The following is a 57,671-nucleotide window of genomic DNA, read 5'->3' on the forward strand; positions in this document are numbered from 1 at the left end:
AGTTTACCTTGTTTCATCATTTCTCTTACTTGCTTTTTGTCTATTAAATTCATAACGGTGCAAACCTCCCATTCTATTTTTATTATACATCATTTCGGAAGGTTTACACCGTTTATTTTACACTCTCGGATTAGTTTTTTTGAACGTTATCTTACTGTATGGGTTGGGTTGTGTATAATTTTAGGATTAATTTTAGGAGAAACTTTCCCACAACTTTCACAAGTATTTGAGGCCTTTGAAATTCAAGGGTATCCTGTAATTGTTGCAATTGCACTTTTTCTTATGATTTATCCTATTATGGTACAGACAGATTTTAAAGAAATTATCAGGGCAGGTAAATCTGTTAAACCTTTAACCACAACTTTAATTTTAAATTGGCTTGTTAAGCCATTTACTATGGCATTTATAGCTTGGTTATTTTTCCGAGTGTTTTTAAGTGATTTTGTGGGCTATGAAATGGGAAGTGAAATTATGGGGGGAATGATTCTCCTAGGAATAGCTCCTTGTACAGCTATGGTTCTAGTTTGGGGTTACCTATCTAGAGGTAATATGGGTCATGTGGTTGTGATGGTTGCTATTAACTCCTTGACAATGGTAGTTCTTTACGGACCTCTAGCAGTTCTCTTATTACCAGTTGCAGATGTACCAGTACCACTTGGTAGAGTAGCATTCGGTGTTTTAGCATATGTAGGAATTCCATTGGTAGCAGGATATTTCACTAGAAAAATAATGCTAGAAACAAAAGGAGAAAAAGCCTTTGAGGAGTTTACTAATAAGCTTCATTACGTATCACCAGCAGCGTTATTGTTTACAATTGTAGCTATAGTAACTCCGCAATCAAGTATTGTACTTTCTAACCCATTATTAGTACTTTTCATTTTAATTCCGTTAACCATTCAAATCATAGTTATTTTCGGTGTGGGTTACTTTGCATCGAAAAAACTTGGTTTAACCTATGATGATGCTGCACCAACAGCTCAAATAGCAGCAAGTAATCACTTTGAAGTTGCTATCGCTATGGCGATAACACTTTTTGGTATAGATTCTGGAGCGACTCTTGCGGCTGTAACAGGGATGTTGATTGAGGTACCTGTAATGTTACTATTAGTACAAATTTGTTTAAAAACACAACATTGGTTTCCTAAATCTAGAGACTAAAAAAGAGCGGCTCAACCGCTCTTTTTAGTCTTTCATACTTCCTGATTTTAAGAAGTTAATATGCCAATCTAAAGCATTTTCTAATATGTGAGGGGTATGACCTACTTGCTTTGTTCCATTAGTTAAGTACTTTCGAAGTTGAGGTTTGAAACTTGGATGAGCACAGTTTTCTATAATGGATTCTGCTTTTTCTATTGGACTTAACCCTCTTAAGTCTGCAAGCCCTTGTTCTGTTACAATAACCTTGACATCATGCTCTGTATGATCAACATGCGAAACCATTGGAACGATGGTAGAAATATGTCCATCTTTTGCAATGGAAGGTGTAGTAAAGATACTTAAAGAACTATTTCTAGCAAAATCTCCAGAACCGCCGATTCCGTTAACCATTTGAGTTCCCATTATATTAGTAGAATTTACATTACCAAATATATCTGCTTCAATTGCAGTATTTATAGCTATTGATCCAAGTCTTCTAATAATTTCTGGGTGATTACTTATTTCTTGTGATCGAAGTACGATTTGATCTTTATATTTATTAATATTATTATAAAGTTTATTAAAACCTTCTTTGGATAAAGTTAGTGAAGTACTTGAGGCAAAATCTATAGTTCTATGATCTAAAAGATCTAATACTGAGTCTTGAATAACTTCTGAATAAAGGGTGAGATTTTTGAATGGGGAATCTAACAATCCTTTTAAAATAGCATTAGCTACTTCACCTACTCCAGATTGGATGGGAAGTAAATTTTCAGGTAGTCTTCCCTGTAATACTTCCTTTTTTAGAAAAGAAATAAGATGATAAGCTATATCTTGACTAACTTGATTAGCAGGAGCAAAGGGGATATTTTCATCTTGTTTGTCTGAAAAGACTATTGCTTTAATCTTATTTGGATCTATTTTAATATAAGGGGTCCCTATTTTATCTTTTGGGGTCATTATAGGAATAGGTTCTCTATCTGGAGGATCATTTGGTAAGTAGATATCATGGATACCCTCTAAAAATAGAGGTTTAGTTGTATTAATTTCAACAATAATATTATCTGCAAGATGACAAAAAGTAGGGGTTGCACCTACTGATGTAGTAGGAATAATATAACCTTCAGGTGTTATTTTTACTGCTTCAATAATTGCTACATCGATATTTCCAAAATAACCATAACGAACTTCCTGAGTAAATTGACTCAGGTGAATATCTTCATAATGTATTCTTCTTTGGTTTATTTTATCTCTAATCTCTTTATTAGTTTGATAGGGAAATCTACGACTTATAGAGTTTTTTTTAGTTAGTGAAGAATCTAATTCTTTCCCAACAGATGCACCTGTAAATAGGTTGATAGAGAATTCACAATCGTTTTTAATACGAGATGCTAAAGCTAAGGGTATCTCCTTTGGATAACCAGAAGGTGTAAAACCACTAGTTGCAACAGTCATGCCATTTTCTATCAGTTTAGCAGCTGTTTTTGGGTCAGTGATTTTATCTAATAATCGTTTATTCAAAACTCTTTCAGTCTCTGTTACAGCCCCTAAATGGTAGTAGGGCTGTGTTTTTTCTTTACGATCTTTAGTGAGGGGTTCTTTACCCATATTATTTTCCTCCCTGTAAGATGAGAATATTATATAGGTTATAAAACCTTTACTCTCACACCTCCTTTTTCCATTATATTCCTAAAAAACATCTTACCTTATTACCAAACTATTGTCAAACTGTTATGAAAATTACAACAACACTTAATATAACAAAGTCCCTAAGGTAAAAAAACCTAGGGACTTAATTTAAATAACACTTTCATTTAGAACATTAAGAAAAATATTAACTAATTACAGGATCAGATTGAGAACCAGGCTAAATTTTTAAGTTCTTCTGCTACATTGGAGACTCTTCTGTAGCAAGTTCAGGTGCTACCCTATAACCAGTGATGGGATGTTTCTTTATTCTCCCCATTCAGTACCAGATAGACTATTTCTTTAGTTGCTACTTCTTTTGGAATATTAATTTTAATATATAATGAAGTGAAATTAGTAAAATTAACTCTTTGAGTTTAAAATCTACATTTGAGATATATTTATAGATATTTCTTGGATTATTAAGTTTCGAAGCTTTGAAAAACTAGGTCACTGGCTTTTCTACAAATTTTTTAGCTTTTTTATACCTATATTAAAGCTCAGCTCATAATATGTAGTAAACAGTCAAAATTTTTAATAATATATCAGTAGATAATAAACAATTTAAATTACTGAATTTTCTTGACATTTTAAATTTTCGCAATATACTATAATTAACAACTTTTCTATTTTAACAGATTAAATAGAAAGTTTAAGGGGGTGTTTAACACCTAGACTGAACTCATAAAACCTTATGTTTACGGTGATTACCTGTTAGTAATGTGTAGGGTTTTCAATATGTTTTATGGTTTTGTTTTAATCATTTATTAGGGAGGGAATACAAAGTGGAACTTTTACTAAGTATTAATGAAACTTTGAATGATATTGTTTGGGGGCCTCCTTTTCTTATCTTACTAGTTGGTACGGGTTTATATTTAACTATTAGACTAGGATTTTTTCAATTTACTCATTTCGGTACGTCTTGGAAAGAAACTATCCTAGAAAGAATTCAAAAGAAAGATTCAGTTGAAGGTGGGGCAATAACCGGGTTTCAGGCAATAAGTTCAGCAATGGCGGCTACTATTGGTATAGGAAATATAGCAGGTGTTGCTACTGCGTTACACATGGGCGGTCCTGGAGCACTATTTTGGATGTGGATTACTGCTCTTGTAGGTATGGCTACTAAGTTTGGAGAAGCAGCTTTGGGTGTTAAGTATCGTGAACAGAAAGAAGATGGATCGTACACTGGTGGAGTTATGGTATATATTAAAAATGGGCTAGGGAAGAAATGGATGTGGCTTGGCTTTTTATATGCTTTATTTGCTGGGTTAGCAGCTTTTGGTATCGGTAATATGGTACAATCAAATGAAGTAGCAGAAGCAGTAGCTGATGATTTTGGTGTTCCGATGTGGATCACTGGAGTAATAGCTGCAGCTTTAGTTGGATTAGTTATTATAGGTGGAATAAGAAGGATTGCACAAGTTGCTGAGATATTAGTTCCTATAATGACAGTACTTTATGTTTTTGGAGCACTTGTAATTATACTATTACATTTACCAGCAGTACCGAGTGCTTTTGCTGATATATTTGTGGGAGCATTTAATCCTTCAGCAGCCGGTGGTGGTGCAGCCGGAGCAGGTATTATGATAGCAATACGTTATGGTGTTGCTAGAGGTATCTTCTCAAACGAAGCTGGATTAGGTGCAGCTTCAATAGTACACGCTCAAGCTAGAAATACTCCAGCTAAACAAGGATTGTGGGGTATATGGGAAGTATTTATTGATACAATTGTAGTAGGAACTATGACTGCATTAGTTATTATAGTTACTGGTGCTTTAGAAACAGGCGAAACTGGTGCAGTTCTTACATCTCAAGCTTTTGGGATGGGAATACCGGGTGGAAGTATATTCATTACCTTAGCTATAATGATTTTTGCCTATACTACTATGCTTACTTGGTCCTTTTATGGTGAAAAAAGTTGGGAATTTATCTTTGGGGAAAAAATTCGATATCCATATAGATTTATATTTGTATTATTGATTATTATAGGCTCTGTTGGGGCTCTTGAAGTAGTTTGGAGTTTTGCTGATACAATGAATGGATTAATGGCAGCACCTAACTTAATAGCTTTATTAGCTTTAGGTGGAGTATTAGCTAAGGAAAAGAATAAGTATATAAATAATGAATTAGATAAATAATGCTAAAAAATTGATTTATTTTAAATAGATTAAATGAGATCAAATGATACCACTCGTGAACTGGGTCTATACATTAATTATAGAGCACAATTTATCATTTATATATGATATAATAATCCTATAATGGAAATGGGAGGAGATACTTATGAAAAAAGTGATTATTGAAACTAACAAAGGTACTATGGTAGCAGAATTATATGAACAGGATGCTCCTAATACTGTTGAAAACTTTGTTAACTTAATTAAAGATAATTTTTATGATGGTTTAACTTTTCATCGGGTAATACCTAATTTTGTTATTCAAGGTGGATGTCCCTTAGGATCAGGTACAGGAGGACCAGGGTATACAATTAAATGCGAGACTGAAAATAACCCTAATAAACATGAAAGAGGTACTCTTTCTATGGCTCATGCAGGAAAAGATACAGGAGGAAGTCAGTTCTTTATATGTCATAGTCCACAGCCTCATTTAGATGGAAGACATACGGTTTTTGGAAAAGTAATAGAAGGGTTAGATGTAATAGATAACATAATTAAAGGTGATGAAATGAAACAAGTTACCATTGAAGAATAAAGGGCCTAAAAGGTCCTTTATTTCTTTCAATTCTTCTATAATAAGATTGCTATTTAACCCTTCACAAGGGCGATCCTTATTTCTTTTAGTTAAAAATTTTCCATGGAAAACTCTAATGGGGAATTTTTTTAGTTGTAATTGTTAAAGTTACCCCATGTTGATTATGAAGTCTAGAAAATATCAGCAATTAAACTAACATGTGAAAATGTAAAAGATATAGATTAAATGCGAAGGTGATTAGTAGTGATAACACCTTAACCAATAAATTAAGAAGTGCATATGTATTTTATTAATTAACCAACCTATTAGCTAATTTGATAGCAGAATGTAAGTCAGCGGCACAACTATCAGCGTTTACTTGTTTCCAGAGTTTCCAATTAGTATTAAAGGCAGGTCCTCCAACTAACACTTTAACTTGTGTATTATCCTTAATTCTCTTAACTATAGCTTCTACTGTTGTGATATTAAACTGCATAGTTGCTGTAATAATTACTAAATCAATATGAAACTCTTTTATCATATTTGTATATTCACTAGCCGGAAGATCGCCTTCTATAAAATAGATTTCCCATCCCTTTAATCTCATTAATTCACAGAAAACTCTTATCCCAATATCGTGTTGTTCACATGTATAAGAGATAGCTAGTAAAGTTTTATCTCTTTTATCTTTAGAATAATGAAATACATAAGGCTGTAGTTTATAGATGATTTCTTTAGTTACTGAACTAATATAGTAAACATTATATAATTCTAATTCATGGCGACCCCACATGTCACCAGCTTCTTTAATTGTTGGTAAAAGAATATTAAAAAATATTTTCTGAATGTTTTCTTTACTCGAAGCTATATTTAAGACAAGCTCTTTAGCCTTTTCTTGTTTTCTGTGTAATAAAAATTCTAAAAACTTTAACCCATCACTTGAAAATTCTATATGTGATTTAGATCTTTGATTTGTAGAATCATCATTTCCTAATAAATAATCATAAGATACTTGGAAATAATCAGTTAACTGAGCCAGTACCTGTTGATTTGGAAACCTAATACCTTTTTCATAATTTCCAATAGAGGTTTGACTAAGCCCTAATTGATTAGCTAAATATGTTTGACTAATATTATGTAGTTTTCTTAGCTCTTTGAGTGGAATGCTGAAAAATGACATAGTCATACCACCAATACTTTCATTAAAAATAAGTATTAAATTTACTTTATTATAATATTAAATTATTTTAAATTTTAATTATAACACAATAAGGTAAATTATATATGATTAATATTCATTAATGTCTAAAAATTATATTAGGACGTAAAGCCTATATTTGACGAGATTAAAACATGATATATTATATTGGTCCACACAATGTAGTGGTATTTTTTAACAAAAAACAATGTGTGGTATTTAATACAAACAATAAAGGAGGAGGGCTGATTTTGAGCTTTAATAAATTAAGTGTTTTCAGTATTAAGAACAAAATTACTATATGTTTTATAATTGTAACTATATTAGCTACAGCTTCTTTAGCAACAATGCTTATTTTACGTAATAACCGTTTTATTGAAGAAGAAGCTATTACAGAAATTGAAAATGATTTAGAGACTTTTGAACTCTTACTAGAACAAGAGGCAAATATTTTAAGAACTGGATATGAAGTGATCTCTAATAATGATGAAATAATATCTAATTTTAGTAATAAAGATAGAGAAGAAATTAACGACAGATTATCTAATATTTATAATGATTTAAAATCAGAATTAGGCACTACCACTCTAGAACTTCATAACTCTGATTTAGAGACTTTCTATAGAGCTCATAATCCAAGTCAATATGGTGATAGTCAAGGGGATAGATTGTTACTTCAAGAGGTTAAACAAACAGAAAGTGTAGAACAAGCTTTTGATGAAGGTGAAACTGGTTTTGCCTTAAGAGTGGCTGGACCGATATACGATGAGAATGACAATTTTATTGGAATATTAGAAATAGGAAGAACTATTGATAGTGATTTATTAGATAATATTCAAACAAATATAGGAAGTGACTTAACACTTTTTCAAGGTGATACAAGGATAGCTACAACAATCACGGATGAATCAGGTGAAAGATTAGAAGGGACAAGTATTGATAATACAAATGTTATCGATCAGATTGTAGAAGAACAAGAAACTTTTTCAGGAAGAATAGAAAATGTGGATGATGTAACAGATAATTATGGTGCTTATGCACCTATGACAGGAGCAAATGGTGAAAGTATAGGTATGTTTTATGCCGGTACATCAACAGAACCATATGATAACCAAATTAGAGAGGAAATGATAGGAGCTATAACCACAGCATTAATAATTGTCATTATTGTAGCTATAGTTTCTTATATAATTGCTCGACGTATTGCTAAACCTATCATTGAAGTAGTTAAAGTATCTCGTCAAGTAGCTGATGGAAATTTAAATGTTTCTTTGACAGAAAGTTCTAGTCGAGATGAAATAGCTACTTTAAAGAGCTCATTTAAGAAAATGACTGACAATTTACAAGAGATGATCTCACAGGTACAAGAAAGCTCTCAACAGTTAGCTGCATCTTCAGAAGAACTTAGTGCAAATACAGATGAGACTACAAAGAGTATTGAGCAGGTGTCAGAAACAGCTCAAGATTTAGCAGAAGGAGCAACTAATCAGAAAAATCATACTGAAAAAACTTTAGAAACTACTCGTAATTTTTCAGCCAAGCTACAAGAAATGGCTGCATCTTTTGAAGAAATATCTGCTACAGCTCAAGAAACTGGTGATAAAGCATATAAAGGAAACGACAATATGAATCAAGCTATGTATGAAATGAAAGAGATTAATCAAGCAACAGAACATGTAGCTAATAATATTGAACAGTTAAAAGATCATTCAAGTGAGATTAGTCAAATAGTTGACTTAATTAATGAAATTTCAGAGCAGACTAATCTACTAGCTCTAAATGCAAATATAGAAGCGGCTAGAGCTGGAGAGCATGGGAAGGGGTTTGCAGTAGTAGCTGATGAAATCAGAAAGTTAGCAGAAGAGTCTAAAGAAGCTACAGAAAAAGTAACTGGAATAATTACAGAAATACAATCTAAAACTGATGATGTAGTAGAGTCAATGTATGAAAATAAAGAAAAAGTTGAGTCTGGAACTCAGGTGGTAACAGGAGGAGCAGATAACTTCAAATCTATAGCAGAATCAATAAATGAAATATCTAATAGAATAGAAGAAACTACTTTTACAGCAGAGTCACTGTCTTCTTCGAGTGAACAGATTGTTAATGCCCTAAAAGAAATAGAAGAGATAACAGAGAGAGTAAATTCCCTTTCAGATAATTTAGCAGCTAGTTCAGAAGAACAGGCTTCTGCTGCAGATGAAGTATCTAGTACATCAGATTCACTAGCTGAGTTAGGTGATCAGTTACAAAGCATCACTAACAAGTTTAATACTTAGTTAAATAATAAAAAAGCTTCACTAATTTGAACTGCCCCTGTCAAGAAGACAGCGGCAAAAGAAAAAACATCTGGCACCAATCGTTAAATGCGGTTGGTGTCTTTTTTTTATGCTACTAACCCTTAAAAGGGGAATATTGGGTGAGATTTTTAAGTTGGTATCAGAAATATACTGATACCAACTAAGGTGTTATAAAGTTAGTCTTCTAAAACTTCTAGAAATGTTTTTACTAACCTAGGATCAAATTGAGTACCAGCACAACGCTTTAGTTCTGCTTTGATCTCTTGTTGAGTTAAGGTTTTTTTGTAGGGTCGACCATTTGTCATTACTTCATAAGCATCAACTATAGAAGTTATCCTTGCAAGTAGAGGAATGTCTTCTCCTTTATTACCGTTCGGGTAACCAGAACCATCCCACCGTTCATGGTGATTTAATATCTCTTCTGCTATATGAGAGAACTCTTCAGTTGCTAAAGCTATTCTGTAACCCGTAATTGGATGTTTTTTTATACTTTCTCTTTCTTTTTGGGTTAAAGGTTCTTTTTTAGTTAATACTTCTTCTGGTATATTTATTTTACCGATATCATGTAAAGAGATAAGTAAGCTTAACCTTTTGAGTTCTGAATCTGAAAGATCTAACTTTTTACCAATTTTGAATGCAGCCTTTTCCATACATTGAGTATGTATTTTAGTTTCAAAGCTTTTAGATTCTAAGGTTTTTATGAGAGTCTTTAAAACTGTACTTCTAGCACTTTGACTAACAGCTAGCTTTTGTTTATACATTTTATCTTCTGCTTCTTTTAGAGTTAGTTTTAAATCTTTGCCTATATTACTCTTTGTAGCAGTACCCACTGCTAAAGAGATAGGTACATTTTTGACATAAACTTTCTTACAATTTTCAAAAATTCTTTTACAGACTTTATTCGCATCTTCCTTTGAAGTGTTAGGTAACAAGATAACAAATTCATCTCCGCCCCAGCGAGCTATAAAATCGTCTTTACGTGAAGAATCTTTCAATACTTTAGCTGCACTTTTTAACATATTATCACCAGGAAAATGGCCATAAGTATCATTTACTAGTTTAAGACCATTTAGATCGATCATTATAACACTTAATGGTAAGTGAGTTTCAGTATCAAATTTTTTCATTTTTTCTTCTAGATAAGCTCTATTATAAAGTCCTGTAAGATTATCATGAAAGCTTAAATACCGTATTTTTTCTTCAGCTTGTTTACGTTCTGTAACATCTCTTGCTATCCCTAATAAATCAGTATTTTCCTTATTTTGTCCAAGAATATTAATAGTTGAAGCATGCCACTTCCAGGTTCCGTTTTTATGTTTAATTCTGTACTCAACTTCCTCATCTAGGTTCCCGGTCTCTATTAATTTTTTTAGTTTTTTGAAAAAAGTTTCTAAATCTTCAGGATGGATAAACTCATCTGCTGTTTTACCAATTACCTCTGTTGGGTTATGTCCTAATAGTTGTTTCCAGTTAGGTGAAACATAAGTAATTACTCCTTTATCATTTACTGTAAGAACTATATCGCTTGCATTTTCTACAAAACTTTTAAATTTTCGTTCGTTAAGTTTAAGTTTTTCTTCTGACATTTTATGGGTAACAGCTAAACTAACAAGGTCAGCTGCTATTTTAAGTCGTTCTAGGTCATGGTTAGTCGGAGTATAGGGTTCGTTAAGATAAATAGCAAAGGTTCCTATTACGTCACCTTCAGATGAAAATACAGGTTCTGACCAACAAGATCTTATATCTACCTTATCTATAATTTTGTGGAAGTCAGCCCAATAAGGATGTTTTTCTATATCATCTACAATTACGCGTTTTCCCTTATATGCAGCAGTACCGCAAGATAAAGACCCGTCTTTTACTTTAATACCTTCAAGAAGTTTTCTAAAAAACCTAGGTAGATTAGGGGCTGTTTTACAGTACAGATATTCTTTTGATTCATCTAGTAGCATAACCGCTCCTATAGCCTTTCGATCTTCGTTTTCTAACCATCTTACAATAAGTTCTAAAATATTATTTAATGAATCTCTTTTAGTTAAAGCAGTTAACACTTGATTTTGACTTTGTTTTCTAATTTGCATCCATTTGCTCTCTGTTATATCACGTCCTACAGATTGAAACTCAACTAGTTCTCCATTGTGATCAAAAATAGGATAAACTAGTTTATGTTGCCAATATATCTTACCACCAGCCCCTATTTCTGGATGTTCATAAGAAACTTTTCTAGGGTTTTTAATAATATCAAAATATGCATTTCTTAATTCCTCTTTACTATCATCCGGAATAAATTCAAACCATTGTTTACCTAAAATTTCTTCTTTATCCATCCCCATTAGATCACAATGAGCTTTATTGACATATGTGATAGTAGCATCTGGTCGCCACCTGACTACTATATCTGATTGAGTATCAAGAAGAGACTTATAATGTTTATTTTCTTTTTCTAATTTTTCTTTAGCTTTTGTAAGTTCTTCAATGTTTTTATAATCTGTTATATCCCTTGAAATACCAATTATTTTAACAACTTTATTATTTTCTATGATAGGTGAAAGTTTAGTAGTAAACTTACCTTTTCCCCAAGATAAGTCTAAAGTCTTTTCATATGAAACTTCATCTTTTATCTCACAGCATTGTAAGTATTTATTTAATACATAATCAGCTTCTTGTTTATTAAAAAGTTCATAAGGTGTTTTTCCTTTTAGATCATTTAAACTAACACCTACTTTATTTTCAAACTCTTTGTTTGCTCTAAGATAACGAAAAGTCTTATTACCTTCTACACTAATAAAAAAGATAGCGTCTTGAGTATTATCAAGTATGGTTTTCATCACTTGATTATCTATAGTTTGAATGCTGTGACAAGACATTAATATTGCCTCCTTTTACCTTAAACATAAAAAAGTCCCTAATAAAGGGACTTTAGCTAAACTTACGAAAGAAAGTTCTTTCGGCAGTTTGGCAATCGTAGTGACTTAATCACCTTAGACCCATGACTTTGCGTCCTCAACTTTCGTTGAGTTTGCCCTTTATATAATAATTAAGTATTAGATTGTGAGTTAAGTTAAGAAGCTAGCCCTAGACTTAATTCGGGGCTAGGGTACTATTTATATATTATAGCAATATTTTCCTTGGGAATTAAGCCCTAATTATAAATTTTTAGTAGCGATAGTAGCTAATTTAACTAATCTTTTTCTTTAGTTTGAAATTTGAGTTTTTAGCTATTAGATCCATTCTAAAAAATAATAGACTCTCATATATTATCATAAAAAGGAAATGGCTTGTTTTATGTAGAGTTTAATATTTTATATTTTAATGATTTAGAATCTAAAGGGGAGGTATATTGTGAAAGTAGCAATTTTAACAATGTTTAATGGTCTTAGTCATACATATTCTCTTGTTAATGTTGTGGCAGAACAGTTAGAAATGCTTTTGAAAAATGGAGTAAAAACAAAAGTGATTGTTTCACAAGATTGTAATGATGATGAGCGAAAAGGTGTATATGCAGATGAAAGACTAGAATGGGTTAAAGTAACAAATAAATTTAATGGTAATAAAATTCAATGGCATGATTATTCACAACCCGACGGTCAAGTTCATGAAACTTTTTATGATGAAGTTGAAGTTATTGCTAGTGATTTAGAGGAAAAGTTATTAGATGTTGATATTTGTATAATGCATGATATTCACTATCAAGGTTGGCACTTAGTTCATAATGTTGCCATTAGAAAAGTTCAAGAAAAATTACAGAATATAAAATTTATAGCAATGACCCATTCGGTTCCTGTGAATAGACCGTCTAATCCAAAATGGCCTTTTTCTTGTCGTTATACACCAATGCCTAATACTACATATGTATATCCTACTTATTCTGGAATACCAGCTCTAGCTAAACAATTTAATGTGCCGGAAGGAAAGTGTCGTGTTGTTCACAATAGCTTAAACTTAAAATCCTTTATGAGTAAAGAAGTTAGATCAATTCATGACCAAGTAGATTTAATTAGCCCGGATATTCTTATTGTATATCCCGCTAGATTTACTACGGGAAAAAGATTTGAAAAAGTTGCTTCTTTGGCTGGTGTTATTAAAGCACAGACAGAATTAAAAGTTAAAGTGCTTTTTTGTGATTTTCCGTCAATGGATACTAACCTCGATAAATACAAGGCATATATTAAAAATATAGGTAACAGTCACGGATTAGAAAAAACTGATATTTTCTTTACAAGCGATTTGGGATATGCTGAAGGGTTTCCACGAAGCAGTGTTTTAGAATTGTTTACATTATCTAACTTATTTATTTGTCCATCTTATTCTGAATCATTTGGCTTGACTGTTATAGAGGCTTCAAGTAGAGGTAACTTTTTAGTATTAAACGAAGCAGTTCCAGCATTAGAAGAGTTAGGTAAGCAGCTAAAGGCATACTTCATGAGATGGGATGCTCGTAACTTCGGTTATGATACAAAGGAAATATATAAGCCTAGTGAACAGGCCTATTTGAAGGAACATGCATCTAGAATAGTAAACCTAATGAGAGATAATCCGGTGATCTATGCAAAAACACTTGCAAGGCAAAAATACAGCCCCCAGTGGGTATGGTATAACCAATTAGAACCTTTGTTGCATCCAAATAAATAAAGAAAGGCTCCCTTGACTAATCAAGGGAGCCAGTTAGAGATATATTAATTATATTAGAGCTAGCAAAATGCTACTATAACTGTCGACTAATTTCCAGTTACATCAACTGTAAATGACTCACCAGGAGCTAATGTTGTAGTTGGTATTGTGATTGCTCCGAGTACACTATCAGTTAGTGTAATGTTTTCAAGTGGCACATTACCAGTATTGGTGACAATATATCTAAAGATAGGATCTACTCCTTCTGGTAGTGTAGGTCCTGGAGGTGACGGTGCAGCTTCAAAAGTATTGCCTCCGTCAACAGATACGATCTTTTCTACATCTATAGCAGGTTCTTCTTCAACTACTCCTACATAATGAGCTGGATCTTCATCAGTTACAGTAATATCTTCAAATTCACCAGTTGCAGTTGCTAAATTAACTTGCTGTTCTTCAGCCCAAGTACCAGTTACATCAACTGTAAATGACTCACCAGGAGCAAGAGTTGTGGTTGGTATGGTAATTGGTCCTAATATATCATCTGTTAAAGTGATATCCTCTAACCCTATATTTCCAGTATTTGTTACTAAATACCTGTAAACAGGATTAGTACCTTGAGGAATGTTCGGTCCCGGTGGTGTATCAGCGTCAAAGAAAGTAGTACCACCATCAGCGGAAATGAATTTTTCTACGTCAATGGCAGGTTCTGCTTCAATGAATCCTACATAATGGGCAGGATCCTCATCAGTTACAGTAATATCTTCAAATTCACCAGTTGCAGTTGCTAAATTAACTTGCTCACCTTCAGCCCAAGTACCAGTTACATCAACTGTAAATGATTCACCGGGATCTAAAGTTGTAGTTGGAATAGTGATTGCTCCGAGTATGCTGTCAATTAGTGTAATGTTTTCGAGTGGCACATTCCCAGTATTTGTTACTAAATACCTGTAAATAGGGTCAGTACCTTGCGGAATATTCGGTCCCGGTGGTGTATCAGCATCAACAAAGGTAGTACCTTCATCAGGGGAAACCAATTTTTCTACATCAATGGCAGGGGCTACTAAAGTTTCTGGGTTAGGTGATACATAGACACCAGCTGTACCAGATGTCATGCTGAATTGTGTTGTAAGTGAGTACCAACCACCAACGAATCTACCATTGCTTAGAGACTGAGTTCTACCAATAAGCAAGTCACCTGGCCCAACAATCGTAGGATCCCCTGTTGTTAACCAATACCCAGTGAAAAAACCGCCACTAGTCCAGTCACTACCACCAATAATTAAATCTCCTTGACCATCATCTAGTCGTGGGCCTTGAGGGTAGGGTGGGGGTGGTGTGGAACCTCCTCCAGAAGAATTTATATCTCCAGCAACATGGATAAAGTTTGTTGGTATCAGACCGCCTTGTGGAACAATAGCACCGCCACTCTGGAATTTTACTTCACCTTGATATCCATTTGTAGGATCTGCATCAGTATCCCAGCGAAAGATAAAGACATCACCAGGATCTCCCGTAATGTTGATTTGGCTAGATACAGTAAAGCCTGACGTTATATTAATAACAAAAACTTCGTCTATTCCATTTTCTGTATTTAATCCATCTAATGATTGTATAGTACCATCAAAGTTTGTATCATATGGTGCAGGAAGATCACCAGGATTAGCAGTAAGAGCGTTAATTTGTTGAAATGCACTTACTAGGTCTGATTCTAATGCCGTAATACGCGCCACTTCATCTGTGACACCAGACGCTTGAAGAGGGTTATTGTTGACAATTTGCTGCCAAGCACCTAGTGTAGAATCATTAGTATAGATAGTACCAGCATAAGCAAAGCTACCAGAAGTTCGTTCATCTGCCTGAAGACCGTTTATTGCAACATCACCGGCATAGCCTGGACTTGATGCTTGCCAGTTGGCATCATTTCTACCATCAGCAAAGAAGAACAGATAATCAGTTAAATTACCTAAGTTAATGCCACCAATTGTAGTCATGATGAATTCACCTCCGTACTAATATTGTAATGGGCAGTGTCTGTAGCAGTAACTGAAATGTTGTTGAAAAATCCTTCCACTGTAACTGTATTGCTAATTACCTCGACATCTGGTGGGATTTCAGGTATTTCCTCTAAAGTATCTTCTAGCTTAAATTGAAGAAGCATTTGTTTCTTAATTGCAGATCTTAATGTTCTTTCTACAGATCGGTTAATTTCCAACAAATCATCATTGTTTTCTGCAAAATTTAGACCAGTTTGGATTTTTTCTCCTTCTGCATTAATAATGTGAGCTAAGCCAAGTTCTTCAAAAGCAATTGATGCCAGTAGAAGATTGATCATATCTTCTCTTTCGAGATTAATGTTTGGGTATACATCAGGAATGTTTGGAAATGACATATCGTATTCCTCCTTTCTACTTGGTCTATATTATGTTGATTATTTATGGACAGTGAGCTTTTAAAAACAGATAAGGAGCAATCAAACGGTATTTCAACCGTTTAACTGCTCCTTGGTACAAGTTATATACTTATAATGTTTTGGTTATAAAGAATCGGAACAACTATCGTCGTTTGATTTCCACCATTTTGTTGTAGTAGAAGAACTGCTGCTTGAACTAGTAGTTGTACTAGTTGTTGTAGTGGACGTAGTAGGTGGTGGTGTTGGTGGTGGCGTTTCTTTTATAATATCAGTTGTATCTTCTAATTTGAACTGAAGTAACATTTGCTTTTTTATCACTGATCTTAACGTCTTATCAACTGAGCGGTTAATTTCTAATAAATCCTCTATGGTTGGAGATTTTTTCTGTTTATGTTCTTCAAGTGTTCCAATAACAAATTGGATTTTTTCTGCTTCAGCATTAATCATGTGAGCTAAACTAAGTTCTTCAGAAGCAATTGAAGCTAACAAAAGATTGACTACCTGTTCTTTGTCTAGATCCATTTCTGGTTTTATATCAGGAAGATTAGGAAATGACATGACTTTCCCTCCTTTTTTATATTCTCTTTAATTAATATTTATAGTTGAGGCATTATATTACATATAATTGCATAAAAATAAGAAGCATAGGAAGGGGTTTGTATACCCTTCCCATGCTTCTAAGCAAAATTAGAGAAATTAACTACTCATTATTATTAGTAGTAGTTTCTGGAATATCAAGAGTATCTTCTAACTTGAACTGAAGTAACATTTGTTTCTTAATTGCAGATCTTAATGTTCTTTCTACAGAACGGTTAATTTCCACTAAATCGTCATTGTTTTCAGCAAAATCTAGACCAGTTTGAATTTTCTCTCCTTCAGCATTAATAATGTGAGCTAAACCAAGTTCTTCAAAAGCAATCGATGCCAGTGTAAGATTGATAACATCTTCTCTCTCAATATTTATATCTGGGGTCACATCAGGAATGTTTGGAAATGACATAATTTACCTCCTTCTTGATTTTGTACTGTATTATATTCATAGCTATTGAATGTGTGAACTTTATATCAGGTCTTTTTATCATTAAAAGATAACTCATAAATATAATTAGAATAAAATCAAATCATTAAATAGGACAAAGTAATATTTTAAAATCACAATATGTAAGTTATTAGTACTTAAGCTATTGTTTTTACCAAGAATTTTACTGGAAGGAGTAAAAGCTATGAAATTTGAGGATACCCTTAATCGTATACTAACATCTATTGCACATGAAGAAGAAAGTTTATCTAAGATGTTAGATGTAGAAACAAAAAAAATGTTACATATTTTAGATGAATATAAGCATAATAAGCTTTCAATACAAGAAACGAAGGATATAAACAAATGTGTAAACGAGACTATAGTAAATATGATTAAACTTCAGATGTTGTTACAACATAAAGTGGATAGTATCAAGGAATTACTACCTTCAACAACTACTGAAAGTACTACAAATACCAACTCTCCAACTACAAAGACAAAACCTAAAAAGACCAAATCTACAAAGACCAAACCTAAAGCAACTTCTTCTACTACTCTAACAACGACACATACTACAACTTCGAGTACTTCAACAAGTACAACTACAACAAAAGAAAAAAAAGGAGAAAGGTCGGTTTGGACTTATTCTTTAGACTAATGAAATATAATCATGGTTACTTGAAGCAATTTGTGAACTGAGTCTAGACTAGAATAGAAGGCATGCTGAATATATTAGGTTACATATAATATGTAGTATGTTTATAGATAGATCACCCCAGGGGATTGACCCTGGGGTGATTTTTTAACTAATTCTTTTCTTTATTTTTAATCTCTCTTTCAGACTTTAGTGCTGGGATAGTAAAGTATCCTAATATCACGAAGTAAAGTCCATAAAAGATAACCATCCAAAGAATGGCTTCACCAACCATAATCCTACCTCCTTTAACACCTCAAGTTACGAGGATTTAGTATATACCGTTGATTTTTCACCTTTAATAGGTTGAGTGTCTTTATTAGTAGATTCAATGTTTGCTTTTTTAGTTAATGGGCCTTTAACTAAGTTTTCTGCTAGTAGATCGTTTAATAGGTACATAATAATAGCTACAATTCCCCACTGAAAGAACATAGTACCTGTACTTTCAACTTTAAATGGGTGCCACCATGTTTCTGGGTACCACCCAATTGACTGATATACCCACCATCCAAAAAGAACTGTAAACATAACCGGAAATAACCTAATTAACCATGACCACCAAGGGCCAATTTTCATATCACTTAGTTCATTAGCTGCTGATAGTGCTAGGAAAAAGACAGGGGTTAAGATTGAACCACCAGGCATTTCAGTTAGTAGTTCAGTCATATAAATAAAGGTTAAACCAGTTCCACCTTCTGCAATAAAAGACTCTGCTTTTGTTACTGTAGGTGCTGTTGCATAAACGGTTGCAACAACAGCAGTTCCTGCAAAAAAGCCAGCTAATACATCAGCAAAGCCGATAATAAAGCTATTTCTACCAATGTCTTCTTTTTCACGTGAGTAAACAGCATATATCATAAGTACTCCCCAACCGGCACCTGTTGACCATGCAGCTTGAGTGAATGCTTTTAGCCAAACTCGTCGATTTAATAATTGAGGCCAATCAGGTACAAATAGATGATGGATACCATCAAATGCTCCTGGTAATGTAAGTGCTCTAATAGCTAGTATAATAATAACGACGAACAGGGAAGGTAATAAAACACTAATTGCTCGTTCAATACTTTTTATACCTTTATAGATTATTAAGATAGCAAGAATAACAGCAATCAAATGAAACAAAATAGTTTGTGATGGATCTGTGGTAAATGAATTCCACAGTCCCATAGCGTCAACATCAGAACTGAGTGTACCAGAAAAACTATAAGCTAGATACCTTAAACTCCAACCTGTTACAACACTATAATAAAAGGCAATACCTAAAGTACAAAAAGCTAACCATCCACCCATCCAAGTATATTTCTTTCCAGTAAAGTCTCTAAATGAAGCTAAATTACCTAAACGAGTTTTATAACCCATATAAAATTCAGCCATAAGTAAAGGAACTGCCCATACAAACACTGCTATAGTAAGTGCAAATAGAAAGGTTCCACCTCCAAACTCTGCAGCAACTTGTGGAAACCTCCAAATATTGCCTGTCCCAACAGCCATTCCAATAGCTGCACCTATAATAGAAAAGCGGCTACCAAAACTTTCGCGAGCAACCAAAACTCTTAAACCTGGAGAAAAAGTTCGTGTGATAAAATCACTTATTTCAATGAAAGTAGTGTTTATCTTCCCAAAAGACGGTAAGTCTGTTTGTAATATATTACTGATAAACTACTGTAACTAGACTTTTAATGTGATCTATAGCCTTTTCTAAATTAATTAAAAAGTAATAAAAGAAAAGGGCTAGTTAATTATTCATAGCCCCATTACAATTAATATTAAGTGCTTTTGAGAGAAGAAAATAGTCTCGTATATTTTAAAATTAGCCACAAAATCTGTTATTCAGGTAAAAAGACTCCAATTTCTTCAGAACGGCGACAAATACTGTTGGTACAACCAATAACAAAGAAAAAGGCAAGAAGTGCTGGTGGTACTTCCCAACGGAATTCGACTACTCGATCATCTACAGGTCTTATAGCACTAATAAGTTGGGTGAATTCAAATGTATCAACACCAGTTGGAAATTGGAAAAACAGTGCTGTAGTTATAGGAATAGAAAAAGTAACTCTAACAATTGTAAGTGGCTCTAATTGAACGAAGCCGCCTACCATAGAAAGAGGACGACGTTTTTTATCAAGAAATTCTATATCAATAATTTCTGGTATTTTCTTTTTATCTTCAGTAGAGCACTTTTTTTCATACTTTATTAGCTTTTGCAAGTGATGAATTAAGAAGAGAAGCAATGGAATGCCTTGATCGAGTTGGACTGAGTCATTTGGCTAAAAGACGTGCGGATCAGTTATCGGGTGGTCAAAAGCAACGAGTAGCTATAGACCGAATGCTAATACAAAAGGCTGAACTCGTGTTGGCAGATGAACCAATAGCTAGTTTAGATCCTAAAGCAGGTAGAGAAGTAATGGATCTATTATGTGAAGTTGTTCGGGAAAGAGATTTAACCGTTATCTGTGTGTTACATCAGATGGATGTTGCTATGGATTACGGTGAAAGAATTATTGGTTTGAAAAATGGAGAACTAGTCTTAGATAATGATGTTAAAAATATTTCTACGGAGCGTTTACAGTCTCTCTATGAAGACGGATCTCAAAAGGATACAGAAAATAATAATACAACTTATAATTTTGTTGAAAGGCCTGTGGTATCTCATGTCTAAAGTTGACAACCTAAATGAAAATATGCCTGCTAGATTTAAACGTCCTTCAATAATAACATGGATTAGCATGGTGATTTTTTTAGCCTTTTTCATGCATGGATTATATATAGCTGATATCACTGTAGAACGAGCATTTGGCGGAATTGTAAATGTGGGACATTTCGTATATAATGCTTTTCCACCTGATATAACTAGAATAGGACATGCCTCTAAAGCTATGTTTGAAACTTTTGAAATGGCTTTAGTGGGCACTACTATTGGAGTCATAATGAGTGTACCTATAGCACTCTTGGCATCTAGTAACACAACTCCTCATAGCTTAGTAAGCAGTGTAACTAGAGGGCTTGTGTCTATGGTTAGAACTATACCTGACTTAATTTGGGCTTTAATATTTGTGATTTCGGTAGGGTTAGGTCCTTTTGCTGGGATACTTACCATTATGGTTGATACAGTAGGATTTTGTGGGAGATTTTTTTCTGAACGGATAGAAGAGATAGATTCAGGGCCGGTAGAAGCATTAGAAGCAACTGGTGGGTCTGGTGTAGGAGTGATTGTAGGTTCGGTTATTCCAGCGGCCTTTCCATCCTTTGTTGCTACTAGTTTGTATGCAGTAGAAAAATCAATACGGTCGGCTGTAGTTTTGGGATTAGTAGGAGCTGGTGGAATTGGTGTTGAATTATCAACAGCTATGCAGTTAAGAAGATTTAATGAAGCTTTAATGATTATTTTAGTTATACTTGTGGTAGTAATATTTGTGGAACAAATTTCCTCAAATATCAGAAAAAAAGTTATCTAGTAAAATACTCAGCCCAGAATTGGTTTAACAACTTATTCTGGGCTTTTTTGTAAGCACTAAATCACCTTATTGTACTATAAAGTTGGGTTTAAAAATATACAAGATTTACAGCGAAAAATGGTAAGATAATAAATTAGTTGGTTTGTCCTTAGATGACATGACCATGAAACGATACAATAACTATAACATTTTTCAATTCTAATCCTATTGGGAAGGGTTCTACCTTCACAATAGGATTTTTTTTAACATAAAATTAACTTAGTTATAACAAGTGTTTAATAATAATCGCTTACAATTAGAGTGACAAAATCAGCACAAACAAAGTAAAGAAAGGGGATAATTAGATATGGTTGATCTATATACTTGGTTACAATATATTTTTTTAGGAATTCTTCAAGGAGCTACTGAACCTCTTCCCATTTCTTCTAGTGGTCATTTAGTGATAGCTCAACATTTATTTGGTATTAAAACACCGGATCTACATTTAGAGGTTTTTCTAAATGGTGCTTCGTTATTTGCAGTCTTTTTTATCTATAAAGACGATATAATTAAGTTAATTCTAGACCTACTTGTCTATTTCCGAAATCCTCGTGAAAATGACAGTACCCCTCTAAAATTTAGTTTGTTATTAGTGATAGCCACTATACCGGCAGTTATTATAGGTGGATTTCTTTCTGATTTTATTGGAGGAGAGTTAACCAATGTCCGTACTGTAGCCGTTTCCTTATTAGTTACAGGTATAGCTCTATGGTTGATCAGGAAGTTACGTGGTACTAAGCAAGATTCCGATATATCTTTTGTAGATGCTCTGATTATTGGAGGAGCTCAATCCTTGGCTTTGGCTCCAGGTATTAGTCGATCGGGTGCTACAGTAGTTGCCGGACTAGGAAAAAAATTAGCTCCTGATGTGGCTTTGAAATTTTCTTTTTTTATGTCTATACCGGTTAGTATCGGAAGTTTAGTTTTTGAAAGCGGTTCTATTTTAACAGCATTGACAACTCCAGGATTATTATTACCTTATTTGTTAGCTTTTGTAGTAGCAATTGTGATTTCCATTTTATCTATTAAATTATTGATTAATTTAGTTACCAATGGTAATCTAATTTATTTTTCAGGTTATTGTTTGATATTATCTTTATTGCTTTTGATGTTTAGATAATTTATGTCTAAAAGTAATTAATCAGACGTGCTATGAAAGCATTTCGAAACTAACTCTATTGTAGTAAGGATGGTGTTATATGTCGCATAAAATTTTATTAGTAGAAGATGATTGTAATATAGCAAAGCTAATTGTTTATGAATTAAAAAAAGAAGGTTTTCAAGTTTGTCATGTAGCTGATGGAAAAAGTGCCATTAACAAAGTTCTAGCTGAATATTTTGATTTAGTTATCTTAGACCTCATGATTCCAAAAGTGGACGGGGCAGAAGTATGTAAATCGATTCGTACTAATATTAGCCACCGATATATGCCTGTAATTATAGTTTCTGCTAAAGATGATGATATAGATAAAATTATTGGTTTAGAGCTGGGGGCAGATGATTATATAACTAAACCTTTTAATAAGAGGGAGTTAACAGCTCGGGTGAAAGCTCACTTGAGAAGAGAGCAGTTATTAGAGTTGATTAATGGTGATAAGGCTTATAAGTCAAGTGATCATACTAATAATGAAACGATTCAAGTGGGCTCTTTAGTTATGAACCTTAATAAGCACCAAGCTTTTATAGATAATAAAAAGCTACAGTTAACATCAAAAGAATTTGAGCTACTTAGATTTTTAGCTTTATCACCTGGGCAAGTATTTACTAGAAATGAGTTGTTAGAAAACATTTGGAAAACTAAATATCGTGATCAAAAGACTGTAGATGTTCATATACGGTATATTAGGCAAAAGATAGCTGATACTGGATGGGATCAACAATTGATAGAAACAGTTCGTGGAATAGGGTATAGAGTGATTGATGATACAAAAGAATAAAAACAGTTTAAGGCCTTAATTTTGTGAGGCCTTATTTTTTTATTTAATTTAACCTTGATTTACAGCCACTATAGCAACACCTTTTTTAAATATTAGCCAAATACTATTCCATTTATTGTTACGTTGTTGAGATTTTGACTGTGATTTTTTTCATTATAAAGGAGGATTTTTAAAAAAAACAGAGAATTGAATAATATTAAGAACGGTATGTCAAAACATGCATAACGATATGTCAATGTCTTTAAAAGTACAGAAACGACAATTATTTCATCATTCAACCATTTTTTTTGCTATCGTTATGGCGCGACAAACATATCGAGTTAAGTAACTAAAAACTATAACAAAATTATTTTAATGAAAGGAGCTAACTTTCTATGTTTAAATCACTATTAAAAATGTTTGTGATTATTTTATCAATTTTTGTGCTAGTCGGATGTGGAGGGGGACAAGCTGATACAAATGTGGATGAGGAAGAAAGTTCCTCTGAAGATGTAAAAACAGAAGCAGAAGGAAACGATTATCCCGGAGAGGAAGATGTAGTAACTATTGTTTGTGATCAAGATGGGGAAATTGAAATTAGTGTAGAAGAGCTTATGGAACTTGATTCTGTTACAGAAGAAATTGTGAGAAGAGATGATGATGGAGAGATTGAGGACGAATATCCGATTCAAGGTGTATTATTTAAAGAGATGCTGGATTCTATCGATTGGGATCATGATACCGTAGATACCATTCGCTTGACTGCTGGTGACGGTTATTCAGTAGAGGTACCTAATAATATTTTAGCCAATAATGAGGTTATTTTGGCGTATGAGATAGATAATGAACCACTTTACGATGATACTAGACCTCTGAGAGCTTTCATTCCAGAAGAAGAAGCAATGTATTGGGTTAGTAATTTGGTGGAAATAGAGTTATCTAGTATTAGTTCAAGGACCGATGCGGACGCTGATTCAGATGGCCATGATAGTGAAGAAGCATCTTCCTTAGAAGAGATAGTATTTTTAGAAACTAAAGTATCTGAAATGGAGAACTTTGAGTATGAAGGAGAAGAAAAAGGAAAAGCTGTTGCGACTTCTGATCTATTAGGAGACTTAGAAGTTTCTGATGAAATTTACCTATTAGCTTCTGATGGTTTTGACAAAAATGAAGAGCTAGATACCTTTATGGATGCTTATATCCTTACTCAAGGTGAAGATGTCCCAGCTTTTAGATCACCTGACCTTCCTAGAGGTATGCATGTGAGAGATCTCACCTGGATTTCAGCAGGTAGTGTAGGGTTTTTCTCAATTGAACAGGGGTTAGAAAAGTTTGATGAGAAAACTGTGGAAGAAGATACCGGTGTATCTTTTCTAGAGTTGACCCAAGAATTTGATCTACAAAAATCTGAGAAATACATATTAGAAGCTGAAGATGGATATTCAGTGGAGATAGAACATGACGATTTATCATCTGGAATTGTGTATATTAGTGATAGTGAAGAAGTATCTTCAGTATTTGATGGATTGCCTAGAAATACTGCTGTAAACGATCTTAAGTCTATTCGTGTGGTAGAGTAAAGAGATAGATTAGCTTTTTGAGAGGTGTGGTTAACGTGGCGACAGAAAAAACTTATTCAGGTAATTCGTTGTTAAATAAATTTTCTATATTCGATTTGATTGTGATATCTCTCATGGCATGTCTGGGGATTGCCATCAAACCTGTTATTGTACCATTAGCTCATATCATAACTGGGCCTTTATTTATACCCGGTGGTGTGGTAGCTGGTGGTTTTTACATGATGTGGCTTGTCATGGGAGCAGGACTTGTAGGTAAACTTGGAACCGCTACATTGATTGCAATAGTTCAAGCCATTGTGATTATGGCTATTGGTTTCTTTGGAACTCACGGATTTATGAGTGTTTTTACATATATTTTACCCGGTCTTTTTGTAGATTTGGTTTTCCTTATCTCTCGACACAGAGGATGTTGTGTAGGATGCTGTTTTGTTGCCGGAATAGCTGCTAATATTAGCGGTACATTTCTAGTGAATATAGTATTTTTTAGACTGCCGATAATCCCATTATTATTAAGTTTATCAGCTGCAGCTCTGTCAGGAGGTCTAGGAGGGATTATTTCTAATGCTGTTGTAAAGCAGTTTAAAGAAAAACTGGCCTGGTAGATATTTAGGTCGTTAAGAAGGCATGTAGTAGCAGGAGGTGAATCTATGAAACAGATATATATAGTATTTGTATTAGCAATAGTGGGTTTAGTTGCTATGACAGGTTGTGTCGATGATGCATCCACTAAAGAAGGAGGGGATAGCTCTCCTGATAGTTCATCATCTCTTCCAATGAAGATAGTAGGAGATGTGGATGAACCAGTTACTATTGAACAGCTTAGTGATATTTCTGAGACTGAAACTATTGAACATAGAGAGGAAGATTTAGAAGTCATTTCATTACAGGATCTACTTTATAAGTCTCAACCTTATACTAAAGATATGCAAACAGTGTTCATAAGCCATGATGGCTTTAGTGCTGAAATATCTAGTGAAGATCTAAGTGAGAGCTATATTGCTCGTACTCAAGAAAATGGCTGGGAAGCAATTAATTATAATCATCCGGTAAGCAGTAATATCAAAGACATTAGTCATATAGTTGTCTCTTCTAATGATCTGTGTTTAGAAGATGGTTTTAATATAATTGAGCCTGAAAAAAACATTACAAGCTTATCTCCAGGGCAGATCTATCAGGATGGATATTCAGTAGTTCCCACTTATAGAGGGAGCTCGAGTGTCAAAAATGATGAAAAAGAACTAGAGGTTAGTACATTTAATAGAAGAAAAATTATTGATATTGAAAAGTACGTTAACTTGTCAGGTAGAGAAGAAATAATTATTGTAGGAGAACAAGGGGAAATAGAACCCCTTCGTCAGGATGGGAAATTTATTCTCAATAAAAATAGTATCGGTTATATGGCCGGAGATGATATATACATTGATCAAGCTGCAGGAATTGTGTTAGATCCGCCAGATAAGATGATTACAGATGCTTATCACGATACCAAAGAGCTACTAGCTCAAGATGAACAAGTATTACTGATATTAATAGATGGCCTAGGTTATCATCAGTACGAGTATGCTGTTGATAATGGATACGCACCTTTTTTAGAGAGCTTACCAAAACCTGAACAGGCTATGGTAGCGTATCCCCCTGTGACACCAGTAAATGTAGCAGCATCACTTACCGGAGAACTTCCCTATATCAATGGAGTTTATGAGCGAGGTATTAGAAGAGTGGACGTCCCCACTATTTTTGGTTATTGTGAAGATCATGGTAAAGAGTCAGCTGCTATTATTGGTCCTATGGAGACTATAGAATTGGAGATTGATCCCGTGTTTTCATTAGATCAAAACAATGATGGAAGCACTGATGGTAAAAAGAGAGAGAATGCTCTTTCAAAAATGTCTCAAGAAAAGGTTCATGACTTAATGTTTGTCCACTATAAAGATGTTGATAGAATAGGTCATAATCACGGAAATATGGCAAAAGAGACCATGGAAGCTATAGCCTACAATGATGAACTAGTTAAAGAACTAGTAACTCATTGGGATGGAAAGGTTATCGTCTATGCTGATCACGGTATGCATGAAACAGAAGATGGTGGAGATCACAACTCAGTTATGACAGAAGATATGTTTATGCCTTATTGGCAATTTGATGGAGGTGAGATAGATGAATAAAAAAGTTTTAACAGCTGTAGCTGTGTTAGTACTTATAGTGGCAGTTACAGCTTACCTTAATGCTGGTGAGAGTGAAGAACGAGCTCGAAGTCAAGAAGAAGCTACGATTTTCATAAACCATGAAGGTGAACAAGTAGCAGAAGTGGAGTTTGATAATATATTAGATCTAGAACAACAAGAGTTTGAAGAAACTCTTAGAAGCAGTGATAGTCCAGACAGAGATAATATGTACACAGGGGTAGCCCTTAAAGATCTATTAGCTGACAGAGATATCTCATTAGACGAAATAGAACAGGTGGTTACTAGAGCTGTAGATGGTTATACGGTGGCATTGTCTGCAGAGGAAGTACTAGAAGAAGATAATGTGTATATTGTCTACAAGGTAAATGATAAACCACTACCTCCCAAAGAAGAAGGGGGTTCAGGACCATATCAGATAGTTATTAGAAATGATGATTTTGGCCAGAGATGGAATAAATTTTTAATGGAGCTGGATGTAAATTGAGTTGTCTAGTTGCAATAAATCGCTTGTGGTTTAAGTTTACAGAACAAGATGATTACCTTTTAAAAGATATCAATTTACAAGTAAACTCTGGTGAGGTTGTTGCTATAGTAGGTTTAAGTGGAAGCGGGAAAAGTACACTATGTTATTGTATCAGTGGTATTATCCCTTTGATAAAAAAAGGAATTATAGATGGTGAGGTTCTAATCAAGGGAAAATCTACTAAGAAAGTTGATATTTCTCAAGTTTCTACAAATCTAGGGATAGTTTTTCAAAATCCGGATACACAGCTTTTTTCTCCTACTGTGGAGGATGAAATTGCCTTTGGACCTGAAAATATGTGCTTTTCACGAGAAGAGATAGATAAAAGGGTAACCAGCTCTCTTAAGAAAATTGGGATGGAAGATTTTCGATTTAAAAATCCGAAATCCTTATCAGGAGGTCAGAAACAGTTAATAGCTCTGGCCTCTGTATTGAGTTTAGACCCGGAGATACTTATCTTTGATGAGGCCATGTCCCAGTTAGACCAAAACGGAAAAAAGATGATCAATGAATTAATTGCCACTTTAAGACAAGAGGGTAAAACTATCATTATGGTAGAACACGATCTTGATAATCTTCATATGGCAGATCGTGTTAAATTACTGCGAACAGGGGAACTAATGGATTTTAACGGTGAGCTATAATAGTTGAAGGGGTGATGACTTTGTACTACTTAGATAATGTAAATTATAGCTACGATGGACAAAAACTAGCTTTATCAGTAGTAGATTTAGCTATTTCAGATACTGGGTTAACTGCTGTTATCGGTGATAATGGTAGTGGAAAGACCACCCTAGGTAAACTTCTTGCAGGAATATTGAAGCCTACTTTTGGTCGAGTACTATTACAGGGACAAGATACTAAAGAGATGACTTTAGGTGAGATTGGAAATAGAATCGGTTATCTATTCCAAGAACCTGAGCGCCAAATATTTGCTCCTACAGTAGAAGAAGAGCTTTCATTTGTTTTAAAAGTTAAAGGTTTTACTAAAGAAAAAATTAACGATATGGTAGATGAAATGTTAACAAGGTTTCATCTAGAGCATCTACGAAAAAATTTCCCTTTTTACCTTAGTAGAGGAGAAAAACAAAGACTAGCGTTAGCCACAGTTTTAATCGACAAACCTAGGTTTATTATACTAGATGAACCCACTACTGCTTTAGATATTAAAAGGAAGGCTGAACTATCTAATATTTTAAAAGAGTTGTTAGATGAAAATATAGGGATGATGATTATTAGCCATGACTATCAATTTGTTACTAAACACGCTACTAGGGTGATTGAGATAGATGGAGGTGTAATATCCCATGACTCATGTAACCCAAAAGAGAGAGCAAATGAACCAGTATGATCCCAGGACTAAACTTGTTATTGTTATGTGTATCTCAAGTTTAGCAGTTCTTTTGCAAGATATATTGCTGATGACAGGGGTACTAATAGTCGCTTTTGGTTTTTCATTTTATTTTAAAAGTGATGTAATAAAAGCTTTATATAAGTTAAGAAGATTTTTTTGGGTTTTTGTTGCTATGCTCTTTATCCAAAGTGTTTTTACTACTGGTGGAAAAGAGCTAATTAGTATAGGTGATTTCACTTTAGTTTCAAGTTTAGGACTGTTTAGAGGGATCTCTATAATACTTAGAGTTATGATTATAATTGTATCAGCAACAATTATGACAACATCTAGCTCAAGAGATATTGTCCAGGGACTTTATCAATGGAAGATACCGTATGAACTAACCTTTATGGTGGCTGTGGCTATAAGATTTTTACCACTTCTAAAAGAAGAGGTAGAGGATATGGTGATAGCTATACAATTACGGGGACTAGAACTTGAGAAAATTCCTATGGGACAGAAAATAAAGATTTATTCTTATTTACTTATGCCTATGATAGCAAGTGTTATGGGAAAAGCAAAAGACCTATCTATAGCTGTAGAAATGAGAGGTTTTAGAGCTTACCCTTACAGAACTAGTTTTAGACAACTAAATCTTGCTATTAAAGATTATGCAGTTATGACATTTACAACTATTATAACTATAACTGTTATGTGGTTTTACTTTGTTCATTGGAGATATGTTTGATTAATAGATTAGAAAAAGGGTAGGTGGTAGCGTGAAAGTATTAACTGTTGTGGGAATAACCGGGTCAGGAAAAACTACCATAATAGAAAATATTATTACTGAACTGTCGAAAAGACGGTATCATGTAGGATCTGTCAAAGAAATTCATTATGAATTATTTGCTATAGATGAAGAAGGAACCAATACTGATCGACATAATAAAGCTGGAGCTGATTTAGTAACAGCTAGAGGTTATTTTGAAACCGATATTTTACATAAAGAACGTTTATCAATGAATGATATATTAAAGTACTATGATCATGATTATGTGGTCTTAGAAGGAGTAGACGATTTCTATGTACCTAAAATTATATCTGCCCATACTACTCAAGAAATTGACGCTAAATTAGATGAGACTGTTTTTGCTATATCTGGTCGTATCGCTAATGAGTTAGATACCTATAAAGGGATTCCAGTCATTAACCCTGTTTCTGATATAGAAAGATTAGTTGATATAATAGAAGAAAAAATATTTTCAGTGTTACCAAACTTACCTGAAAAGTGCTGTGGGGAATGTGAATATTCATGTAAACAATTAGTGGCAAAAATACTTGCAGGTGAAAAAACTAGAGAGGACTGTCCTATAGGGCAAAAGGAACAAGTGCGGCTACATATTGGAGGACAAGAGATTGATATGGTACCCTTTGTACAAGATATCCTCCGAAACGCTGTAGAAGGAGTGGTGAAAGAGTTAGATGGATATAATAAAAACGCTACTATATCAGTTACTATAGGTGATAACAGTGATACTACCTACTGACTTCCTGATTGAATGGGGCATTATCCATTATACAGTGGTTAAAGAGTTTAAAAGTAAAAAAAATGATGTCCGGATGCTGAAAGTAACCACTAATACCGGAAATAGCTATACTTTAGTGTATAAATATTTCGCTAATAGATTTAGCTATCAGCGTGAAATAAAAATTATGACTAAGCTACAAGAAATGGGAGCGCCTGTTCCCAAACTGATTTACAGTAGTAAACAAATTATAATCACCCAATATATAGAAGGTCCTTTGTTGGTAAATGAACTATTTAAACATGGTCATGATATTCTAGAAGCAGACTTGTTAGGAGATACCTTAGAGAAGATATATGTGGAACTAGCAAACATAAAAACAGTAGTAAAACCATCCCAATGTGCACAAAAACCACAATTACAAGAGGGACAAATGATATTAGGAGATATGAATCTACGAAATTTTATTCTCAATAGAGAAGATGTGAGAATCTATCGCATAGATTTTGAATCGGTCGGATACGGTTCACTTTCACAAGATTTAGGTAAATTATGTGCTTTTTGTATCACTTATGATCCTCCCTTTACTGATGAGAAGATAAGACTTACTAAAAGACTATTTAATTCTCTTTTAGATAGATTTTTTATGCTTAAGTCAGAAGTTAAAAATGAAATTTTTTTAGAGCTGTCACAAATAAGCAAACGAAGAAAGATAGATTTACCTAGTCTTGTTATAAAAGAGATAAATAATTGGTAGCCCATAGACCTCCTAGGATAAATATTATTCTAGGAGGTTGATTCTTTGTTTCAAAATATTAAATAGGTTTATTTAAGTTTCTATTTTATTAAACATAGGACTTCCGATCAGTAATAAAACAACTATTAGTACTCCTAGGATACCTACGTTTAATAAATTACCAACTGTAAAATCAAGATTCATTATCCCTCTTAATAAGTTAACACTATGAGTCATAGGGTTGAAATTAGTAAGTGTAGCTACGAAAGAAGGTAAATTTTCAATTGGAAAGATTGCTCCTGATAAAAAGAACATAGGAAAGATTATAAAGTTCATTATTATAGGAAAAGCCTGCATATCATCTATCTGTGTTGCAATTACTGTCCCTAACAATGTAAATAATAGTGCAACTAAAAGCATTCCTATTATAAATAGTGGTAGAGTACCAAAGTGTGCTATTTCGTATCCTAAAAAGATTAAACTAAGACTAAAAACTATTAATCCCTGAATCATACTAGTTATAGCTCCTCCAAGACAGCGTCCGATAAGGAGGTGTGGTCTTGGTACAGGTGCTACTAAAGTTTCTTTTAAAAATCCAAACTGTTTATCCCATATAATAGAGGTACCATTCATCATAGAGCCGAATAGTAGTGTCATTCCAACAACTCCTGGAGTAAGAAATTGGACATAATCTATATCACCTACTTGATCAAATACTGGTCCAAATCCAAACCCCATAGCAAGTAAAAAGATAGTAGGTTGAGCTATAGATCCCAAAACTCTTGGTTTAGAGCGATAAAAAAGTTTTATTTGTCTAATCACCATAATAAATATAGTTTGCAAAGTTCACCCTCCTTATCGTAGGTCATATCCGGTAATTTCAAGGAATGCTTTTTCTAGAGAATCAGTTTCGGTATTCTCTCGAATGTCTTCACTTGTTCCGACTTTTAAGATTTTACCTTTATCTATAATTGCTATGTTTTTAGCTACTTTTTCAGCTTCTTCAAGATTGTGAGAAGTTAAAAAGATCGTAATATCTTGGTTTGAATTCACCTCATCTATATGTTGCCAGAGAAAATAACGTGTTTGTGCATCTAAACCAGATGTAGGTTCATCTAATATTAATATCTCTGGGTTATGTAAAAGTCCACGAACAATCTCTATACGTCTTTTCATACCCCCAGAAAAGGTTTTAATTAAATTATTTCGCCGTTCCCAGAGACCTATATTGTTTAACATATACTCAATACGGTCTTTTCGTTCAGTCTTGGGTACTTTATAAAGAACACTATGATAATATAAGTTTTCATAAGCTGTTAACTCATTATCTAAAGTATGGTCTTGAAACACCACACCGATAGCTTTTCTTACTTTATCTTGTTGGGTGACAGTGTCATAGCCATTTACCTTTATACTTCCAGAAGTAGGGTGTAAAACAGTTGTTAGAATTTTAATTGAAGTACTTTTCCCTGCGCCATTAGGACCAAGAAAAGCAAAAATATCACCTTTTTTAACAGTAAATGAGATATTATCTACAGCAGTAAATCCATTATATTCTTTTGAAAGGTTATTGACTTCAATTGCATTTTCCTTCAATACTATCATCCTTTCCTAAAGCACTATAACTTTATATGTTTTTTGTAATAGTTTTAGAAGTTGTTTATATTCTTCATCACTAAAAAATTTTTTTAATACTTCAAAATAAATAGCTAGATCCTTGCTGATTCTTATTATTAGCCTGCCATCTTTTTTTAACAACATGTTATAAGTAGTAATTAATGAATTAAGTATTCATTAAAATAACAGCTAGTGACTAATTATTTAGAAATAGTAACCTTTAAGGAGTGATATTAATGAATTATAAACATCTAGAACAGTTATTTAAAAAACATAAGTTTTATGATTTTAAATGGATTAAAGCTAGAAATATAGTAATAAAACAATGGGTCCGGTTTAAGTGTCTTTTTATGTGTAATACTTATGGAACTAAATCAGTATGTCCACCTAATATGCCAACTATAAAAGAGTGTGAAAAGTTTTTCTTAGAATATACTGATGCTGCAATTTTAAGAGTAGAAATAGAAACAAGCTCAGATGAAGTTTCTGCAATATTACATGATATGGATGATAGACTAATGGAACTAGAAAAAGAAGTTTTTTTCTTAGGTTATTATAAAGTGATGACTTTTCCAGCCACAATTTGTTATAGGTGTGAAAAATGCTCTAGAAATATTAATACATGTAATAATAAAGAACTGTCTAGACCAACTCCTGAAGCTTTAGGTGTAGATCTGTTTGAAACTGTAAAAAAAGTTGGTTATTCGATTGAAGTACTTTCTACCAATAACCAAAAAATGAACAGGTATGCAATCTTGATGATAGAATGATATTGTTTAAATTTTAATAATTTTATTAATGTATTAGAAACATTACGGACTTATATGGAGGAAATAGCAAGATAAAAAATACTGAATTAAGCTGAAAAAAAGTCATTGCCAACATCCCTAAATATCGCACCCTCTAATTGTAATTACAGTTAGAGGGAAAAGAAAGGATGCTAACAATGACTCAAGCCTATCATATCAAATATTTAGAACAGTCATTAATAAGAGAACTCGGTACATTCCATTAGAACATCCTCCTGGTGAAGCTCAAGTAGATTTTGCACTTCTGTGATTTACGACAATGTTATTCAAAGAGGGAAACAGGAATGAAATTATTTTGTCTATTGTATCTAACCTTTAGTGCTTATAATATTGAAGGTGTAACTGCTATTTAAGGAAATAAGCGGATGCCGGGACATTGGTATGCACAATATCCCGGCCTTCGACTTAATTTTAGTTGAAAAGTTAGCTTGTTTCGTTATTAGGTTCTTGCTTTTTTGAACAGCGATACTTAAATATACCTGCTGTTAGGGTAAGTGTAATTAATACTAGTCCGACAGTAAGTTCCCTAGGGAGCTGTTGCTGTGTTTCTTCTCCTATTGTATGTTCAGCACGATGCCCTAACCCATCCTCTGCAACAATATATTCTGCTTCTTCTTCAGGATAGTGGAATTTACCTTTATCATTAACATCACCATCCGTGATTTTTTCATCGCTTGCATCATAAACAGTTACTTCAGCATTTTTGGCTATCTCGCCGCCATCAAATAAGACTTGGATTTTACCATCTTCTACGGGTTCAATAAACATATTATGCGCCATAACAGGGGAAGCAACCAATAATGAAATAGTTAAAAAGACTATCACTAATTTGTTATTAATAGTTTTGGACATTTTCTTTCACCTCTCTAACAGGTAGTAATTCTGGCTTTGTCTGTTCAATTAATTTTAATGCCGAACCTGTTACTAGTGCTTCAATAATAATAAGTGGTAAGTGCCCAATGATCAAAATATTAATTGTTGAAAATGTTCCCTCTGTAAACCGCAAATCAGTCAGCAACAAAAGAGAAATTAAAATTAATATAGTAATAGGTACGGCCACTCCACCAGCCAAAGTTCCCTTGAAAAATGTACTGCGACCTACCATGCTATGATAAATTTTATGGGAAATTATAGCCGGTACAGCAAGCATAAAAGTGTTCGCCCCTAAAGTTGTGAGGCCACCATGCTGAAACAATATTGCTTGTAATAAGAGCCCGACAAACAGGGCGAGAGGGGCTCTCTTTCCTAGGACCACACCCATTAACCCTGCAAAAATAGGATGAATGGTTGACGGTCCTACAGGGATATTAATTAATGAAACAGCGAAAAATCCGCCGGCCATCAAACTAATTTTAGGAATATCTTCTTCCTCGATTCCTTTAATGGAATTTCCTACAGCCACTGCTGTTGCACCAAAAGTAGTTACAACCACAGGAAGGCTTAATACCCCGTCGGCGATATGCACTTATATCACTCCTTTCCTTAAATAAATCAGAATATTAATTACTTACTTGAATTTCTATTGGCACAGTTTCATGTTCAACTTCTCCGTCGTGAATTAATTGGAACACTACTTCACTTTCCCCTTCCTTATCACCGGTTATATGAACATGATCGCCGTGTTCTTCTAGACTGAGTATCTCTTCATTAGCATCTTCAGCATAATCAATCCCTAGTGAATAATGCTCTCCATCCAGTTCAATTTCTTTTTCATTTTCGTCTAGAATGTTGGCACCTAGTGAAAGATTTTCGTTTATAGAAACTTCTGGCAATCCTGAATGCCAGTGCTGATCGTGATGGTAATCCACAACTTCATCAGAATCTCGATCAATAATGTTGAATGTGAGACCAGTATCAGAATGTTCAGTCCCTTCTTTTGTAGGCTCGCTTTCTTCACAACCACTAAAAACCATTACTCCAATTAATAACATGAGCGCGAAAGTAACCCCTTTTCTAAACATAAAATAGCCCTCCTTTAAAATTCAGTCTACAAAATGCTGTTTACAGCACTTGTTGAGTTTTTAATTTCAAGAGACTTTCCAATTTCCTTTAAATAACTTCTAAGGTTAAGACATAATAAATTTAGATGCCTCTTCGATTGTTCGTGGATTAAATTTACTATGTTTAAATAACCTTGCTAGCGTTGGAAGGGGTAACCCTGATTTTTGCATGAGTTCTTCATCACGCAAAATACTAACCGGCCCCGAATCCAAAACTCGCCCTTCTTTCATAATAATTACTTCGTCAGCCCAAGCGTAAGTTAGGTCAACATCATGGGTACTATAAATAAGTGTTGTTCCTTGTTCTTTTAAATCGTCTAATATTGTTCTTAATTGCTTTGAAATGCTTGGATCTAAGCCGGAAAAAGGTTCGTCACAAGCTAAGATTTGAGGGTTCATTGCCAATAATCCAGCAATGGCTGCTCTTTTTTTCTGACCTAGGCTCAAATTATATGGTGGTCTATTCGATATTTCCTCAATACCGACTTTTTTCATAGCCATTTCCACTTCCTTGTTCACTTCTTGTTGATCTAGTTTAAGGTTTCGAGGGCCAAAAGCTATATCACCGTATACAGTAGTCGAGAAAAGTTGATTATCAGGATTATCAAAAAGTAACCCAACAATTTGACGGATTTTATGGAGATTTTTTTTGTTTACAAAATGGTCTAGAACCTTTAAAGTGCCGTCTTCATTTAATAGTGTTCCGTTTAGATGGTATATGAGTGTGGTCTTACCGCTCCCGTTGGTTCCTAAAATGGCTGTTTTTTTCTGCTTCTTTATTTTTAGATTTATTTTAGTTAACGCAGGAGTCTTGTTAGGGTATATGTAGTTGAGATCATTTATTTCTACTGCTAAGTCCATTAAAACACCACCTTGTCTACAATCATCAGAAAAAGGATAAAACCAATTGGTAAAAGTGATTTAAATATATCGTTTATCTTTACTGGCTGGGGAACATTTATCAGAATATTACCATGAAAACCCCGCGCAGACATAGCTTGATATACGGTTTCTGAATGGTTGATAGCTTTGATAAAAATCCCACCTGTTAATTCACCAAAAATTTTTAAAGAATAACGGTCTAAACGTGCGGTAAAAAGGCGAGATTTCAAAGCCCATAGACTAGTTTGCATTTCCTTGATAAATAAGAATCCATAACGGTAGGCCAAATAAATTATTGTGGTTATTGCTGATGGAACTTTAAGATGTTCTAGGGCTTCAAGCATTTCTTCAATGGGTTGGTTAGCAAAGATAAACAAGGTAAAAGTCATAGCGGTAAACGCTTTTAGAGATATTTTTGCTGCAAATTCAACTCGGTCAATTGAGGGTGATAGTCCTGATCCAAAAATTAGGGGCAAACTCATTAGAGCTAAAAAAGGAATCACTACAGATAGCTTTTTAATCAGTTTTTTCCATGAGAGGCCAGAACAAAGAGTGAAAAATATTGAAAAAAACAAGGCAGCCAATAATAGTGAAATGTTGTTTAAGCTGATAGTTCCGAAAATAAATATGGTTCCGGTTACCAATTTGGTTCTCGGTTCCCAGAATTGAAAGGTATTAATATAATTACCCATAGATGTCCCTCACTTCTTAACATGCTTTTCTTGCTGTTACCTTTTCACCTCCTCACATAAACTTAATCATCGGGTGACAGAGCTTATTAGTTAAGCTGTTAAAGTCATGAAAAGTAATTGATGTAGATAAGAAAACCGGCCTTCGTAACAAAGAAGCCGGAATAATTAACCATAAAAATATCGTGGTGATTTCCGCGATATTTATGTGCACCCCAGCCCTTTCACCCGAAGGAGAATGCAGCTAAAATAACAGGCAGGTCTCCTGACTCACAGTTATCATCTTCCCCTCCTTCCCAGCTTTTCGCTAGTGGATTAATAGGGTTGACTCGTGCTCACAGTGACGGGATCGTACCGGATTTTAACCGGTTTCCCTTTTAAGCCTTGTTACAGGCACCTGTTATTTATTGTTATTTAGTTTTATTTAGTACCTTTTTTATTGTTTTTTATCTTATTAGTTAGTAGTTCTATTAAAAATAAAAACTTCCTCACAAGGAGGAAGTAACTGTAAGTAACTGATATTATGATATACGAATCATTCAAGCATACGAACAGTTTACCTCCCTATCACTCGTAGCTCAAAGGTAAACTAAAATTAGGCAAGTGTCCTGGCTTAGGTTCATTGATTATTTTCGCCTTCCCAGAGTAAATACTCCAGTGGCATTAGTTGAAAATAATCTCCCCATCACAGTGGCGGGACCGCGTCGGATTTTCACCGAACTTCCGATTTAACCTTATTAACTATTAATAAGGACCTAATTTTTCATATTAAATTTTACTAATTATTCACTATGATTCCTGATACTGGTTTCTATAATTTATGCACTTATTCCTTCTACAAATGATAAAAAATTTAGCTGTTAGGTAATCAATCACATGTTTTTGAAGTTTCCTCGTTGAAAAATTGTTACCATACAAGGAATCACATACGTAAGTGATTCCTTTTTGATTCATAAACCTGATAACTATTTCTAGATATCTTCAATCATTTATCTCTAGTTATATGACTTTAATACCTGGAATTATGTCTTTATATCGTGGGCTTCAAAGAGTAGAAATTGGCGAAAACAAAGTTATAGATAGAGATAAGCGTTAGGAATGGGAAGCTATAACTGAATACAGTTGGAAGGGACCTATTAAAAAAAGAAATAAAGAAATATATACTTTAGTCTTAAAAGGTATCCCTGATACAAAAGGTATTTTTAAGCATGACAGTCCAATTAGAAAGGAAATTTCCTTAGATTTTAATGATGTAGATAAGGTTGATCAATTACTTAATAGTAGATTAAGTAATAGTTGAGTGTTGATTTAGTAAAAAAATTATTAAGCGGTAGTATAAAACCACCGCTTAATATCATTGGGTGGATTTTTATTGTAAGTACCGTCTTAGTACTATTTTAATTAAATTGTTCCTGTATTTTTCTAATCCTCTCTTGATGTTCTGGCTTCGAATAATTATCAAATATATTTACCATTTTTTCAATAGTTGAATTTTTGACCTTTACTTCTACAGGCTCTCTATGGGTTTTATAACTTGCATCAATTTCTCCTATTGTTCCAAATAATTTTTTACTATTTTTAATAGTTTTATGTTCCTCTTCTGATAAAGTTAAACCTTCAGTGATTAACATATCTTCTGTTTTTTCATACACCATATCTATTGTTTCAAACATAACATATATAAAGTCACTAAAATTATCATCATCAATATAATCTTTATCCATTGTATAAACTCTGCTTTTTATCTCATTCATATCCTCAAGGGTAATTCTCCAATGCTTAGCTTTATCCTCTACACTTTTGTTGTCCGATAAAAAAACGTGCAAGTGAGAATCATTTATAGCGCGAGATGTACTTACAATGGACTGGAAATTCTCATAATTAGTTTTTCTTAATTGATCTTCATGATCTTTAGCTCCTGAATAATTTTGAAATATAGAAAATCCTAGTAAGATTATTATTAACAAAATAATATGAGGATACTTAGCTATCTTCTTATATACACTCATATAAAACAAACTCTCCTTATCCATTTATTTCTATTTTGACACGAGTCATAATAAATTTCAATCTAAATCTTACTGAATTTCAGAGTTCTGATGAATCGTATGTGTAATTTATTTGGTATAGGCCTTTTCTCATAACTGATTGTATCAAGGAAACTCATAATCATCTAAATACTAACTTTAACAGAGTCTAAAACAAAGTGGTTTTAAAGTTTTTTGAAATTTTTCACTTGCCTCTTATGGTAAAATATTCAACGGGTGTTCATAGGTATAAACTAATACAATACTATAACAGGCAAGGAGAGATGTTTATGAAAGCTAAACTAAGAATTGGACTAATTTTAGTAGTAGGTTTAATTATTTTAGGTTCTATGTTTTTAATGGAAGAAGACAATGAGCTAACAAAAGAAACAAGTGAAAATGTAAATGGTGAGTTAACGGCACACTTTATAGATGTAGGACAAGGAGATGCAATCTTTTTAGAGACACCTTGTGATAGTCATGTTTTAGTGGATGCAGGTGAAAACTGGGAAGGAGAAACTGTTGTAAACTATATTAAGGATTTGGGTATAAATGAAATTGATAAAGTTGTAGCAAGTCATCCTCATTCTGATCATATAGGTGGTCTAAGTGATGTTTATGAACAATTAGATGTAAATGTAACTTATGGTAGTGGGTACGAACATGATACTGAAACATTTGAAGAATACTATGAATTAGCTACAGAAAATAGTAGGTTTGAAATAGCAACTAAAGGTGATGAGTTAGACATAGATTGTTTAGATGCAAAGTTTTTACATCCACCTGAAAACCATACTGGAGAAGTTCATGATGTTAATTTAGTTTTAAATGTAGATTTTCATGGTAACTCACTGTTACTTACAGGTGATGCAGAGATACCCTCTGAAGAGTTGATGATACAAAATAACTCAGAATATTTATCAAGTGATATTTTAAAAGTTGGTCATCATGGCTCTAGTACTAGTACTGGAGAAGAGTTTTTAAATGAAGTAAGTCCTGAAGTTGCAGTCATTCAGGTTGGTGTAGATAATAGATATGATCACCCTCATCCTGAAGTACTTAAACGTCTTAAAGAAAACAATATAGAGATCTATAGAAATGATGCACAAGGTGATATAGTAATAACTATTGATGAAAATGGCTATAGTACAAATGTTGAGCCCTGGGAAGGTGAGGTTGGAGAAGTAGAAAAACAAATAGATGAGGTAAATTTAAATACTGCTTCAAAAGAAAAGTTACAAGAAATAACTCATATTAGTACTGAAAGGGCAAGAGAGATAAAAGAGTTAAGACCTTTTGATACACTAGAGCAACTTACTGAAATTGATGGTATTGCAGAAGGAATTTTAGAAGAGATACAAAAAGAAAATATTGCGTATGTTGAATAAGGACTTGCTAATAAGCGAGTCCTTTTTGACACGTATATGTCTCACATTTTTTATATCAGGTGGTTAATAATAAAGAAAAGCATGGTCAATTCGGTTAAAAACTCTTCTATTAGTTAAAGATTTCACAATATTAATAAGACCTTGAAAAGAGTGTTAGAGTTATCCTATAAATTTTTTGATGATATTTATAAACACTACTTACTTGACATATGTCAAAAACGTTGCTAGAATATAATTAGCATATGCCAACAACATATGAGGAGGTTGTTACACAAAGTAAGTTACTTACTAACTTTTAAGTTGATAACTAATTAGGATTGAAGAACGAGGTTAAGAGAAAAAATTTCATGGAGGTGAGGTTATGATAGCTATTACTTCTCAGGGTAAAGATTTAGATTCACAAATTAATAGTCGGTTCGGACGCTGTGAATATATTATTTTTTATGATCAAGAAACGAAAGATTATGAGGCTAAAGAAAATCCATCTAGACATGCTGCGGGAGGTGCAGGAATTAGCACGGCACAATTTTTGTCTGACAATAATGTTAAGGTTTTGATCACAGGAAATGTCGGGCCTAAAGCAATGAGGGTTTTAAATGCTGCAGAGATAAAAGTTTTTACTAAAGCTTCTAATACAGTTAAAGAGGCATTGGTTGATTATGAAAAAGGGAAGCTGAAACAAACAGAAGAAGCTACAACAAACTAATGAGGGGGAGTTTACATGAAGATTGCTATTTCAACAGATAAAGGACAGGTAGCATCACATTTTGGGCGTTGTCCCGAATTTACTATTGTAGAAATTAAAAATGGTGAAGTTGTTTCTAAGGAAGCAATATCTAATCCTGGTCACCAGCCTGGATTTTTACCTAAATTTCTTTCTGAAAAAGGTGTTCAATGTATAATTGCTGGTGGAATGGGAGAAAGAGCTAAAAGAATTTTTGATGATAATGGGGTTGGCACCATTGTAGGGATCGAAGGTGAAGTTGATTCAGTTATTAAAAAATATAATGAAGGAAAACTATCAGGAAACGAATCTTATTGTCAACATTGATTTTTTTTAAATGATTATTGGTATATGACAAAAAACACAGAGAAAAATAATTTACGAAAGGGGAAATTGTTAATGCCAAGACTAGATGGATCCGGACCAATAGGGTTTGGACCTAAGACAGGAAGAAAAGCAGGTTATTGTAAAGGTTTCGAAAGAACTGGTTTTATGAACTCATGGATGGAAGGTAGTAGATTCTTGGGCGGGCGAAGACGAGGTTTTAGAAATATGTATTACCAAACAGGGTTACCAAGATGGGCTAGGTCAGGCTACAGTTGTATTCCTAGACCTGCATATTATCAACTAGACCCTGAACCATATGAAGACCAATATAATTCTGAGTACGAAAGAGAGAATCTAAAAAAGGAAGCTAATATGTTGAAAAAACAGCTCGAAGAGATCAATGAGCGTTTAGATGTACTAGAAGAAGAAGATGAAAAATAACAAGTTTTATGCTGGTAGGCTCATAGTCAGCCTACCGGCAATAAAGGAGGTTCATAATGAAGCTTACAATTTCTAGTGGAAAAGGTGGGACTGGAAAAACTTTCATTGCAACTAATCTAAGTTATATTTTAAATCACGAATTAGATCAGAGAGTAACTTATTTAGATTGTGATGTGGAAGAACCAAATGGGCATCTTTTTTTAACTCCTAAAAGGACCAATCAGGAAAACATAACCATTGAGGCTCCAATAGAAATTGACAATGATAAGTGTGTTGGTTGTGGCAAGTGTGCAGAAGTATGTACTTTTAATGCCATGGCTGTGATTAATAATAAAGCTATGTTATTTCCCGAGCTTTGTCATGTTTGTGGAGCCTGTTCTATTGTTTGTCCAAAAGAAGCTATTCAAGAAGGGGAGCGCAATATAGGTAGTCTAATTCAAGGAGAAAGTAAAGGGATTTATATATGGTATGGACTACTTAAACACGGTGAAGGCGGAATGTCGCCTAGATTGATTAAAGAAGTTAAAAAGTATACAGATAATGGAATTAATATATTAGATTCACCGCCTGGAACCTCCTGCTCTGCGGTTGAGACGGTAATTGGTAGTGATCTTTGTGTGCTAATAACAGACTTAACACCATTTGGATTACATGATCTTAAATTATCTGTGGATATGTGTCGCTCGGTTGGAATTGAACCAGTTGTATTGATAAATAGGGGCAATTTAAAAGATCCAGGTGTCAGAAAATATTGTAAAAAAGAAGAGTTAGATATCATAGGTGAAATACCAGATGATAGGAAAATAGCTGAAGCATATTCTAAAGGTGATTTAATTGTAGAAACACTACCCCAGTATAAAAAAGTATTTGTTGAAATTGCAGAAAATCTCATAAAAACAGCTAAACTAGATCGAAAAGTCAAAGCTCAAAGTCAAATAAATCATAATTTTGAAGCCATTAATAATAACAATGTAGAGGAACTTTCTGGTGACAAAGTCCGAGAAGCTAGAATTGAAGAAAATAACACAGGTTTTAATGAACTAGTAGTAGTTAGCGGCAAAGGTGGAACTGGTAAAACTTCTATTACAGCAACCTTAGCAGCTTTAGCAAAAGATACCGTTGTATCTGACTGTGATGTTGATGCTTCTGATTTACATTTAATTTTAGAGCCTAAGTTACAAGAAAAAGGTTTATTTAGCGGTGGTTTTCAAGCTCATATATTAAAGGATCAATGTATTGGCTGTGGAAAATGTTTTCAAGCTTGTCGGTTTGAAGCTATTTATAAGAAATCAACCGGTGAGGGATATAGCTACGAGATTGATGAATTTTCTTGTGAAGGATGTGGAGTTTGTAAACTAGTATGTGATTATGACGCTGTAGAGCTTGAAAAGGCAATCAACGGTGAGTGGTATACGTCTGAAGTTAAATATGGCACTATGGCCCATGCTAAATTAGAAATTGCTGAGGAAAATTCAGGAAAACTAGTTACTTACACACGAGATAAAGCTATGGAGTTAGCGAATAGAAGAGATAAAGATGAAATATTTATTGATGGGTCACCAGGAACAGGGTGCCCTGTTATTGCTTCACTTACAGGGGCTAAATATGCTCTTGTAATCACAGAACCTACTGTTTCTGGGATACATGATATGGAACGTATTATTGACCTTTGTAAGTTCTTTGAAATTTCTCTAGGGGTGATAGTAAATAAATGTGATATCAACCAAGAGATGACTGAAAAAATTAAACAGCGAGTTTATAACCTAAATGTAGATTTTTTAGGTTCACTGCCATATGATGAAACTGTAACAGAAGCGCAAATTGAGGGTCAATCTATTTTAGAATATGCACCAAATTCTGAAGTAGCCATTAAAATGAAAGAGTGTTTTGATAAACTGAAGGAAAGAATGTATGGTTAACGGTAATAATTGGGTTAGTATTATCTAGAAGGTTTGGATACTGAATAAGATAATTTAATTATAAAATATAAGAGCCTTGTTTTAATACAAGGCTCACTTTTCTTGATAAATAAACATGCGTTTTTTTTAGATAAAACTGTGTCTTGTTTCTGTTATTTACTGAGACTTAAAAATATTGTCAATGTTCTTTGAAATGTCACCTAAAAAAGCCTTTTAACATCATTATTGACCCAAGGATTGTGCCTGTAGCATCAGACACCGTGCAGATACATGAAAATCCAGTTCCGAACTAAGCAAAAGGAGAAGTATCTATCTGTCCTAAAAGCCCATCTTTTCTTTTCGAATAACAAAACTAGAACCTAGATCTTGAATTCTTTTCTTTAATCGTGTGATTTGTCTTTCACTAATGTTTGAAACCAGGGTTGCTTCCTTAATAGTCATATTACCTTCAATAGTTTGATTAGGTCATTTGATATGTCACCTTTTTAGTTATAGCAGAACGTTTTTAGGGTGACAATATCACAGAACAATTACACTGACACTTAAAAATATTTGACATAAAATAATATATAATTTATGCTTAACTAACATATGACAATAATATCTTTCTTTATGTGGGCTAATTAGACAGGAGGGATTAAATGCCAAGACGTCAAAGAAAGCGAAAAGTAGAACATATACCAGAGGTTACTTATTTTAAACCTGCTGGAATTCCGACTTGTGAATTAGAGGAGGAAGTGTTAACAATTGATGAGATGGAAGCAATTCGGCTAAAGGATATTGAAGGACTTGATCAACAAGAGGCTGCTGAAAGTATGGGAGTAGCTAGATCCACTTATCAATTAATCTTGCATAAAGCTAGGGGGAAAGTAGCTAAAGCTTTAGTGATAGGAAAAGCCATCCGTGTTCAAGGTGGGTCTTATCAAGTTAAAAATGTTAGAGGGTGTCATAGAAATCGTGGGAAAGGTGACATGCCGTTTAACGATTGAGATTAAAGTAAATTCACGTTAATCTCAACAGATCTGATTCTAAATCCTCTTTTGAGGGTTGGTGTAGGGAGTTGAGGGTTATGAATGATTCATCAGTTCTTGAAAAAATAAAGTCTCGTTTTTCAAATTATAAATTAACACCTCAAAGAGAAGCAATATTAGAAATTTTTCTAGAGAATCCTGATTGGCATTTAAGTGCAAAAGAGATATTAAATTTAGTTTCAAAAAAATATCCTAATATCGGGATTGCAACAGTTTATCGAAGTCTTAAAATATTAGAAGAGTTAGGTATTATACAAGAAATTAATTTTGAAGAGGACCAAAATAGATATGAATTAACTATTTCTCAACAAGAACATCATCATTTACTATGTTTGAAATGCCAAAGTATTATAGAAATACGATATGATTTATTAGAAAATTTGAAAGATAGTATATTAAATGAACATAATTTTGAAGTAAAAGATTTAAAACTACAATTTCACGGTTATTGTTCAAAGTGCAGTGATTAAAGCTTAATTAAGTTAGGAGTGGTAAGTGTTGATCAAGATACCATTTTTCAAAAACTTAAAGAATTTTTACAAGAAATAGCACAAAAACATAACTTGTACGATGAACAGATCACCTTAAATTATTACAAGCTGAACTAAAAGGAGCTATTGGTCAAGCCTTTACCGATAGCCCAGGATCATTTCAAGGTACTGTACAGGACTTTCTAAATATACCATTAGATACTAATTTTCGCTAAAGCGGCTTTTATTGCAGTACTGAACGCTGTCACTAGTTATTGAGGAATTACTAATAAAACCATCCGTTGTAAAGATAATGAACCAAATGAATGTGGTCAAAAACTCGTAGAATATTTACAAGCAAATTTTGATGATCCAAAAATTGCGTTGATAGGGTTACAACCAGCACTGCTCGATTATTTAAGAAGAAATTTTAAGGTTCGAGTAGTAGATATGAACCCTCAAAATATTAGAACAGAAAAGTATGGTGTTATTATTGAAGATGCTAAAACGAAAACAGAAGAGCTAAAAGAATGGAGCTGTATTATTAGTGACCGGAAGTAACCTCGCTAATGGAAAGATTTGTAATTTTCTAGATCTTGATAAACAAGTTATTTTTTATGGAACCACTGTTGCTGGTACAGCTGAAATTCTAAATATCAATAGATTCTGTGAATATGTTAAGTAGATTTGGCTAAAGGAACCTTCACTCTTAAGAGTTGAAGGTTCCTTTTTAAAGATTATAAATCTTTAACTATCTCTAATAATCTTTCTACATCTGATTGGGTATTGTAAGGTGCTAGTCCTATTCTTACAAGACCTCCTACTTGTTCTAACCCTAGACGTTCAATAGTTTTTAAGGCGTAAAAATGACCACTTGTAGCAAAAATATCTTTATCTGCTAAAGCTTTCACTACATCATGGGAATTGTAGCCGTCTACAGTAAAGGATATTGTAGAAGTTTTAGGTATTTCTTTTGGTGGTATGTATAGATTTACTTTATCAATCTGAGATAATTCTTCTGTTAAGAACTTTTTTAACGAAGATTCATGTACTTCGATTACGTCCATACCAGCTATTATCTGTTCTCGTTCTAAAGATGTTTTATCTTTTTGGTTTGAAAACTTACTTCCTAGATCAGCTATAAAATTGATGGCCTCTTTAGCTCCTGCAATCCCCTCTAGATTCGGTACTCCAGTTTCTAGCTTATAGGGGATACTGTCTTTTTGTGGTATTAACTTATAAGGTCTTAACTTTTCAAAAATTTCTTTTTTACCATAGAGGACACCTAAATGTGGACCGAAGAATTTGTATACTGAACATAATAAAAAGTCTACATTTAAATTTTTCACATCAATAACTCCGTGAGCTGCATAGTGTACTGCATCGATTACTGTAACTCCACCTACTTTATGGACCATATCAATCATAGTTTTTACATCTGAAATAGTTCCTAAAGTATTCGCAGCATAATTGAAAGCAGCAATTTTTGTTTTTTCTGATACTTTATTTTTAAAGTCTTCCATGTCTAAAGCTTTTTTATCTGGATCAAATTTTACTTCTTTAATCTTTGCTCCTTGTTCTTCTAAAGCTTGCCACGGCCCTCTGTTTGCTTCATGGTCAATCTCTGTGATTATTATCTCATCACCTTTTTGTATCTCTCTTCCAAGAGAAAATGCTAATTTGTACATTAAACTGGTTGCATTTTGACCAAATGCTATTTCTTCAGGATTAGCCCCTACAAAATTTGCAATGGTCTCTCTAGATTTCCAAATAACCTTATCTGACTCTACAGCTGTTTTAAATGGACCCATGCCAGGAATTGCATTTGTGTTTTTTAAGAAGTATGACATAGCATCAATAACTCTTTGTGGTACTTCTGTTCCACCAGGGCCATCAAAAAAAGCTGGGGCCTTTTCGTAAACCTCTGAGTTTAAAGAGGGAAACTGGTTTCTAACATACTCTACATTGTAATTCATAGGTTAGACTCCTTTCGTAAATCAAATATACTCTTTATCTAATTCTATTAACAATACTTGTTAGAAAGAAGGCTAGTTAAGATAAACTTTCAGTAGCTTTTTTAGCCCATTTAGAGTCCTCGAGTATCGCTCTACCTATCCCGATTAGATCAGCTTTTTCTTCATTAATTAGCTTTTCAGCTGCTTTAGGTTCCGTAATTCCACCTGTTAGGATAACTGGAATTGAGACTACTTCTTTAAGAGATTCTGTCAGTGGTGCAAAAAAACCTTGCCCCTCAAGGCCAGGTACTACATATCCACAGTGACCTCCTGAAATATCAAGAATATCTACTCCTACTTTTTCAAATTCTCTAGCAGCTATTTTACTATCTTCAAGAGTAGTCCCACCATCCATGTAATCTGAAGCTCCGAGTCTTAAAAGGATTGGAAAGTCATCACCCACTTCTTTTTTAACTGCTTCGATTATTTCAAGGTGAATTCGAATTCTATTATGTATATCTCCACCATATTTATCTGTCCTTTTGTTAGTAATTGGTGAGTAGAATTGATTAAGAAGATAACCATGAGCAGAATGAATTTCAACACCATCAAAATTAGTTTCTTTAGTTCTTCTAGCAGCATTTTTAAAAGCTTCGATAATGCCTTGAATTTCTTTTTCAGTTAGCTCTTTGGGTAGATTACCTTTTCGTGGTTTTTTAACTGCTGATGGTCCTACAGGTTTTGTTCCGATAACCTCATCAGAAGCAGCACTTCCGGCATGGTTGATCTGCATCACTGCTTTTGAGCCGTTATTTTTGATAGTATTTGCTAATTGTTTTAAGCCTTCTAATTTTTCATCGTCCGCTATAGAAACTTGATATTCGCTAGCTTTACCTTCAAGAGAGATAAAGCTATGTTCGACAATTATTAAAGAAATATATCCTCCACTTGATTTTTCTAAATAATAGTCAAGAATAGACTGATTAATAGTTCCGTCAGCTTCAGCTTTTGCTGTAGCCATAGGTGGCATAACTAGCCGATTCTTTAAAGTAAGTGGACCAGCTTCTAGTGATTTTAGTAAATATGACATAAGAAACCTCCTATATAGTACTTAAAGCATGTATTCTATTAAAAATTTGCTGATCCTGCAACTAAAGAGCACGTACCGAAAGTTACTTACAACTGATAAAATGAAGAGATTCGTTTGAAAGAAACAGGATGTAGCATATGGGTAGTTAGAACTAATTATTAATTTAATATATTCTATTTTAAACCGTTCAAATGAGGGTGAGTTATTCGTCTATTTAGGATTAAAAAAATATCTCCTAATTAAATAAAGTTAAGAGACGTTCTTTAGTCCTAATTGTGTGGAATTTGTGAAAATTTGTTGAAATTTTGCGTATTTTGGACTATACTGTTGTCAGAAAAAGTTTCCTTTTATGTTAAAAGTTATATATGGATTTTTTGTGCAATTATATTTTTGACTAACTAACAGTACATCAATCTTCATTTTCTTTTGTTACTACCTTCACTTGCGGATAAAGTTTGGATTTTGAGAGAACTGGCTATTAACCATTAATAAGTGAACCTAAGAAACTCTAGTTGTGCACAAGGAGGTGACTGCTAAGGATTTCTTGATCTATAAATATAAAACTAAAATTAGTAGGGGGGTAGGAAATGAAAAATTCTTTAAAAGGAAAAATTGTAGGACTAATAGTAGTTCTTTTGGTGGTAGCAGTTTGTATTGTAACATTTTCGAATTATTATTTTACTCTTGATTTAGAAGAACAGAATATTGAAGATGAACATATGTTTTATGCTAACTCAGTATCGGATACAGTTTCTAATTTTATTGAAAAAGCCTATACAATAACTGACAATATACAAGCTTCTAAAAACATATATGAGTTTCAACCAGAAGAGCAGAGAGAGTTTTTAGAAGAAAGAATTGAAGAATATCCATTTTTTGATCTGTTTTATGTTCAAGGAACAGACGGTATGCAAACAGCAAGATCCTCTGGGGAGAATGGAGATCGCTCAAATAGATGGTGGTTTAAACAAGCAATGGAAGAGCGTGAACCTTTTGTGGGTAAATCATATTATTCAGTATCTACTAATACACCAGTAACTCCTGTGATCATACCTATATATGATGAAGAAAACCAACTAGTAGGTATTATGGGTTCAGACATTACGTTAGATGAAGTACAAAATATGATAGACGATTATGCTTCAGATGATAAGTATGCTATGGTCGTTGATGGAGAAGGAACAATAGTAGCACATCCAGATAGAAACTATGTATCAGAACTATATAATTTAATAGATTACGAAAAAACAGTAGTAGTATATGACGAGAATGATGACCCAGTTTTAGATTCAGATGGTAATCATAAAACAGAAACTCAAGATATTGACTTAGAACCTGAATATCAAGATATAACATTGGAAGTATTAGAAGGAAATGTGGGTGCTACTAGCTTTACGGATAACGATGGAAATGACTTATTAATAACGTATTCTGACATTGAATTACCTGGGTCATCTGATAATTGGGGTGTAATAGCTGTTCAGGATGAGGGTGCAGCTTTAAGTAATTTCGTAGAGTCTACATATAAAAGTTTGATAGTAGCTTTTGTAATGCTAATTATAGCAATTTTATGTGGTTTATGGATGTCAAGTAGAATTACAAAACCTCTTATAACTCTTAAGGAAGTTGTTGCAGAAGGAGCTAAAGGAAAGTTAAATGTTAGTTCTAATATATCTTCTAATGATGAAATAGGGGAACTATCAAAGATGATAGACACTATGTTTCAACAAATAGGTACTTTAATAAAAAATATAAGTGACGTGGGTGAAGATGTTCTATCATCATCAGAACAACTGTCTTCAACAACAGAAGAGTCGGCAAAGGCAACAGATGAAGTATCAAAAACTATAGAAGACATTGCTAAAAGTTCTAGTGACCAAGCAAAGGATACAGAAAAGGGAGTAGAACATGTTAATGAATTAAGTAATATAATAGAAAATGATCAAGAAAATGTTAAAGATATGAACACTTCTATTAGTGAGGTTAGTAAACTTAAGGATGAAGGTACTGAGATACTAGATCAACTAGTCGAACAAACAAATAATAATAATAAATCCGTACAAGAAGTTCACAAAACTATTACAGAAACTAATGAAAGTACAACAAAAATAGAAAATGCTAGCCAAATGATTAAAAGTATTTCAGAACAAACAAATTTATTGGCACTTAATGCAGCTATAGAAGCAGCTAGAGCTGGAGAAAAAGGCAAGGGTTTTGCAGTAGTGGCAGAAGAAATACGAAAATTAGCAGAACAATCTAATCAATTCACAGACGAAATATATAATATTATTTCTGAACTAGTTAATAAAACAGAACATGCTGTTAATAGTATGCAAGAAACTAGTGAAAATGTGAAGCTACAAACAGAAAGTGTAGAATTAATTCATGATAAGTTCAAAGGTATTGCTAGTGCTATTGAAAAAATGAACGAAGTAATTGAAAACATTAATAATTCAGGGAAAGTAGTGGATTCTAAAAAAGATGAACTTATAAGTATTATAGAAAATCTTTCTGCAATATCAGAAGAAAATGCTGCTGGAACACAGGAAGCTTCTGCTTCAGTTGAAGAACAAAATGCCTCATTTGAAGAAATAGCACGAGCTAGTGAACGACTAGCAGAAATAGCTAAGGAATTACAAGAGAGTGTTGAAAAATTTGAGTATTAAATAAAGCAAGTAACAAAAATTATTAGTAATTAGGATATAATCTTTCAAATAAACGGTGTAAACCTCCTAAAATGAAGAACTAAAAAGACGTGCTATGAATAGTCAAGTATTATTTTTTCAAAGATCAGTGAATTTATTTGACTATGAAGTCGAAATTGATTTTATTGTACAAGGAGGTCTGTACATTTAGTTTAACTCGGATAGTGTTTTAAAGACTATTTTACGGGGGGAAGACTAAAATGTGCAAAATTAAAGCAGTGATTTTCGATATGGATGGTGTAATTATCGATAGTGAACCTATACATATAGAAATTGAAAAAAAATTAATCAAAAAAATGGGGATAGAACTTGATAGTAAGCAACATGAAAGTTATATTGGTATGACAATGGAAGCTTTATGGGAACAGATTAGAAGTGATTTTAAGCTTAATTACTCTGTAGAGGAATTAGTTGAGAATCATAAAAAAGAAGTATATAATTATTTGGCTTCTTCTGCTTTGCCATTATTTCCTAACATAAAAAACCTTATATTAGAATCAAAGCAGAATAATTTAGAGACAGCAGTAGCTTCTTCATCACCTAAAAAAATAATTGAGCTTGTTGTAAACAAGTTAGATATTAATTGTTTTTTTGATTATCTTATAAGTGGTGAACAAGTACAAAAAAGTAAACCATACCCGGATATTTTTTTACAAACAGCAAAACAATTAAGAGTTAGTCCAAACCAATGTCTTGTGATTGAAGATTCAAGCAATGGAGTTAAAGCTGCAAAAGCGGCTGAGATGAAGTGTATAGGATTTCAAAACCCAAACTCAGGAAATCAGGACTTGAGTGTTGCAGATTTTATAATAAATTCTAAAGATGAAGTAACATTAAAAGAGATAATAAATATATAAGTTAAAGAATATATTCACTAACTAAAGCAATTAACCGAGTGAAATAGTTTTTTATAAGAGGGGAGATGAGCATATCTTCCCTCTTATTACTACTTTTATCTATAGCTTCTATATTCACTTATAGGTTGAACTCTTGCAATAAATATCTGATCTCTAATTACAGTATTAGGGCTTTCATCCCACGCTTTCAATCGTGGGATGAAAGCCTATTTTTTTAATAAAATAAAGTTGTACTATAAATCAAAAACATATACAATTAAATCATATGAAACAAGAATATAGAAGAACTAAAACACCGTATCTTTAATTAACTATCATTTTGTTTTCTGCCCAAGATACCGAAGAAAGATATTTTCTAATTAAAAGGTAGAACAGCGTTTTAAAGAAATTGTCCATGAAGTATGTACTGAACAAAAAATTGAAGTACTAGCAATAAATGATACAAGAAGAAAAAGAATTAAAGCGTCGTCAAAAGATGTTCAAGCATCTATGCCAAGTGCAGTAAAAAATCAATCTATTCGTGAAGCAAAAAGTGTCTACCGCAGATCCAAGAAGATAAAAAGAGTACCAGTCTTAAAAAAGCCCGTCTGCATATGGAACAACCAAAACTATAGGATAAAAGAAAACACGGTTGAATTTCCAGTGTACATCAATGGTAAATCAAAACAGAGTGCAGTAAAAGTTATTTTAACAGAGTACCAACAGAATCTATTAAAAAACAAATTAGGGACACTTCGCATCACGAAAAAATCAAATAAATGGATCGCCCAAGTATGTGTAACAGTACCAGAACCCAAACCTAAAGAGACTGATACAGTAATGGGAGTAGATCTAGGATTGAAGGCCCCAGCTGTTTCGGTAATAAGTGGAGTGCTCTAGCCGAGCTGGACACTTAGGAGCGCCCATTTTCTCACTTTTTCATAGGTATTAAATTTTAGATTTAAGCTACTAAAAAATCACATTCTGCTTGATGTTTTTCATATTCCATAGGTGACATATAATCTAAGCTGCTATGTAATCAGCCTTCTTGGGGTGAAATATAAGTAATGTCACCAACCCATTTCTGATTAACTGTCTCTGCACTAAAATCTTGAGTTAGTAAATTTGGAGCAACCGGATAACTGTGATTAGAATTTGTAGTAGCTTTATATCTGGTCTTTAAAACACTAATTAACCCATTCTCATGCATTATACGTCGTACCCTATTGTTGCTGGTCTTGATGCCCTTTTTATTTAATGCTTTTTTTATTCTTCTATGACCATAAGTGCTACTTGATTCATCAAAAATTTCTTTACTATGCTAATACAAGTCCTGATCTATTTTTTTACGATGACTCATGGGAGATTTAAGCCAATCGTAATAAGCGCTCCTACTAACTTCTAGAGTTTGGCACATCTTCTTGACGGGAAATACGGAGCTGTGATCTTTAATAAAAGAATACTTTATCTCTCGCCTCTGCTGAAGATGCCCATAGCCTTTTTTAGGATCTCTACCTCCTGCTTTAATTCTCTCTTTTTTTTCTAAAGCTTTTTGCTTTGCGTCTTCTGGTCTTAGGTTACCTTTGCCAGGAAAGGCATCATTTCCATGGTGGTTATATTGATTTACCCACCTTCTAACTGATGTTGCGCTGACCCCAATTTCTTTTGCTACTTCAGAGGGTTTCTTCCCTAAATCTGTTACTAGTTTCACCATTTCTCTTTTATAATCTTCAGTGAACTTCTTAGGCATTGCTGAACACTTTCTTTCTTGAATTAATTATAGAACCTTTCTCCGTGTCCAGCAAATCGACTACACTCTAGAAGAGTAATGAGCGTAGTAAGTATACACAGAAGATACGGTAGTAGAAGAAAATTCGCCTAACAAACTAAATTCTGAACAGATGAATTATTTTTTACTAATAGAAAAATTGACTATGATTATTAAAAGTTTAAATAAAATTAAAAGTCTATTAAAATTAGAAGGGTTTTCAATAAATTAAAAAGAAACTACTTATTAGAAAAATATGACAGATCATTTGAGTCATAAGGAATTGGAGGTAACTATGTGGATTATATAGCTCATATTCGTGATAAGGATGGGTGCATTCAGTCTGTTCAAGAGCATTTGAGTAGTGTAGGTAAACTATCTTCTCGTTATGGTGAAAAAATCGGAGTTAAACAATTAACATATATAGTAGGTTGGTTACACGATTTAGGCAAAATGAGTAGTCAATTTAAAGAGTATATTTTGGGTGCAGTTGAAGATCAATACTGTCAAACTAAAAAAGGAAGTATAGATCACTCAACGGCAGGTGGCAAATTATTATTTGAATTTTTTCATCAAGATGAGAAAAGTGTATCTACTCGACTTGTTACAGAAATATTAAGTAATGTTATATTATCTCATCATACAGGTTTAATAGATTATTTATCTGCAAATTCAAAATCTGACTTCCTCAGAAGGATTAAGGAGAAAGAGATAGATGATTATAGTAAGATCAAGAATAATTTTCTAGAAGTAATATATTCTTTACCTTCACTAAAGAACGACATTAAAAAAAGTGAAAAAGAATTAGAAAAAGTTTTAAGTCAAAATTGTAAAAACGACCCAAAATTTACAATTTCGTTACTAACTAAATATATTTTTAGTTGTTTAATTGATGCTGATAGAACAGATGCAAGGTGTTTTGATGAAAATATCACTCTACCAAGGCCTCCAAATAACAAAGAGTTATTTCAATCTTATTATTTAAAATTAATAGATTATTTAAATGATTTAAACAATGCCGACAAAAGTGAAAGTAAAATTAACAATTTGCGAAGACAAATGTCTGAAGAATGCGATTGTTTTGCTGATAAATCTACTGGTATTTATACATTGTCAATACCAACCGGCGGAGGAAAAACTCTCTCAAGCTTAAGATATGCTTTGAAACATGCTGTTAAATACAATAAGGACCGAATCATTTATGTAGTTCCTTATACTTCAATTATTGAACAAAATGCAGAAGAAGTAAGAAGTATTTTAGGGGATGATGGACATATCATTGAACACCATTCAAATGTAATTGAAGATACTGATGAGGAAAATTTATATGAAAAGAAGAAGAGACACTTAACAAGAGATAATTGGGATGTCCCTATTGTCTTTACAACCATGGTTCAATTTCTTAATGCGTTTTATTCTAAAAAAACACGTGATACTAGACGTCTACATAACCTTGCAAACTCTATTGTAATATTTGATGAAGTACAATCTGTCCCTGTAAAGTGTATTTCTATGTTTAACCAAGCTTTAAACTTTTTAAAAAATGTTTGTGATTCGAGCCTGTTATTGTGTACAGCTACACAGCCGGCTCTTGAATATGTTGAAAATAATATCGATTCTATTGATGGTGAAATCATTTCAAAATTAGAAGAAGTTGAAGAGCATTTTAAACGTGTTGAAATAGTAGATAAGACTATTCCTTCAGGTTGGAGTACAGAGGAAATAACCAAATTTATTATAGGGCTTCTTAATGAAACTTCAAGTATTCTTACTATATTGAACACTAAAACAGTTGTTAAAAAACTATATGATCAATTAAGACTAAATTGCGACGTGAAAGTTTACCATTTAAGTACTTCAATGTGTGCGGCTCATAGAGCAGAAGTATTAAAGGAAGTGAAAAATGCCCTGAATAATGGTGAAAAAGTCATATGTATTAGTACGCAATTAATTGAAGCTGGGGTTGATATTAGTTTTAACTGTGTTATCAGATCTCTAGCTGGATTGGATTCAATAGCACAGGCTGCAGGTAGATGTAATAGGCATAATGACTATTATTACGGAAATGTTTTCATTATTAATCACAATGAAGAAAATCTTAATAAACTAAAAACTATAAAAGTAGGTGCAGAAATTACAGAAAAAATTCTAATAGATAAAGAAAAAGGATTTATAGAAAATGATCTTTTATCAGGAAAAATTATGTATTTTTATTTTAAAAATTATTTTAAAGAATTTCAAGAAGACCTTAATTATACTGTTCCTTCATTGAAAGAAAATCTCTTTAATCTACTTGTTGGAAGCAACAAGTATAAACAATACTATGAGAATAAAACAGGGGATCAGTTTCCATTGCTATTATATACCAGTATGAAAACCGAAGGAGATTATTTTCAAGTGATTGACCAACCGACTAGATCTGTGTTAGTACCATATAAGAAAGGAGCAGAACTGATTGCTGAATTAAATGGTGAGGTCGATATAAACAGAATATCTGATTTAATAAATAAATCGCAACATTACATTGTTAATATTTTCGATTTCGAACTTCAAAAGTTAAGCGAAACTGGAAGTGTAACTTCACTGCTTGATGGTGAGATATTAGCATTAAGAGAAAATGCTTATGACATAAACTATGGTATTTCAACTGACGAAGAGGGAAAGATGAATGCAAAATTTATTTAAATAGAGGTGATATTGTGCGAAACCAGGTGGAGTTTGAAGTGTATGGATCTTATGCATTGTTCACAGATCCTATAACAAAAATGGGGGGAGAGAAATTATCTTATCAAGTTCCTACATATCAAGCACTAAAGGGGATGCTTGAATCTGTTTATTGGAAGCCTACAATTTTATGGATTATTGATGAAGTTCGTGTAATGAACCCTATAAAAATGGAAGCCAAAGGAATACGTCCAATTAGTTATAACAAAAATGAGAATACTTTAGCTAACTATACTTATTTGAAAAATGTAAGATACCAGGTTAAAGCTCACTTTATTTTTAACCCACATCGACCTGACTTAGACTATGATCGAAATGAACATAAACACCACAATATAGCCAAGAGATGTATTAAAGCAGGTGGCAGAAGAGATGTGTTTTTAGGGGTTAGAGAATGTCCCGCATATGTAGAGCCTTGTGAATTTGGGGAAGGGGAAGGTTACTATGACAAATATGGTTCCATTCATTTAGGCACTATGGTTCATGGCCTTAACTATCCTGACGAGACAGGAAAAAATATGCTAGAAGCACGGTTATGGAACCCAGTAATGAAAGACGGATACATAAATTTTATACGTCCTGATCAATGTGATTTAGTTCGACCTATATCCAAACTAACACCAAAATCCTTTCAAAAAGAAAATCTCCAATCTGTGGAAGAATTAGATGGAGAAATAACAAATTGAAGGAGGACATAAATGGGCTGGATGTATGATTTATATCAAACATATGAAAACAACATTGGACAGGTAGGAAAAGTTGGGATAACGAAAAGTAACCGTCGTTATACATTATTACCTATTGCTCATACTACACAGTCTGCGCAAGTCGAGATCACTGTGGATGAAGCCGGTAACTTCTACAATGCGAAAGTGGTTGATAAAGAAGAGGCAACAACAGTTATACCTTGCACTGAACAGTCTCTTAGTCGTACTAGTAAACCAGTTCCTCATCCACTCCACGATAAACTTATGTATGTAGCAGGTGACTTTGAAAAATACGGAGGAAAAATCAGAAAAGGATTTCAACCATATGAAGATTATTTAACTAATTTGAAAGAATGGGTTGAATCACCTCACACCAATGATCGTGTAAAATCAATATACTGGTATATACTCAAAGGAACTTTAATTAAAGATCTTATAGAAGTTTCAATTCTTTCAGTAGATAAGAAAAACCACTTAATTCCGAAATGGACAAAAACAGTAGGTGAAGAATATGGTGAAAAAC

Annotated in this window: 58 protein-coding genes, 1 pseudogene and 3 riboswitches (1 of these 62 running past the window's edge); of the genes and pseudogenes, 36 read left to right on the plus strand and 23 right to left on the minus strand. The window is 33.4% G+C overall.

Translation table 11 applies throughout. The features are described 5' to 3' along the window. Positions 1 to 129: 129 nt before the first annotated feature. Positions 130 to 1,158, plus strand: coding sequence for an ACR3 family arsenite efflux transporter (gene arsB / locus CDO51_RS06140; protein WP_169710429.1), 1,029 nt, complete (start codon positions 130 to 132; stop codon positions 1,156 to 1,158). A 24-nt stretch (positions 1,159 to 1,182) separates the two neighbouring features. On the opposite strand, the gene CDO51_RS06145 is transcribed toward arsB, so the two are convergent. After that, positions 1,183 to 2,745, minus strand: coding sequence for an acetyl-CoA hydrolase/transferase family protein (locus CDO51_RS06145; protein WP_089023426.1), 1,563 nt, complete (start codon positions 2,743 to 2,745; stop codon positions 1,183 to 1,185). 863 nt (positions 2,746 to 3,608) lie between these two features. On the opposite strand from CDO51_RS06145, the gene CDO51_RS06150 reads away from it, so the two are divergent. Together CDO51_RS06150 and CDO51_RS06155 are read left to right on the plus strand one after the other, a co-directional pair. Beyond that, positions 3,609 to 4,961, plus strand: coding sequence for an alanine/glycine:cation symporter family protein (locus CDO51_RS06150; protein ID WP_089023427.1), 1,353 nt, complete (start codon positions 3,609 to 3,611; stop codon positions 4,959 to 4,961). A gap of 145 nt (positions 4,962 to 5,106) precedes the next feature. After that, on the plus strand, positions 5,107 to 5,535 hold the full coding sequence (locus tag CDO51_RS06155) for a peptidylprolyl isomerase (RefSeq protein WP_089023428.1): 429 nt from the start codon (positions 5,107 to 5,109) through the stop codon (positions 5,533 to 5,535). A 289-nt stretch (positions 5,536 to 5,824) separates the two neighbouring features. Here the strand turns inward: CDO51_RS06155 and CDO51_RS06160 are convergent, their stop codons facing one another. Then, positions 5,825 to 6,694 (minus strand): cobalamin-dependent protein, encoded by an 870-nt coding sequence (locus CDO51_RS06160; protein WP_158212342.1) that lies wholly within the window; start codon positions 6,692 to 6,694, stop codon positions 5,825 to 5,827. Between the two features lie 269 nt (positions 6,695 to 6,963). On the opposite strand from CDO51_RS06160, the gene CDO51_RS06165 reads away from it, so the two are divergent. Further along, positions 6,964 to 8,988: a methyl-accepting chemotaxis protein gene (locus CDO51_RS06165; protein ID WP_158212343.1), complete on the plus strand. Its 2,025-nt coding sequence runs from the start codon at positions 6,964 to 6,966 to the stop codon at positions 8,986 to 8,988. 197 nt (positions 8,989 to 9,185) lie between these two features. On the opposite strand, the gene CDO51_RS06170 is transcribed toward CDO51_RS06165, so the two are convergent. Beyond that, the gene (locus tag CDO51_RS06170) at positions 9,186 to 11,876 is read right to left on the minus strand and encodes a PAS domain S-box protein (RefSeq protein ID WP_089023431.1); all 2,691 of its coding nucleotides are present in this window, start codon (positions 11,874 to 11,876) and stop codon (positions 9,186 to 9,188) included. 79 nt (positions 11,877 to 11,955) lie between these two features. Further along, positions 11,956 to 12,043: riboswitch (cyclic di-GMP riboswitch) on the minus strand. 308 nt (positions 12,044 to 12,351) lie between these two features. Between CDO51_RS06170 and CDO51_RS06175 the strand changes: the two genes are divergently transcribed. Continuing rightward, positions 12,352 to 13,641 (plus strand): glycosyltransferase, encoded by a 1,290-nt coding sequence (locus CDO51_RS06175; protein WP_089023432.1) that lies wholly within the window; start codon positions 12,352 to 12,354, stop codon positions 13,639 to 13,641. Positions 13,642 to 13,727: 86 nt separating this feature from the next. Here CDO51_RS06175 and CDO51_RS06180 read toward each other — a convergent pair whose 3' ends face one another. The 4 genes from CDO51_RS06180 to CDO51_RS06195 form a co-directional block, all read right to left on the minus strand. Next, positions 13,728 to 15,611: a DUF7507 domain-containing protein gene (locus CDO51_RS06180; protein WP_089023433.1), complete on the minus strand. Its 1,884-nt coding sequence runs from the start codon at positions 15,609 to 15,611 to the stop codon at positions 13,728 to 13,730. Continuing rightward, positions 15,608 to 16,009 (minus strand): alpha-helical endospore appendage domain-containing protein, encoded by a 402-nt coding sequence (locus tag CDO51_RS06185; protein ID WP_205842131.1) that lies wholly within the window; start codon positions 16,007 to 16,009, stop codon positions 15,608 to 15,610. Before CDO51_RS06185 ends, CDO51_RS06180 begins: the two co-directional genes overlap by 4 nt. A 144-nt stretch (positions 16,010 to 16,153) precedes the next feature. Continuing rightward, entirely contained in the window at positions 16,154 to 16,588 is a 435-nt protein-coding gene (locus CDO51_RS06190) for an alpha-helical endospore appendage domain-containing protein (RefSeq protein WP_205842132.1), read from the minus strand. Positions 16,589 to 16,730: 142 nt separating this feature from the next. Beyond that, the gene (locus CDO51_RS06195) at positions 16,731 to 17,030 is read right to left on the minus strand and encodes an alpha-helical endospore appendage domain-containing protein (protein ID WP_089023434.1); all 300 of its coding nucleotides are present in this window, start codon (positions 17,028 to 17,030) and stop codon (positions 16,731 to 16,733) included. A gap of 223 nt (positions 17,031 to 17,253) precedes the next feature. Here CDO51_RS06195 and CDO51_RS06200 point away from each other — a divergent pair, with 223 nt between their 5' ends. After that, the gene (locus CDO51_RS06200) at positions 17,254 to 17,709 is read left to right on the plus strand and encodes an alpha-helical endospore appendage domain-containing protein (RefSeq protein ID WP_089023435.1); all 456 of its coding nucleotides are present in this window, start codon (positions 17,254 to 17,256) and stop codon (positions 17,707 to 17,709) included. Positions 17,710 to 17,857: 148 nt separating this feature from the next. Here CDO51_RS06200 and CDO51_RS14925 read toward each other — a convergent pair whose 3' ends face one another. From CDO51_RS14925 to CDO51_RS06210, 3 genes are all read right to left on the minus strand, one after another. Beyond that, positions 17,858 to 17,980: a hypothetical protein gene (locus tag CDO51_RS14925; RefSeq protein WP_276206995.1), complete on the minus strand. Its 123-nt coding sequence runs from the start codon at positions 17,978 to 17,980 to the stop codon at positions 17,858 to 17,860. A 26-nt stretch (positions 17,981 to 18,006) separates the two neighbouring features. Further along, entirely contained in the window at positions 18,007 to 19,293 is a 1,287-nt protein-coding gene (locus tag CDO51_RS06205; protein ID WP_169710428.1) for a sodium-dependent transporter, read from the minus strand. A gap of 278 nt (positions 19,294 to 19,571) precedes the next feature. Then, positions 19,572 to 19,952 (minus strand): hypothetical protein, encoded by a 381-nt coding sequence (locus CDO51_RS06210; protein ID WP_158212344.1) that lies wholly within the window; start codon positions 19,950 to 19,952, stop codon positions 19,572 to 19,574. A gap of 56 nt (positions 19,953 to 20,008) precedes the next feature. Between CDO51_RS06210 and CDO51_RS06215 the strand changes: the two genes are divergently transcribed. The 13 genes from CDO51_RS06215 (at position 20,009) to CDO51_RS06275 (ending at position 31,060) form a co-directional block, all read left to right on the plus strand. After that, the gene (locus tag CDO51_RS06215) at positions 20,009 to 20,404 is read left to right on the plus strand and encodes an ATP-binding cassette domain-containing protein (protein WP_240503504.1); all 396 of its coding nucleotides are present in this window, start codon (positions 20,009 to 20,011) and stop codon (positions 20,402 to 20,404) included. Further along, positions 20,397 to 21,200 (plus strand): phosphonate ABC transporter, permease protein PhnE, encoded by an 804-nt coding sequence (gene phnE / locus CDO51_RS06220; RefSeq protein WP_205842133.1) that lies wholly within the window; start codon positions 20,397 to 20,399, stop codon positions 21,198 to 21,200. The genes CDO51_RS06215 and phnE overlap by 8 nt, the downstream gene beginning before the upstream one ends. A 346-nt stretch (positions 21,201 to 21,546) precedes the next feature. Beyond that, positions 21,547 to 22,359 (plus strand): undecaprenyl-diphosphate phosphatase, encoded by an 813-nt coding sequence (locus CDO51_RS06225; protein ID WP_089023438.1) that lies wholly within the window; start codon positions 21,547 to 21,549, stop codon positions 22,357 to 22,359. Between the two features lie 79 nt (positions 22,360 to 22,438). Beyond that, complete coding sequence (locus CDO51_RS06230; protein ID WP_089023439.1) at positions 22,439 to 23,176, plus strand: response regulator transcription factor; 738 nt, start codon at positions 22,439 to 22,441, stop codon at positions 23,174 to 23,176. Between the two features lie 374 nt (positions 23,177 to 23,550). Then, on the plus strand, positions 23,551 to 24,735 hold the full coding sequence (locus CDO51_RS06235) for a molybdopterin-dependent oxidoreductase (RefSeq protein ID WP_089023440.1): 1,185 nt from the start codon (positions 23,551 to 23,553) through the stop codon (positions 24,733 to 24,735). A 35-nt stretch (positions 24,736 to 24,770) separates the two neighbouring features. Next, positions 24,771 to 25,337, plus strand: a complete 567-nt coding sequence (locus tag CDO51_RS06240) for an ECF transporter S component (protein WP_240503505.1) — start codon at positions 24,771 to 24,773, stop codon at positions 25,335 to 25,337. 45 nt (positions 25,338 to 25,382) lie between these two features. Beyond that, entirely contained in the window at positions 25,383 to 26,900 is a 1,518-nt protein-coding gene (locus CDO51_RS06245; protein ID WP_089023441.1) for an alkaline phosphatase family protein, read from the plus strand. Beyond that, complete coding sequence (locus tag CDO51_RS06250; protein WP_089023442.1) at positions 26,893 to 27,405, plus strand: molybdopterin-dependent oxidoreductase; 513 nt, start codon at positions 26,893 to 26,895, stop codon at positions 27,403 to 27,405. Before CDO51_RS06245 ends, CDO51_RS06250 begins: the two co-directional genes overlap by 8 nt. Beyond that, positions 27,402 to 28,088, plus strand: a complete 687-nt coding sequence (locus CDO51_RS06255; RefSeq protein WP_089023443.1) for an energy-coupling factor ABC transporter ATP-binding protein — start codon at positions 27,402 to 27,404, stop codon at positions 28,086 to 28,088. The genes CDO51_RS06250 and CDO51_RS06255 overlap by 4 nt, the downstream gene beginning before the upstream one ends. Before the next feature lie 14 nt (positions 28,089 to 28,102). Continuing rightward, positions 28,103 to 28,795, plus strand: coding sequence for an energy-coupling factor ABC transporter ATP-binding protein (locus CDO51_RS06260; protein ID WP_240503506.1), 693 nt, complete (start codon positions 28,103 to 28,105; stop codon positions 28,793 to 28,795). After that, positions 28,752 to 29,525 (plus strand): energy-coupling factor transporter transmembrane component T family protein, encoded by a 774-nt coding sequence (locus tag CDO51_RS06265; protein WP_089023445.1) that lies wholly within the window; start codon positions 28,752 to 28,754, stop codon positions 29,523 to 29,525. Before CDO51_RS06260 ends, CDO51_RS06265 begins: the two co-directional genes overlap by 44 nt. Positions 29,526 to 29,556: 31 nt before the next feature. Then, entirely contained in the window at positions 29,557 to 30,324 is a 768-nt protein-coding gene (locus CDO51_RS06270; protein ID WP_089023446.1) for a molybdopterin-guanine dinucleotide biosynthesis protein MobB, read from the plus strand. Positions 30,325 to 30,490: 166 nt separating this feature from the next. Further along, the gene (locus tag CDO51_RS06275) at positions 30,491 to 31,060 is read left to right on the plus strand and encodes a phosphotransferase (protein WP_158212345.1); all 570 of its coding nucleotides are present in this window, start codon (positions 30,491 to 30,493) and stop codon (positions 31,058 to 31,060) included. Positions 31,061 to 31,132: 72 nt separating this feature from the next. Here the strand turns inward: CDO51_RS06275 and CDO51_RS06280 are convergent, their stop codons facing one another. Then, on the minus strand, positions 31,133 to 31,882 hold the full coding sequence (locus CDO51_RS06280) for an ABC transporter permease (RefSeq protein WP_240503507.1): 750 nt from the start codon (positions 31,880 to 31,882) through the stop codon (positions 31,133 to 31,135). Positions 31,883 to 31,894: 12 nt separating this feature from the next. Continuing rightward, positions 31,895 to 32,644, minus strand: a complete 750-nt coding sequence (locus CDO51_RS06285; protein WP_089023448.1) for an ABC transporter ATP-binding protein — start codon at positions 32,642 to 32,644, stop codon at positions 31,895 to 31,897. A 248-nt stretch (positions 32,645 to 32,892) separates the two neighbouring features. On the opposite strand from CDO51_RS06285, the gene CDO51_RS06290 reads away from it, so the two are divergent. Further along, positions 32,893 to 33,426: a DUF2284 domain-containing protein gene (locus CDO51_RS06290; protein WP_089023449.1), complete on the plus strand. Its 534-nt coding sequence runs from the start codon at positions 32,893 to 32,895 to the stop codon at positions 33,424 to 33,426. Positions 33,427 to 33,888: 462 nt separating this feature from the next. Here the strand turns inward: CDO51_RS06290 and CDO51_RS06295 are convergent, their stop codons facing one another. From CDO51_RS06295 to CDO51_RS06320, 6 genes are all read right to left on the minus strand, one after another. Further along, positions 33,889 to 34,317: a hypothetical protein gene (locus CDO51_RS06295; protein ID WP_089023450.1), complete on the minus strand. Its 429-nt coding sequence runs from the start codon at positions 34,315 to 34,317 to the stop codon at positions 33,889 to 33,891. Then, positions 34,301 to 34,930, minus strand: coding sequence for a CbiM family transporter (locus tag CDO51_RS06300; protein WP_089023451.1), 630 nt, complete (start codon positions 34,928 to 34,930; stop codon positions 34,301 to 34,303). The genes CDO51_RS06295 and CDO51_RS06300 overlap by 17 nt, the downstream gene beginning before the upstream one ends. Positions 34,931 to 34,964: 34 nt before the next feature. Beyond that, positions 34,965 to 35,426 (minus strand): hypothetical protein, encoded by a 462-nt coding sequence (locus tag CDO51_RS06305; protein ID WP_089023452.1) that lies wholly within the window; start codon positions 35,424 to 35,426, stop codon positions 34,965 to 34,967. A gap of 105 nt (positions 35,427 to 35,531) precedes the next feature. Further along, positions 35,532 to 36,326, minus strand: a complete 795-nt coding sequence (locus CDO51_RS06310) for an energy-coupling factor ABC transporter ATP-binding protein (RefSeq protein ID WP_089023453.1) — start codon at positions 36,324 to 36,326, stop codon at positions 35,532 to 35,534. Then, entirely contained in the window at positions 36,326 to 37,039 is a 714-nt protein-coding gene (cbiQ, locus tag CDO51_RS06315) for a cobalt ECF transporter T component CbiQ (RefSeq protein WP_089023454.1), read from the minus strand. The genes CDO51_RS06310 and cbiQ overlap by 1 nt, the downstream gene beginning before the upstream one ends. Before the next feature lie 235 nt (positions 37,040 to 37,274). Next, positions 37,275 to 37,452: riboswitch (cobalamin riboswitch) on the minus strand. A 165-nt stretch (positions 37,453 to 37,617) separates the two neighbouring features. Next, positions 37,618 to 37,810, minus strand: a riboswitch (cobalamin riboswitch). Positions 37,811 to 38,433: 623 nt separating this feature from the next. After that, entirely contained in the window at positions 38,434 to 39,045 is a 612-nt protein-coding gene (locus tag CDO51_RS06320; protein WP_089023455.1) for a hypothetical protein, read from the minus strand. Between the two features lie 308 nt (positions 39,046 to 39,353). On the opposite strand from CDO51_RS06320, the gene CDO51_RS06325 reads away from it, so the two are divergent. From CDO51_RS06325 to CDO51_RS06345, 5 genes are all read left to right on the plus strand, one after another. Next, entirely contained in the window at positions 39,354 to 40,451 is a 1,098-nt protein-coding gene (locus CDO51_RS06325; RefSeq protein WP_158212346.1) for an MBL fold metallo-hydrolase, read from the plus strand. A gap of 361 nt (positions 40,452 to 40,812) precedes the next feature. Next, complete coding sequence (locus CDO51_RS06330) at positions 40,813 to 41,157, plus strand: NifB/NifX family molybdenum-iron cluster-binding protein (RefSeq protein WP_089023457.1); 345 nt, start codon at positions 40,813 to 40,815, stop codon at positions 41,155 to 41,157. Positions 41,158 to 41,172: 15 nt separating this feature from the next. After that, a complete protein-coding gene (locus tag CDO51_RS06335; protein ID WP_089023458.1) occupies positions 41,173 to 41,502 on the plus strand; it encodes a NifB/NifX family molybdenum-iron cluster-binding protein in 330 nt (109 codons plus the stop codon). A 72-nt stretch (positions 41,503 to 41,574) separates the two neighbouring features. Beyond that, complete coding sequence (locus CDO51_RS06340) at positions 41,575 to 41,943, plus strand: DUF5320 domain-containing protein (RefSeq protein ID WP_089023459.1); 369 nt, start codon at positions 41,575 to 41,577, stop codon at positions 41,941 to 41,943. A gap of 56 nt (positions 41,944 to 41,999) precedes the next feature. Next, positions 42,000 to 43,862 carry a nucleotide-binding protein gene (locus CDO51_RS06345; RefSeq protein WP_089023460.1) on the plus strand — a complete coding sequence of 621 codons (1,863 nt, stop codon included), beginning with the start codon at positions 42,000 to 42,002 and terminating at the stop codon, positions 43,860 to 43,862. Between the two features lie 318 nt (positions 43,863 to 44,180). On the opposite strand, the gene CDO51_RS14930 is transcribed toward CDO51_RS06345, so the two are convergent. Next, on the minus strand, positions 44,181 to 44,303 hold the full coding sequence (locus tag CDO51_RS14930) for a hypothetical protein (protein ID WP_276206996.1): 123 nt from the start codon (positions 44,301 to 44,303) through the stop codon (positions 44,181 to 44,183). Positions 44,304 to 44,503: 200 nt separating this feature from the next. Between CDO51_RS14930 and CDO51_RS06350 the strand changes: the two genes are divergently transcribed. The 4 genes from CDO51_RS06350 (at position 44,504) to CDO51_RS13765 (ending at position 46,048) form a co-directional block, all read left to right on the plus strand. Beyond that, positions 44,504 to 44,851, plus strand: a complete 348-nt coding sequence (locus CDO51_RS06350) for a DUF134 domain-containing protein (RefSeq protein ID WP_089023461.1) — start codon at positions 44,504 to 44,506, stop codon at positions 44,849 to 44,851. A gap of 80 nt (positions 44,852 to 44,931) precedes the next feature. Beyond that, positions 44,932 to 45,363 carry a Fur family transcriptional regulator gene (locus tag CDO51_RS06355; RefSeq protein ID WP_089023462.1) on the plus strand — a complete coding sequence of 144 codons (432 nt, stop codon included), beginning with the start codon at positions 44,932 to 44,934 and terminating at the stop codon, positions 45,361 to 45,363. A 384-nt stretch (positions 45,364 to 45,747) separates the two neighbouring features. Then, positions 45,748 to 45,924, plus strand: a complete 177-nt coding sequence (locus tag CDO51_RS13760) for a hypothetical protein (RefSeq protein WP_158212347.1) — start codon at positions 45,748 to 45,750, stop codon at positions 45,922 to 45,924. After that, on the plus strand, positions 45,911 to 46,048 hold the full coding sequence (locus CDO51_RS13765; protein WP_158212348.1) for a hypothetical protein: 138 nt from the start codon (positions 45,911 to 45,913) through the stop codon (positions 46,046 to 46,048). Before CDO51_RS13760 ends, CDO51_RS13765 begins: the two co-directional genes overlap by 14 nt. Before the next feature lie 52 nt (positions 46,049 to 46,100). On the opposite strand, the gene CDO51_RS06360 is transcribed toward CDO51_RS13765, so the two are convergent. Then, on the minus strand, positions 46,101 to 47,339 hold the full coding sequence (locus CDO51_RS06360; protein WP_089023463.1) for a cysteine desulfurase-like protein: 1,239 nt from the start codon (positions 47,337 to 47,339) through the stop codon (positions 46,101 to 46,103). A gap of 76 nt (positions 47,340 to 47,415) precedes the next feature. After that, positions 47,416 to 48,408: an oxidoreductase gene (locus CDO51_RS06365; RefSeq protein ID WP_089023464.1), complete on the minus strand. Its 993-nt coding sequence runs from the start codon at positions 48,406 to 48,408 to the stop codon at positions 47,416 to 47,418. Positions 48,409 to 48,995: 587 nt separating this feature from the next. Here CDO51_RS06365 and CDO51_RS06370 point away from each other — a divergent pair. The 4 genes and pseudogenes from CDO51_RS06370 (at position 48,996) to CDO51_RS06380 (ending at position 52,849) form a co-directional block, all read left to right on the plus strand. After that, positions 48,996 to 51,074, plus strand: a complete 2,079-nt coding sequence (locus tag CDO51_RS06370) for a methyl-accepting chemotaxis protein (RefSeq protein ID WP_089023465.1) — start codon at positions 48,996 to 48,998, stop codon at positions 51,072 to 51,074. 239 nt (positions 51,075 to 51,313) lie between these two features. Continuing rightward, positions 51,314 to 51,970, plus strand: coding sequence for an HAD family hydrolase (locus CDO51_RS06375; RefSeq protein ID WP_089023466.1), 657 nt, complete (start codon positions 51,314 to 51,316; stop codon positions 51,968 to 51,970). A gap of 265 nt (positions 51,971 to 52,235) precedes the next feature. Beyond that, a pseudogene (locus CDO51_RS14620) lies at positions 52,236 to 52,405 on the plus strand (transposase); the annotation flags it as partial. A 54-nt stretch (positions 52,406 to 52,459) separates the two neighbouring features. Further along, entirely contained in the window at positions 52,460 to 52,849 is a 390-nt protein-coding gene (locus tag CDO51_RS06380; RefSeq protein WP_089023467.1) for a hypothetical protein, read from the plus strand. A 139-nt stretch (positions 52,850 to 52,988) separates the two neighbouring features. On the opposite strand, the gene CDO51_RS14935 is transcribed toward CDO51_RS06380, so the two are convergent. Both CDO51_RS14935 and CDO51_RS06390 read right to left on the minus strand, forming a co-directional pair. After that, positions 52,989 to 53,258 carry an IS3 family transposase gene (locus CDO51_RS14935; RefSeq protein WP_089023468.1) on the minus strand — a complete coding sequence of 90 codons (270 nt, stop codon included), beginning with the start codon at positions 53,256 to 53,258 and terminating at the stop codon, positions 52,989 to 52,991. 12 nt (positions 53,259 to 53,270) lie between these two features. Next, positions 53,271 to 53,699, minus strand: coding sequence for a transposase (locus tag CDO51_RS06390; RefSeq protein ID WP_089023469.1), 429 nt, complete (start codon positions 53,697 to 53,699; stop codon positions 53,271 to 53,273). Between the two features lie 315 nt (positions 53,700 to 54,014). Here CDO51_RS06390 and CDO51_RS06395 point away from each other — a divergent pair, with 315 nt between their 5' ends. The 3 genes in view from CDO51_RS06395 to cas8c are tightly spaced (at most 14 nt apart) and all read left to right on the plus strand, a layout consistent with a single transcriptional unit that may run on beyond the window. Continuing rightward, positions 54,015 to 56,402 carry a CRISPR-associated helicase/endonuclease Cas3 gene (locus CDO51_RS06395; protein WP_089023470.1) on the plus strand — a complete coding sequence of 796 codons (2,388 nt, stop codon included), beginning with the start codon at positions 54,015 to 54,017 and terminating at the stop codon, positions 56,400 to 56,402. 14 nt (positions 56,403 to 56,416) lie between these two features. After that, on the plus strand, positions 56,417 to 57,127 hold the full coding sequence (gene cas5c, locus CDO51_RS06400) for a type I-C CRISPR-associated protein Cas5c (protein WP_089023471.1): 711 nt from the start codon (positions 56,417 to 56,419) through the stop codon (positions 57,125 to 57,127). 12 nt (positions 57,128 to 57,139) lie between these two features. Continuing rightward, positions 57,140 to 57,671, plus strand: partial view of a type I-C CRISPR-associated protein Cas8c/Csd1 gene (cas8c, locus tag CDO51_RS06405; RefSeq protein ID WP_089023472.1) — the 5' portion only. 1,382 nt of this gene lie beyond the right edge of the window; 532 of the gene's 1,914 nt are visible here — the first part of the coding sequence; it begins with the start codon at positions 57,140 to 57,142; the stop codon falls past the right edge of the window.

This window comes from Natranaerobius trueperi (assembly GCF_002216005.1).
GTDB lineage: Bacteria > Bacillota > Natranaerobiia > Natranaerobiales > Natranaerobiaceae > Natranaerobius_A > Natranaerobius_A trueperi.

Coding starts and splice junctions, on each gene's coding strand:
- CDO51_RS06145 (WP_089023426.1), bottom strand. CDS start 2,745: ATGGGTAAAGAACCCCTCACTAAAGATCGTAAAGAAAAAACACAGCCC.
- CDO51_RS06155 (WP_089023428.1), top strand. CDS start 5,107: ATGAAAAAAGTGATTATTGAAACTAACAAAGGTACTATGGTAGCAGAA.
- CDO51_RS06160 (WP_158212342.1), bottom strand. CDS start 6,694: ATGTCATTTTTCAGCATTCCACTCAAAGAGCTAAGAAAACTACATAAT.
- CDO51_RS06170 (WP_089023431.1), bottom strand. CDS start 11,876: ATGTCTTGTCACAGCATTCAAACTATAGATAATCAAGTGATGAAAACC.
- CDO51_RS06180 (WP_089023433.1), bottom strand. CDS start 15,611: ATGACTACAATTGGTGGCATTAACTTAGGTAATTTAACTGATTATCTG.
- CDO51_RS06185 (WP_205842131.1), bottom strand. CDS start 16,009: ATGTCATTTCCAAACATTCCTGATGTATACCCAAACATTAATCTCGAA.
- CDO51_RS06190 (WP_205842132.1), bottom strand. CDS start 16,588: ATGTCATTTCCTAATCTTCCTGATATAAAACCAGAAATGGATCTAGAC.
- CDO51_RS06195 (WP_089023434.1), bottom strand. CDS start 17,030: ATGTCATTTCCAAACATTCCTGATGTGACCCCAGATATAAATATTGAG.
- CDO51_RS06200 (WP_089023435.1), top strand. CDS start 17,254: ATGAAATTTGAGGATACCCTTAATCGTATACTAACATCTATTGCACAT.
- CDO51_RS14925 (WP_276206995.1), bottom strand. CDS start 17,980: ATGGTTGGTGAAGCCATTCTTTGGATGGTTATCTTTTATGGACTTTAC.
- phnE (WP_205842133.1), top strand. CDS start 20,397: ATGTCTAAAGTTGACAACCTAAATGAAAATATGCCTGCTAGATTTAAA.
- CDO51_RS06225 (WP_089023438.1), top strand. CDS start 21,547: ATGGTTGATCTATATACTTGGTTACAATATATTTTTTTAGGAATTCTT.
- CDO51_RS06230 (WP_089023439.1), top strand. CDS start 22,439: ATGTCGCATAAAATTTTATTAGTAGAAGATGATTGTAATATAGCAAAG.
- CDO51_RS06235 (WP_089023440.1), top strand. CDS start 23,551: ATGTTTAAATCACTATTAAAAATGTTTGTGATTATTTTATCAATTTTT.
- CDO51_RS06245 (WP_089023441.1), top strand. CDS start 25,383: ATGAAACAGATATATATAGTATTTGTATTAGCAATAGTGGGTTTAGTT.
- CDO51_RS06250 (WP_089023442.1), top strand. CDS start 26,893: ATGAATAAAAAAGTTTTAACAGCTGTAGCTGTGTTAGTACTTATAGTG.
- CDO51_RS06260 (WP_240503506.1), top strand. CDS start 28,103: ATGACTTTGTACTACTTAGATAATGTAAATTATAGCTACGATGGACAA.
- CDO51_RS06265 (WP_089023445.1), top strand. CDS start 28,752: ATGACTCATGTAACCCAAAAGAGAGAGCAAATGAACCAGTATGATCCC.
- CDO51_RS06275 (WP_158212345.1), top strand. CDS start 30,491: ATGACTAAGCTACAAGAAATGGGAGCGCCTGTTCCCAAACTGATTTAC.
- CDO51_RS06285 (WP_089023448.1), bottom strand. CDS start 32,644: ATGATAGTATTGAAGGAAAATGCAATTGAAGTCAATAACCTTTCAAAA.
- CDO51_RS06290 (WP_089023449.1), top strand. CDS start 32,893: ATGAATTATAAACATCTAGAACAGTTATTTAAAAAACATAAGTTTTAT.
- CDO51_RS06295 (WP_089023450.1), bottom strand. CDS start 34,317: ATGTCCAAAACTATTAATAACAAATTAGTGATAGTCTTTTTAACTATT.
- CDO51_RS06305 (WP_089023452.1), bottom strand. CDS start 35,426: ATGTTTAGAAAAGGGGTTACTTTCGCGCTCATGTTATTAATTGGAGTA.
- CDO51_RS06310 (WP_089023453.1), bottom strand. CDS start 36,326: ATGGACTTAGCAGTAGAAATAAATGATCTCAACTACATATACCCTAAC.
- cbiQ (WP_089023454.1), bottom strand. CDS start 37,039: ATGGGTAATTATATTAATACCTTTCAATTCTGGGAACCGAGAACCAAA.
- CDO51_RS06320 (WP_089023455.1), bottom strand. CDS start 39,045: ATGAGTGTATATAAGAAGATAGCTAAGTATCCTCATATTATTTTGTTA.
- CDO51_RS06325 (WP_158212346.1), top strand. CDS start 39,354: ATGAAAGCTAAACTAAGAATTGGACTAATTTTAGTAGTAGGTTTAATT.
- CDO51_RS06330 (WP_089023457.1), top strand. CDS start 40,813: ATGATAGCTATTACTTCTCAGGGTAAAGATTTAGATTCACAAATTAAT.
- CDO51_RS06335 (WP_089023458.1), top strand. CDS start 41,173: ATGAAGATTGCTATTTCAACAGATAAAGGACAGGTAGCATCACATTTT.
- CDO51_RS06340 (WP_089023459.1), top strand. CDS start 41,575: ATGCCAAGACTAGATGGATCCGGACCAATAGGGTTTGGACCTAAGACA.
- CDO51_RS06345 (WP_089023460.1), top strand. CDS start 42,000: ATGAAGCTTACAATTTCTAGTGGAAAAGGTGGGACTGGAAAAACTTTC.
- CDO51_RS14930 (WP_276206996.1), bottom strand. CDS start 44,303: ATGACTATTAAGGAAGCAACCCTGGTTTCAAACATTAGTGAAAGACAA.
- CDO51_RS06350 (WP_089023461.1), top strand. CDS start 44,504: ATGCCAAGACGTCAAAGAAAGCGAAAAGTAGAACATATACCAGAGGTT.
- CDO51_RS06355 (WP_089023462.1), top strand. CDS start 44,932: ATGAATGATTCATCAGTTCTTGAAAAAATAAAGTCTCGTTTTTCAAAT.
- CDO51_RS06360 (WP_089023463.1), bottom strand. CDS start 47,339: ATGAATTACAATGTAGAGTATGTTAGAAACCAGTTTCCCTCTTTAAAC.
- CDO51_RS06365 (WP_089023464.1), bottom strand. CDS start 48,408: ATGTCATATTTACTAAAATCACTAGAAGCTGGTCCACTTACTTTAAAG.
- CDO51_RS06370 (WP_089023465.1), top strand. CDS start 48,996: ATGAAAAATTCTTTAAAAGGAAAAATTGTAGGACTAATAGTAGTTCTT.
- CDO51_RS06375 (WP_089023466.1), top strand. CDS start 51,314: ATGTGCAAAATTAAAGCAGTGATTTTCGATATGGATGGTGTAATTATC.
- CDO51_RS06380 (WP_089023467.1), top strand. CDS start 52,460: ATGCCAAGTGCAGTAAAAAATCAATCTATTCGTGAAGCAAAAAGTGTC.
- CDO51_RS06390 (WP_089023469.1), bottom strand. CDS start 53,699: ATGCCTAAGAAGTTCACTGAAGATTATAAAAGAGAAATGGTGAAACTA.